At 41.9% G+C, this 57,671-nt stretch carries 47 protein-coding genes and 2 tRNA genes (1 of these 49 only partly in view); 8 read left to right on the top strand and 41 right to left on the bottom strand.

The window, feature by feature from the left end; translation table 11 throughout:
* The 3 genes from OCV60_RS11435 to OCV60_RS11425 all read right to left on the bottom strand — a co-directional run.
* Positions 1 to 90: the beginning of a spore coat associated protein CotJA gene (locus tag OCV60_RS11435; RefSeq protein WP_262530190.1), read on the bottom strand. The gene continues 234 nt to the left of window position 1, outside the view; the window shows 90 of its 324 coding nt (coding positions 1-90); it begins with the start codon at positions 88 to 90; its stop codon lies beyond the left edge, outside the window.
* A gap of 148 nt (positions 91 to 238) precedes the next feature.
* Positions 239 to 556 (bottom strand): type II toxin-antitoxin system RelE/ParE family toxin, encoded by a 318-nt coding sequence (locus OCV60_RS11430; RefSeq protein ID WP_021943634.1) that lies wholly within the window; start codon positions 554 to 556, stop codon positions 239 to 241.
* Positions 546 to 806: a type II toxin-antitoxin system prevent-host-death family antitoxin gene (locus OCV60_RS11425; protein WP_021943633.1), complete on the bottom strand. Its 261-nt coding sequence runs from the start codon at positions 804 to 806 to the stop codon at positions 546 to 548. The genes OCV60_RS11430 and OCV60_RS11425 overlap by 11 nt, the downstream gene beginning before the upstream one ends.
* Before the next feature lie 195 nt (positions 807 to 1,001).
* Here OCV60_RS11425 and OCV60_RS11420 point away from each other — a divergent pair, with 195 nt between their 5' ends.
* Both OCV60_RS11420 and OCV60_RS11415 read left to right on the top strand, forming a co-directional pair.
* Positions 1,002 to 1,580, top strand: a complete 579-nt coding sequence (locus OCV60_RS11420; RefSeq protein ID WP_118484696.1) for a nucleoside recognition domain-containing protein — start codon at positions 1,002 to 1,004, stop codon at positions 1,578 to 1,580.
* A gap of 294 nt (positions 1,581 to 1,874) precedes the next feature.
* Positions 1,875 to 2,399, top strand: a complete 525-nt coding sequence (locus OCV60_RS11415; RefSeq protein WP_117808741.1) for a nucleoside recognition domain-containing protein — start codon at positions 1,875 to 1,877, stop codon at positions 2,397 to 2,399.
* Positions 2,400 to 2,431: 32 nt separating this feature from the next.
* On the opposite strand, the gene OCV60_RS11410 is transcribed toward OCV60_RS11415, so the two are convergent.
* A complete protein-coding gene (locus OCV60_RS11410) occupies positions 2,432 to 4,237 on the bottom strand; it encodes a metallophosphoesterase family protein (RefSeq protein WP_262530189.1) in 1,806 nt (601 codons plus the stop codon).
* A 260-nt stretch (positions 4,238 to 4,497) separates the two neighbouring features.
* Here OCV60_RS11410 and OCV60_RS11405 point away from each other — a divergent pair, with 260 nt between their 5' ends.
* Entirely contained in the window at positions 4,498 to 6,114 is a 1,617-nt protein-coding gene (locus tag OCV60_RS11405) for a CTP synthase (protein ID WP_262530188.1), read from the top strand.
* Between the two features lie 502 nt (positions 6,115 to 6,616).
* On the opposite strand, the gene OCV60_RS11400 is transcribed toward OCV60_RS11405, so the two are convergent.
* The 3 genes from OCV60_RS11400 to OCV60_RS11390 form a co-directional block, all read right to left on the bottom strand.
* Positions 6,617 to 8,488: a heavy metal translocating P-type ATPase gene (locus OCV60_RS11400; RefSeq protein ID WP_118484690.1), complete on the bottom strand. Its 1,872-nt coding sequence runs from the start codon at positions 8,486 to 8,488 to the stop codon at positions 6,617 to 6,619.
* 104 nt (positions 8,489 to 8,592) lie between these two features.
* Positions 8,593 to 8,811, bottom strand: a complete 219-nt coding sequence (locus tag OCV60_RS11395; RefSeq protein ID WP_021943627.1) for a cation transporter — start codon at positions 8,809 to 8,811, stop codon at positions 8,593 to 8,595.
* A 24-nt stretch (positions 8,812 to 8,835) separates the two neighbouring features.
* Positions 8,836 to 9,123, bottom strand: a complete 288-nt coding sequence (locus OCV60_RS11390) for an ArsR/SmtB family transcription factor (protein WP_226801041.1) — start codon at positions 9,121 to 9,123, stop codon at positions 8,836 to 8,838.
* 376 nt (positions 9,124 to 9,499) lie between these two features.
* Here OCV60_RS11390 and OCV60_RS11385 point away from each other — a divergent pair, with 376 nt between their 5' ends.
* Positions 9,500 to 9,700: a DUF378 domain-containing protein gene (locus OCV60_RS11385; protein ID WP_008401155.1), complete on the top strand. Its 201-nt coding sequence runs from the start codon at positions 9,500 to 9,502 to the stop codon at positions 9,698 to 9,700.
* Between the two features lie 641 nt (positions 9,701 to 10,341).
* Here the strand turns inward: OCV60_RS11385 and OCV60_RS11380 are convergent.
* From OCV60_RS11380 to OCV60_RS11360, 5 genes are all read right to left on the bottom strand, one after another.
* Positions 10,342 to 11,283, bottom strand: coding sequence for a CPBP family intramembrane glutamic endopeptidase (locus OCV60_RS11380; RefSeq protein ID WP_021943625.1), 942 nt, complete (start codon positions 11,281 to 11,283; stop codon positions 10,342 to 10,344).
* 69 nt (positions 11,284 to 11,352) lie between these two features.
* Positions 11,353 to 11,733 (bottom strand): RidA family protein, encoded by a 381-nt coding sequence (locus tag OCV60_RS11375; RefSeq protein WP_008401150.1) that lies wholly within the window; start codon positions 11,731 to 11,733, stop codon positions 11,353 to 11,355.
* Positions 11,734 to 11,759: 26 nt separating this feature from the next.
* Entirely contained in the window at positions 11,760 to 12,872 is a 1,113-nt protein-coding gene (gene aroB / locus OCV60_RS11370) for a 3-dehydroquinate synthase (protein ID WP_021943624.1), read from the bottom strand.
* 94 nt (positions 12,873 to 12,966) lie between these two features.
* The gene (locus OCV60_RS11365) at positions 12,967 to 13,800 is read right to left on the bottom strand and encodes a CvfB family protein (RefSeq protein ID WP_021943623.1); all 834 of its coding nucleotides are present in this window, start codon (positions 13,798 to 13,800) and stop codon (positions 12,967 to 12,969) included.
* Positions 13,797 to 14,525 carry an acyl-[acyl-carrier-protein] thioesterase gene (locus tag OCV60_RS11360; protein WP_021943622.1) on the bottom strand — a complete coding sequence of 243 codons (729 nt, stop codon included), beginning with the start codon at positions 14,523 to 14,525 and terminating at the stop codon, positions 13,797 to 13,799. Before OCV60_RS11360 ends, OCV60_RS11365 begins: the two co-directional genes overlap by 4 nt.
* A gap of 214 nt (positions 14,526 to 14,739) precedes the next feature.
* Between OCV60_RS11360 and OCV60_RS11355 the strand changes: the two genes are divergently transcribed.
* Positions 14,740 to 14,812: transfer RNA gene (locus tag OCV60_RS11355), tRNA-Gln, on the top strand.
* A 462-nt stretch (positions 14,813 to 15,274) separates the two neighbouring features.
* Here the strand turns inward: OCV60_RS11355 and OCV60_RS11350 are convergent.
* Positions 15,275 to 16,126 (bottom strand): amidohydrolase family protein, encoded by an 852-nt coding sequence (locus tag OCV60_RS11350; protein ID WP_021943621.1) that lies wholly within the window; start codon positions 16,124 to 16,126, stop codon positions 15,275 to 15,277.
* 284 nt (positions 16,127 to 16,410) lie between these two features.
* Here OCV60_RS11350 and OCV60_RS11345 point away from each other — a divergent pair, with 284 nt between their 5' ends.
* A complete protein-coding gene (locus OCV60_RS11345) occupies positions 16,411 to 17,145 on the top strand; it encodes an N-acetylmuramoyl-L-alanine amidase family protein (protein ID WP_021943620.1) in 735 nt (244 codons plus the stop codon).
* A gap of 105 nt (positions 17,146 to 17,250) precedes the next feature.
* Here the strand turns inward: OCV60_RS11345 and OCV60_RS11340 are convergent, their stop codons facing one another.
* From OCV60_RS11340 to OCV60_RS11235, 22 genes are all read right to left on the bottom strand, one after another.
* Complete coding sequence (locus OCV60_RS11340) at positions 17,251 to 19,521, bottom strand: beta-glucosidase family protein (protein WP_021943619.1); 2,271 nt, start codon at positions 19,519 to 19,521, stop codon at positions 17,251 to 17,253.
* A gap of 138 nt (positions 19,522 to 19,659) precedes the next feature.
* Positions 19,660 to 20,220, bottom strand: coding sequence for an NUDIX hydrolase (locus OCV60_RS11335; protein WP_262530187.1), 561 nt, complete (start codon positions 20,218 to 20,220; stop codon positions 19,660 to 19,662).
* Between the two features lie 94 nt (positions 20,221 to 20,314).
* Positions 20,315 to 21,049 (bottom strand): GntR family transcriptional regulator, encoded by a 735-nt coding sequence (locus tag OCV60_RS11330; protein WP_262530186.1) that lies wholly within the window; start codon positions 21,047 to 21,049, stop codon positions 20,315 to 20,317.
* Positions 21,039 to 21,800 (bottom strand): GntR family transcriptional regulator, encoded by a 762-nt coding sequence (locus OCV60_RS11325; RefSeq protein ID WP_118484678.1) that lies wholly within the window; start codon positions 21,798 to 21,800, stop codon positions 21,039 to 21,041. Before OCV60_RS11325 ends, OCV60_RS11330 begins: the two co-directional genes overlap by 11 nt.
* 123 nt (positions 21,801 to 21,923) lie before the next feature.
* Entirely contained in the window at positions 21,924 to 23,543 is a 1,620-nt protein-coding gene (gene ptsP / locus OCV60_RS11320; RefSeq protein ID WP_262530185.1) for a phosphoenolpyruvate--protein phosphotransferase, read from the bottom strand.
* A 28-nt stretch (positions 23,544 to 23,571) separates the two neighbouring features.
* On the bottom strand, positions 23,572 to 23,829 hold the full coding sequence (locus OCV60_RS11315; RefSeq protein ID WP_117785315.1) for an HPr family phosphocarrier protein: 258 nt from the start codon (positions 23,827 to 23,829) through the stop codon (positions 23,572 to 23,574).
* An 18-nt stretch (positions 23,830 to 23,847) separates the two neighbouring features.
* A complete protein-coding gene (locus tag OCV60_RS11310; RefSeq protein WP_008401137.1) occupies positions 23,848 to 24,861 on the bottom strand; it encodes an SIS domain-containing protein in 1,014 nt (337 codons plus the stop codon).
* 22 nt (positions 24,862 to 24,883) lie between these two features.
* Entirely contained in the window at positions 24,884 to 25,312 is a 429-nt protein-coding gene (locus OCV60_RS11305; protein ID WP_021943613.1) for a secondary thiamine-phosphate synthase enzyme YjbQ, read from the bottom strand.
* The gene (locus tag OCV60_RS11300; RefSeq protein WP_317258983.1) at positions 25,312 to 26,172 is read right to left on the bottom strand and encodes an amidohydrolase family protein; all 861 of its coding nucleotides are present in this window, start codon (positions 26,170 to 26,172) and stop codon (positions 25,312 to 25,314) included. Before OCV60_RS11300 ends, OCV60_RS11305 begins: the two co-directional genes overlap by 1 nt.
* Positions 26,173 to 26,190: 18 nt before the next feature.
* Positions 26,191 to 27,021 carry a PTS system mannose/fructose/sorbose family transporter subunit IID gene (locus tag OCV60_RS11295; RefSeq protein WP_008401134.1) on the bottom strand — a complete coding sequence of 277 codons (831 nt, stop codon included), beginning with the start codon at positions 27,019 to 27,021 and terminating at the stop codon, positions 26,191 to 26,193.
* Positions 27,011 to 27,805 carry a PTS mannose/fructose/sorbose/N-acetylgalactosamine transporter subunit IIC gene (locus OCV60_RS11290; RefSeq protein ID WP_021943611.1) on the bottom strand — a complete coding sequence of 265 codons (795 nt, stop codon included), beginning with the start codon at positions 27,803 to 27,805 and terminating at the stop codon, positions 27,011 to 27,013. The genes OCV60_RS11295 and OCV60_RS11290 overlap by 11 nt, the downstream gene beginning before the upstream one ends.
* Positions 27,806 to 27,827: 22 nt before the next feature.
* Positions 27,828 to 28,295 (bottom strand): PTS sugar transporter subunit IIB, encoded by a 468-nt coding sequence (locus tag OCV60_RS11285; RefSeq protein WP_021943610.1) that lies wholly within the window; start codon positions 28,293 to 28,295, stop codon positions 27,828 to 27,830.
* Positions 28,296 to 28,331: 36 nt separating this feature from the next.
* On the bottom strand, positions 28,332 to 28,742 hold the full coding sequence (locus OCV60_RS11280; protein WP_117785312.1) for a PTS sugar transporter subunit IIA: 411 nt from the start codon (positions 28,740 to 28,742) through the stop codon (positions 28,332 to 28,334).
* Entirely contained in the window at positions 28,739 to 29,866 is a 1,128-nt protein-coding gene (locus tag OCV60_RS11275) for an SIS domain-containing protein (protein WP_021943608.1), read from the bottom strand. The genes OCV60_RS11280 and OCV60_RS11275 overlap by 4 nt, the downstream gene beginning before the upstream one ends.
* Positions 29,867 to 30,075: 209 nt before the next feature.
* Positions 30,076 to 31,167: a GGDEF domain-containing protein gene (locus tag OCV60_RS11270; protein ID WP_021943607.1), complete on the bottom strand. Its 1,092-nt coding sequence runs from the start codon at positions 31,165 to 31,167 to the stop codon at positions 30,076 to 30,078.
* Between the two features lie 265 nt (positions 31,168 to 31,432).
* Positions 31,433 to 32,002, bottom strand: coding sequence for an indolepyruvate oxidoreductase subunit beta (locus OCV60_RS11265; RefSeq protein WP_008401121.1), 570 nt, complete (start codon positions 32,000 to 32,002; stop codon positions 31,433 to 31,435).
* Positions 32,002 to 33,741 (bottom strand): indolepyruvate ferredoxin oxidoreductase subunit alpha, encoded by a 1,740-nt coding sequence (iorA, locus tag OCV60_RS11260; protein WP_021943606.1) that lies wholly within the window; start codon positions 33,739 to 33,741, stop codon positions 32,002 to 32,004. Before iorA ends, OCV60_RS11265 begins: the two co-directional genes overlap by 1 nt.
* Positions 33,742 to 33,839: 98 nt before the next feature.
* Complete coding sequence (locus OCV60_RS11255) at positions 33,840 to 35,321, bottom strand: zinc ribbon domain-containing protein (protein ID WP_262530184.1); 1,482 nt, start codon at positions 35,319 to 35,321, stop codon at positions 33,840 to 33,842.
* Between the two features lie 155 nt (positions 35,322 to 35,476).
* A complete protein-coding gene (locus tag OCV60_RS11250) occupies positions 35,477 to 37,312 on the bottom strand; it encodes a vWA domain-containing protein (RefSeq protein WP_262530183.1) in 1,836 nt (611 codons plus the stop codon).
* 177 nt (positions 37,313 to 37,489) lie between these two features.
* Positions 37,490 to 38,236, bottom strand: a complete 747-nt coding sequence (locus OCV60_RS11245) for a hypothetical protein (protein ID WP_262530182.1) — start codon at positions 38,234 to 38,236, stop codon at positions 37,490 to 37,492.
* Positions 38,233 to 38,751 (bottom strand): RNA polymerase sigma factor, encoded by a 519-nt coding sequence (locus OCV60_RS11240; RefSeq protein ID WP_117785310.1) that lies wholly within the window; start codon positions 38,749 to 38,751, stop codon positions 38,233 to 38,235. Before OCV60_RS11240 ends, OCV60_RS11245 begins: the two co-directional genes overlap by 4 nt.
* A 130-nt stretch (positions 38,752 to 38,881) precedes the next feature.
* Positions 38,882 to 39,730, bottom strand: a complete 849-nt coding sequence (locus OCV60_RS11235) for a P-loop NTPase family protein (RefSeq protein WP_262530181.1) — start codon at positions 39,728 to 39,730, stop codon at positions 38,882 to 38,884.
* 340 nt (positions 39,731 to 40,070) lie between these two features.
* Here OCV60_RS11235 and OCV60_RS11230 point away from each other — a divergent pair, with 340 nt between their 5' ends.
* Complete coding sequence (locus OCV60_RS11230; protein WP_117785307.1) at positions 40,071 to 40,817, top strand: GTP pyrophosphokinase; 747 nt, start codon at positions 40,071 to 40,073, stop codon at positions 40,815 to 40,817.
* Between the two features lie 69 nt (positions 40,818 to 40,886).
* Positions 40,887 to 40,960, top strand: a tRNA-Arg gene (locus tag OCV60_RS11225).
* 196 nt (positions 40,961 to 41,156) lie between these two features.
* On the opposite strand, the gene OCV60_RS11220 is transcribed toward OCV60_RS11225, so the two are convergent.
* The 6 genes from OCV60_RS11220 to OCV60_RS11195 form a co-directional block, all read right to left on the bottom strand.
* Positions 41,157 to 44,969 carry an EAL domain-containing protein gene (locus OCV60_RS11220; RefSeq protein WP_262530180.1) on the bottom strand — a complete coding sequence of 1,271 codons (3,813 nt, stop codon included), beginning with the start codon at positions 44,967 to 44,969 and terminating at the stop codon, positions 41,157 to 41,159.
* 292 nt (positions 44,970 to 45,261) lie between these two features.
* Positions 45,262 to 47,100 (bottom strand): ABC transporter ATP-binding protein, encoded by a 1,839-nt coding sequence (locus tag OCV60_RS11215; protein WP_117785305.1) that lies wholly within the window; start codon positions 47,098 to 47,100, stop codon positions 45,262 to 45,264.
* A 26-nt stretch (positions 47,101 to 47,126) separates the two neighbouring features.
* Positions 47,127 to 49,298, bottom strand: coding sequence for an ABC transporter ATP-binding protein (locus OCV60_RS11210; protein ID WP_117785304.1), 2,172 nt, complete (start codon positions 49,296 to 49,298; stop codon positions 47,127 to 47,129).
* Positions 49,299 to 49,456: 158 nt separating this feature from the next.
* A complete protein-coding gene (locus tag OCV60_RS11205; protein ID WP_262530179.1) occupies positions 49,457 to 54,004 on the bottom strand; it encodes a chitobiase/beta-hexosaminidase C-terminal domain-containing protein in 4,548 nt (1,515 codons plus the stop codon).
* 437 nt (positions 54,005 to 54,441) lie between these two features.
* On the bottom strand, positions 54,442 to 55,473 hold the full coding sequence (locus OCV60_RS11200) for a branched-chain amino acid aminotransferase (protein WP_021943596.1): 1,032 nt from the start codon (positions 55,471 to 55,473) through the stop codon (positions 54,442 to 54,444).
* A gap of 100 nt (positions 55,474 to 55,573) precedes the next feature.
* Complete coding sequence (locus OCV60_RS11195) at positions 55,574 to 57,367, bottom strand: glycerophosphodiester phosphodiesterase (RefSeq protein WP_262530178.1); 1,794 nt, start codon at positions 57,365 to 57,367, stop codon at positions 55,574 to 55,576.
* Between the last annotated feature and the right edge of the window lie 304 nt (positions 57,368 to 57,671).

Below are 57,671 nucleotides of genomic sequence, written 5' to 3'. Positions count from 1 at the left end.
GGCATTGCGGTTATTTGCATATTGCATCATGAGATTTGGCTGAGCAGGATATCTGCCGCCATTTCTGTTGCAGTTTCTATACTGTTCCAAATGAATATACCTCCTGAATTTGCATATTATTCATCTCTCTATACTTTATGGGGGAAATGTAAAAATGTGACATATTACAGAATGATTGAGACGAATACATATAAAAAGAGCAGTAAACCTGATAATTTTACTGCTCTTTTTATATGTATTAATTTAACAAATTTTCTATATTTCTTGCACCATACAATAACCGTCGTACTTCCATAACATCATCAATTACCACATAATAAATTACATAATTTCTCACATAAATCCGGTAATATGGATATTCACGTTTTTTTCTGGAATGATATGGTTCAAACGCTACCGGATTGTTTAATCTGGCTAATATTGCTGTTTCAACATCATTTATCAGTCGCATTGCCGCTTCTTCATTTTTTAAAACCTTCGAAATATAATTCACTGTATCAAGCAAATCCTGTTCAAAAAGTGGCAAATATCTTAACTTGTAGATTTTATCTTGCATCTATCACACTCCTTGCTTTGCTAAATACTTCTTCATGTGAAAGTCTTTTATCTGTCGCTTTTGCCTGTCTGTCAGCTTCATCAAGTTTCATTTCAACATTCTCTGTAAGATTAGCATACTCTTCCATACTTAAAACAACCATCGCCCCATATCCATTTTTCGTTAAATATACAGGCTTTCCACTATTCACAATTGTTTCAATTTCAGGGAACTTATTTCTAAGATCTGAAACCGGTCTAATCTGTATCATTTTTATCACTCCTTTTTGTTCGATGCTCCTTGGAGCTAATAACTTATCGTTATTTTATCTTAATTTTAATATTATTGCAATAATAAAATAGGCAAAATTTGTTTTATATAGATTTTAAACTAATAATACTATAGCATATCTTCCCCATCCCCCCGCATATATTCATTATGTAACAGCAAAATCAAAGGGGATTCTATGATTAATCTGATCTGGGCTGCCATGATCTTAGTCGGTATTATCACCGCACTTCTGACCGGGCATATGGAAGATGTGAATGCAGGTATCATTGATGCCGGGAGTGACGCCGTTTCGCTCTGTATCACCATGCTTGGAATTGTTACGATGTGGTGTGGAATTATGAAGATTGCAGAACGCACCGGTCTGATGAAGAAATGGTCATCGAAAATGTCCCCTGTCATGAGATTCTTATTTCCGAGACTTTCCCCGGAGCATCCGGCATATGAATATATGTGTACGAACATCATTGCAAATATTGTAGGGCTTGGGTGGGCTGCAACACCGCCGGCACTAAAGGCGATGCAGGAACTGGCTAAGGACAACAAGGGAAGCAAATCTGCCAGTCGAGAAATGTGCGTCTTCCTGATCCTGAATATTTCTTCGCTGCAACTGATTCCGGTAAATATCATTGCCTATCGTGCAACCTATGGTTCTGAACATCCTACCGCCATTATCCTGCCCGGCATCATCGCAACCGTCTGCTCCACCGCCGTCGCCGTCCTGCTGGCTGTCATTATTAACAAACGAGGAAAATGAAGCGGCGAGTTCACTTAGAAATCTTTAATAAGCAGCGCAGTTGACTTTCATAATACAGAATATATCTGTGTATATATTTCGGTTTGGCAAGTTATTTATCGCAGACGTATGTCTGATTTTGGAAAAGTCAACGAGCATCGTTTGAGTTTTCGAAGCATGTTTGAGCCTGTTTACAGGCGAGTTCGCGTAGAAAACTCATAATAGACAGCGCAGTTGACTTTCAAAATCGACATGTCTGCTAAATAACCTGCCAAAACGAAATAAACATACACAGAATCTTAATGGAGGCTTGTCATGCTGACAACAATCTCAAACAGTATCATCCCAATGGTCATATTTGCTGTTGTGTTATACGGCTGTATTAAAAAGACGAATGTCTATGAAGATTTTATTGACGGAGCATTTGACGGAATGAAGATCGTAGTCGAATTAGTTCCAACATTGATCGGCCTATTTGTGGCTGTGCGAATCCTGAATGATTCCGGTGCCCTTGGCCTGATCACAACCGCTCTGAAGCCGATTGCTTCTCTCATACATACCCCGGATTGTGTGATCCCCGTCATTATAACGAAGCTGTTCTCCTCCGGGTCTGCCACCAGTCTGATGCTAAATATCTTTAACGACTATGGACCTGATTCCAGAGAAGGACTCACCGCTGCCATTATCCTTAGCTGTACGGAATCTTTATTCTATACGATGTCTGTATATCTGATGGCTGCCAAAGTCCGCAAATCCCGATATATCATCCCCTGCGCCCTGTTGTCTCTCGGTGCAGGGATCGTCGTAAGTATCCTGCTGGCAAATATGTTAGTATCCTAGGGTACCTGTTTTTCAAGTGCCCTTTTTCTTTTTTATTCTAACATCCGCATCGCTTCTTCCATCACCTGAAGCTTATAGATCGTCTGCGCCACAAGATCTTCTCTGGCATTCACATCCGACTGGATCTCCCGCCGCTTTGTATCCTGTAACTGATATCCGGTTCTGACTTCGTGAAGCTGCTCGCCTTTTGCAGCCAGCTCGCGTTCAAGCCGTTCTGCATCTGCGCGTTCTTTTCGTATTCCGTCTGCCTTATTCTGATCGATCAGTCGTGCAAATACGTAACCGATCACAAAGCAGAGCACGATCGCAAGTATTGATGTAACCAGAAAACGAACCACATCTGTACCATTCATACGCTCTGACATTTGAATGTACGCCCGTGGCATCAGGAACAATGCCATGATACAGAATATGACAAATGGAACAATGGCGGCACGGATACCGGTTCGTATCCATTTGCTTCTGTGTCTTGGTACGATCTGCGCCTGATTGTTCCGGACAGTCAGAATCTCCAGTTTGTTCTTCCGTTCCATTGCCCATGCTTCATTTAAGCGTTCCAGTACATCCGGACTTTCTGCCAGCCGTTCCTTTGCCTGTTCATATGCCTGAATATCCTTTGAGGTACGGAGTTTATCCATATCCTGTTTCAGATTCTCAAGCACTACCCGGATCGTTTCCTCATAAAGCCGGTCATTCATTTTCCGGCTGCTTCTGGTGTATATCTTTGATCGTTCTATAACGAGGTCAACTGCCAGCTTCGCCCCATCCTCCCGGATCGGAGAGTCGGCATCCAGTTTATCAAGCAATCGTCCAAATGCATTTCCTCGGTTTGCTTTTCTGTATTCATCATAATCCTCACGCTGATACACTTCTCCGATCAGCGCGGCAATCCGGTAAGTGGCCAGTGCTTCCTGCAAATGAAAGGACTTCTCACATTTTTCCGGTCGTACCAGATAGATCGAATAAATATTTTTTTCTCCCTCTCTTGCAATAATACGATGCAATTCATCTGCCAGTTCTTCATCTGACATATAATTACTGACCGGATAGCGGATCGTCTTATATTCTTTTTGTGATGCAGGCACAAGCCGTACCGATACCACGCCATCTGATAACTTTCCCTGCACATAGCCATGCGGTCCGGTCTCCCTGTTATTGTCCGGTTCCAATACACCCGGATAACAAATCCTGCCATTGTACATATTTTTATAGGAAGCTTCATGTCCTAATCCGATATAATCAAATCCTGCTTTCCGGATTGTCGGATAATCGATCGGTATCGCGCCATGATTTCCGGCATGAGCCAGCAGAATATTTGTCATCTCATCATCCGCCGGTGTCAGTTCATCTAAAACTGCCATCTGCGCTCCGGCACTATAATAGCCGGCACAATAAAGTACCGCATTTTTTTTCGGAAACCGGATAACATCGATCATGGCAGTTGCATTTTCATGTTTTACTCCATATATTGCAGAGCCTGCCGGAACCGGATTCCGATACTCGCTGCAGCCTGCCACATAAATATTTGACCGGAAAGAATAGCCCGTAAGTGCACTATCTGATTTCATGTAATCATGATCTCCCTGACAATAAATGACCGCCGTTTTATCAAGCGGCAGAAATATCTCATCAATCCACGCAAGATCTTCTTCTGTTGCCGGATGGTCAAAGAGATCCCCTGTGATAAATACAAAATCAGCCTGTAATTTTCCTGCATCAGAAACAACCTGTTTCAAGGTCGTTATCCCGTCCTTTTCACAGGTCTGTCCGAACAGTAATTTGTCTGATTTTCGTCCGATATTCACATCACTGATATGGATAAACTGAATTGCTCCCATCGAGATCTCCCGTCTTCTCACTTCATTTTCCTGCCAAATGTATATTTTTCACTTTATTTTCTAAAGTTCGTGAATAATTTTCCATAATTTTATTAAGTTTGACTTCTTATATACTATCATACCATATTTTTATGCCGGATACATCCTGTTTTTCGATACGGCTGATTGACTTTTGAAAAATGCTCTCGTATAATAATGAGTGTTTTTTTAATGAGAGCGTATGTCTATGCGTTTTTAGAATATATCAGGAGGAAATTATTATGCCTATTAAGTACGTGTTTGTCACAGGCGGTGTCGTATCCGGTCTTGGTAAAGGTATCACTGCTGCCTCCCTTGGTCGTCTGCTCAAAATGAGAGGCTACAAGGTTACCAGCCAGAAATTCGATCCATACATCAACATGGATCCGGGTACTATGAACCCGATCCAGCATGGTGAAGTATTCGTAACCGATGATGGTGCGGAGACTGATCTGGATCTTGGTCATTATGAGCGTTTTATCGATGAAAGTCTGAATAAGAATTCGAATGTTACGACCGGTAAGATCTACTGGAGTATCTTACAGAAAGAACGCCACGGCGACTTCGGCGGACACACCGTACAGGTAGTTCCACATATAACAAATGAAATCAAAGAGCGCTTCTATCGGAATCCGGATGCAAAGGATACCGAGGTTGCGATCATCGAAATTGGCGGTACAGTCGGTGATATCGAGAGCCAGCCTTTCTTAGAGGCGATCCGTCAGTTCACACATGATGTCGGACATGAGAATTGCATTATGATCCACGTTACTCTGATTCCTTATCTGAAAGCTTCCGGTGAATTAAAGACAAAGCCAACGCAGGCGAGTGTTAAGAACCTGCAGGGAATGGGTATCCAGCCGGATATTCTGGTCTGCCGTTCTGATTATCCACTGGATCAGGGCTTAAAGGATAAGATTGCATTATTCTGTAATGTACCTAGCCAGAATGTCATCCAGAATCTGGATGTTGATGTATTATATGAAGTTCCTCTCGCTATGGAGAAAGAGCATCTCGCTGATGTTGTATGCAAATGCTTACATATGGATTGTCCTGCTCCGGAACCACATGCATGGAAGGAATGGAATGATATGATCACTGCCTGGAAGAATCCGGAAAAAAAGGTTCGTGTTGCTCTCGTCGGCAAATATGTCTCACTGCATGATGCATACATTTCCGTTGTTGAATCCTTAAAGCATGCCGGTGTTGCAAACGATGCCGAGGTCGAGATCAAATGGGTAGATTCTGAACTTGTAACTCCTGAAAATGTGGAAGAAACACTGAGTGACGTCGATGGAATCCTTGTTCCGGGCGGTTTTGGTGACAGAGGTATCGAAGGCATGATCACAGCGATCCGGTATGCAAGAGAGAAAAAGGTTCCTTACCTTGGTCTGTGTCTCGGTATGCAGCTCACGATCGTTGAATTTGCAAGACATGTCCTTGGTTATGCAGATGCCCACAGTTCAGAATTCAATCCGAACTCTTTCCATCAGGTTATTCATATCATGCCGAATCAGCATGATGTAACAGACCTCGGTGGAACATTAAGACTTGGTTCTTACCCATGTGTACTCAGCAAAGATTCCAAATCCTATGAGCTCTATGGCACAGAATATATCCATGAGCGTCACAGACATAGATATGAAGTCAACAATGACTACCGTAAGGCTTTAACAGATAATGGTATGGAACTGGTTGGTCTCTCTCCTGACGGTCACATCGTTGAGATGATCGAGATTCCGGATCATCCTTGGTTCATCGGAACTCAGGCGCATCCGGAATTCAAGTCCAGACCAAATAAAGCACATCCGCTTTTCAAAGGCTTTGTTGCTGCGGCACTCGCCCACGAAGAAGCCTAAACATATCCAGTATAATAAAAATGCAGGGTATGGTGGTCTGTATATCTTTATTACGCAAGACGTTTTCACTCTATTCCGACGCAACGGTGCTAAGTTCTTCGCCTGCGGCGACTCACTAAGAACCGGCGTTGGCAACTGAGACCTTAGCAGGCTCGCCGAGGTTAGTTCGAAGTTACACAGAGTGAACAGGCTTGCTTCATAAAATATACAAACCGCCATACCCTGCATTTTTATATGTCCTATTCGAAGTAAAAAGGGTGCGTAGAGTCGTATAGCCTCCGCCATACAGGTTACCCTGTGTCATAATGACATTGTGAGAATTTCGTCGCGAGTTACACATTGTCAGCAAATGCGGGCGCATGTTTGAGTCCGTAGGACGAGTTTGCGCAGGAGCATAAGCGAATCAGACATGTGTAACGAACAGAAATCGCAACAAGTCATTATGGCAGGGTAATCTGTATGGCGGAGGCTATATATCTCTACGCACCCCTATCTTTTTACATCATGGCTTCAGCGCGCGGGTTGCGTTGATGATCGCGAGGAAGGCAACACCGACATCGGCGAATACCGCTGCCCACATATTTGCAAAACCAAGGGCACCGAGTACCATAACAATGATCTTGACAGCAAGTGCAAACACAATGTTCTGCTGCACGATACGAACCGTCTTTCTGGCAATTGCATATGCTACGGCAATCTTGCCCGGATCATCATCGATCAAAACGATGTCTGCTGCTTCAATCGCAGCATCCTGACCCATAGCTCCCATTGCGATACCGACATCGGCACGCATTAAAACAGGCGCATCATTGATTCCGTCACCGGTGAAGATCAATGTACTGTCTTCATCCTTCTCGCGGAGAAGCTGTTCTACTTTATCTACCTTATCACCCGGCATCAGCTCTGCACATACAGTATCAATGCCAAGCTCTTTTGCTACACTGTCAGCAACCTCTTTCTTATCACCGGTCAGCATAACAACATTATCAATTCCACATTTCTTGATTGATGCGATCGCATCCTTAACGCCATCCTTGATCTCATCAGCGATCGTGATACATCCCTTATATGCACCATTTTCCGCTACGAAAAGGACTGTTCCAACCTTGGATGGCTGTTTTGCTCCTGCCATAGATATCTTTCTGGAATCCAGAAGCTTCTTATTTCCGACTAACACTTCTTTTCCATCTTTTAAGACCTTGATACCCATTCCGGAGATTTCCTCATATCCATCGAGGCGGTCGATCTGTACCGTTCCCTTATATGCAGCCTTGATCGATGCTGCGATCGGATGGTTGGAGTAATATTCGCCATATGCTGCAAGTTCCAGAAGATCATCCTCACTGATTCCATTTGCACATGTCTCTACAACCTTGAATACACCCTTTGTCAGAGTTCCGGTCTTATCAAATACGGCAATCTTTGCTTTACCCAGAAGTTCCAGATAGTTACTTCCTTTTACAAGGATACCTGCCTTGGATGCTCCGCCGATTCCACTGAAGAAACTAAGTGGAATGGAGATGACCAATGCACATGGACAGGATACTACCAGAAAGATCAGTGCACGGTGGAACCATTTACCAAATTCACCTACAAAGATCGGCGGAATGATCGCTACTGCAAGTGCAAGGAAACATACGATCGGTGTATAGTATTTTGCAAATCTGGTAATGAACTGCTCGTACTGTGCTTTTCTCGTACTTGCATTTTCCACCAGTTCCAAAATCTTCGATACGGTCGAATCGTCAAATTCCTTTGATACCTTGACACGGATCACACCGTTCTGGTTAATCACACCACTTAACACTTCGTCACCAACAGACAGCTTTCTAGGTACGGATTCACCGGTAAGCGCTGCTGTATCTACAAATGTTTCACCTTCGATAACAGTACCATCGAGAGGAACTTTTTCACCCGGCTGCACGATGATGATATCACCGATCGCAACTGTCTCCGGTTCTACCTGAACGATCTGTCCATCTTTTTCAATATTTGCATATTCCGGCATAATGTTCATCAAATCTGTGATACTGGCTCTTGATCTGTTGACTGCATATTTCTGGAACCATTCTCCGACCTGATAGAACAGCATAACGGCTGCCGCCTCGCCAAATTCTCCGGTTCCGTATGCGCCTACAGTTGCAACTGCCATCAGGAAGTTTTCGTCAAATACATGACCCTTGCTGATATTTTTGATTGCCTTTAAAAGGACATCATATCCTGCCATCAGATATGGTACTGCGAACATCGCAGCCTTTACAACTGTATCCCACACTCCATTCAAATGGATGAGCTTCTCTGCAATCTCGCATGCGATAAATACCACCAGTGCAACGATGATTCGAATTAACATCTTTTTCTGCTTCTTACTCATAATCCATCACCTTTTTTCTGCTATCTGCGATAATTTTCTTATTTTATCTTCTCTTTCAGCTTATGTAAATCTGTAACGTCTTAATGTTCAGATCTGCATTATTTCTAATATTCGATCGTAGCTTCCTCATCAATGCTCTTGATGATCTTTTCTGCCTGCTTTAAGATCTCGTCTAATTTGTCTTCATCTGCGTCTAATGTAAGTTTCTGTGCCATAAAGCTGATAGATGCGCTGTTAACTCCCGGTAACTTGCTGATCTGCTCCTCCATCTTTGCTGCACAATTTGCGCAATCTACATCACTTAAATTATATCTCTTCTTCATAATATCCACCTTTAACCTTTCTTATTATTCAAATATATGCTCAAGTCCCATTCGCATGATCACTGCTACATGGTCATCGGCAAGCTCATAAAACATATTCTTTCCGGCTCTGCGGTTCTTGATCAGCTTCGCCTGTTTTAACACTCTTAATTGATGAGAAATGGCAGATGCATTCATTCCAAGCTCTTCTGCGATGTCACCAACACTTTTTTCGTGATCCAGCAGTGTGTATAAGATCTGGATTCTGGTAGAATCGCCAAATACTTTAAACAACTCGGCCAGATCATACAGATTCTCTTCGTCCGGCATCATCTCATTAATCTCAGCGGTGATCTCAGCAATATCGTTCTCTTTGCATTCACATGCTTCCCTGCTGTCCGTATTCATTCTGTTCCTCCTCTCGTTGTTTTATTGAACATTTGAATATCTGTTCATATGTTGTTTTTAATATAACATTATGTTTGTACCCTGTCAACTGATTTTTATATTTGCTTCAAATAAATTTTTGTCGCCAGATTCATTATGTTATATTTTTTCATTTTATACCTTCATCCTGTGTATACATTTTCCCTTATAATGGCAGTATATTTTTTTCATGTTCGCACAAACTAGAGATATGGAACCATTAATTTTGCGACGCCTTGCCAAAAACTAATGTCCAAATAATTAGAAATCAGAGAGGAATGCCATGAAAGTATTTAATGTTATTTGTCTTACTCTTGTGATCGTTGGGGCGATCGTTTGGGGTATCATCGGAATCTTTAATTTTAATCTTGTAGATGCTTTATTCGGAACCGGCTCCGCCTTTTCCAGAATCATCTACACACTCGTTGGTATCGCCGGACTGTACCTGATCTCCTTCTACGGTCTGATCTGCAACGAGGACTAGCCGAACACGCAAAAAATCCCCCTTATGGTTGTGTGCCCTCTTCATATGCTGGTTCTTCCACTAACAATGACCTGCTGCGTTTTCTGTATGTTGCACATGCCTGATCCGTAAATACTCCTGTGCCAACTCGCCTTCGGCTCAGACAGGCACCCGTATTTACTGGCAATGTGCACCATACAACGAAAGCCTCGCATATGTCATATTTTAGTGGAAGAACCAGCATACAAAGAGGGATTTACTATCCACAATGAAGGATTTTTTCTGCTATTGATATTCCCACTATGAAAAACTCGCGAATGTTTTTTCATAGTGAAAACACCAACACTCGAAACTGGATAAATCCCTGTATATCGAATGGTGTATTTTTCTGTTTATCTTTTTATTACTCATTTACATATAGCAACAAAACGCCCACCAAACAAATCTGATCTGGTACCTGCTCTATTATAATATGACATTAGCGAGGATTTCTTGATGAATTGCACATTGTCAGCGAATGCGGGTGCTTGTCTGAGTCCGAAGGACGAGTTAGCACAAGAGCATGAGCGGATAAGACATGTGCAATGAATAGAAACCGCAGCAAGTCATTTATAATAGGGTAGGTATCAGATCAGATTCATTTGGTAGGCGTTTTTCTATAGTTAAAATAAAAATTCTTCGACAACGCAGCGGATCAGGCAGTAGAGGATGACCACGATCATAAGCGGGGTAAGCAGTCGAAGCTTTTTGCCATTTTCATCGTACCGGTTAAAAGGTTCGGTGAATACAGCGGTGAAACTCTCCTTTCTACCATTTATAACTGCAAGCAGATAAATAATTCCTGCCGATATTACAGTGCCAACCAGTGCCATAGGTATATATGCCCGGATGGTGCTGAGCAGCATCGTCTGTGTTACTTCTGTATTTTCTGCCTGATCTTTTAACGCCGGAATGATATTTGCAATATGCTTTATAACAACAGAAAAACCATTGATCAGAAAATGCATGATCATTGTTGGAATAATGCTTCCGGTTGCTTCTACAACAAATCCAAAGATCAGACCGATCACAACCGCATATGCCATCTGATTAAAATTCATATGCATCAGTCCAAATAAAAAGCCTGACATCAATATGGCCTTTAATCTGCCGGCTTCATGAAAGCTTCCGAACATGACACCACGATACGCCAGTTCTTCTATCACACACGGCAAAAATGCCATGAAAAAAAGCGAAGTCCCAAGTGTATTATGATCAACCAGTGCTGAAGCTGCATTGCTGATCTCATTTCGCACAAATAACATTGAGATTGCATTTAACAATGTAATAAGTGGCTCCATAAACAGAACCAGTGGTGGAATCAGCAGGAGTGTCAACGGATGAAATCTCCGAAACCAGATGATATCCTTTACATGCTTTCTCATGATGAACAGATATAACACTGTTGGTACAAATATCAGACTCTGACTGAATAATATGTTTTGTTTTATCGTGATGCCGGAAAACAGATCTGTAAATAACGCCAGCACCGTTACGACCTCGTAAACTGCGATCAAAGCTGTAAACAAACATTCAGCTCCAAAAATTTTCTTTCTTGTCTCCATATACCCTCTTATAATAATGTGGCAGATATCATTCATACATCTGCCACACCATCATTTTAAAATCTTTATTTATACAACTGCTACTGCTTCGATCTCAATCAGTACGTCTTTTGGAAGTCTTGCAACTTCTACACAAGAACGTGCAGGGAAATCTTTGTTGAAATATTCTTTGTAAATATCGTTGATAATTGAGAACTGGTTCATATCCTTAATAAATACTGTAGTCTTTACAACCTTGTCACAGGATGAACCGGATGCCTCGATCAGATTCTTCAGATTTGAGATTGCCTGTTTTGCCTGAACTGTGATATCTCCTTCTACTAACTGATTCGTTGCAGGATCGATCGGAACCATTCCTGACGTAAATAAAAATCCATTAGCAACGATTGCCTGTGAATATGGTCCGATTGCCTGTGGTGCTTTCTCTGTGCTTATTATCTTCTTATCCATTTTTATATCCTCCTGAAATTTAATGCCTATATCTCCATAATGATCTCTCTTGCCAGACTCTCCGGTATGGCTTTTGCATACTGGTCACCATCAAATACCTCGATTGCGCCGATTCCATGCTGTAAAACGAAACGCAAATGTCCGTCTCTGACCTTCTTATCGGTATACAGCTTCTTAACCAGAGCGTCACGGTCAATATAATCCGGAATCTCCGTTGGAAGATCTGCCTGCTTCAACATGGCAACCATAGCTGCTTCATCCTCTGCTGTACAGTAGCCAAAATGTTCTGCCATCTTCACCTCTGCAACCAGACCGATCGCAACGGCCTCTCCATGCAGCAGCTTATAATCACTGACTGTCTCGATGGCTCTTCCAACCGTATGTCCAAGGTTCAAAACCTCACGCAAACCGCTTTCCCGCTCGTCCTTCATAACGACCTGATATTTGATCTCGCAGTTCTTCTCCGCGATATGTCTGCATACCTCGTCCTTTACTGCAAACACATCTTCGATATGCTCTGACAGATAATCGAAGAATTCCCTGTCTGCAAGGCAGGCGTGCTTGATCGTCTCTGCAAGACCTGAAGATAACTGCCGCTGTGGAAGTGTCTTCCATGTTGCGATATCCAGATATACCTTCTGCGGCTGATTAAACAGTCCGATCAGATTGGTTGCAAGCGGTGTATCGACCGCTGTCTTTCCTCCCACGGATGCATCCGCTGCCGCAAGTAATGTCGTTGCATAATTGATAAATGGAATTCCTCTGCCGTAGGTTCCGGCTACAAATCCTGCAAGGTCTGTCACCACGCCACCGCCAACGGCGATAATGCAGCAATCTCTCCGATATCCCTTTGCAAGCATGGTATCTTCTACATACTCCTTTGTCGCTCTGGTCTTGCTCAGTTCTCCTGCCGGAAAACTTATAAGATCTGTCTTGTATCCTGCTTCTTCAAGCATCTTATAAATCTTGTCCGCATACAGCTCTTTTACATTGCTGTCTGTAACTACTACAAATTTGGATATTTTTCCAACCAGACCGGCTTTCAGATCATCGATCAGCTTCTGTTCCAGCTCATATCCAATCTCGATCTCATAGCTGTCGTCTACTACTTTTTTTAATTCAACCTTGAAATTACTCATCTTCATCCTTTCATTTCCTGGTACTTTTCAGCCATATAACACGCATAGCTGTCTTTTTGTTTCTCCTGAACATTCCTGCTCATTTACGAATACATTATTTGATGATAATGTTTTTCTCTGTGATCCGGATCTTACCCTCTTTTAACAGATGTCCAACCGCACGCTTAAATGCATTCTTGCTGAGTCCGAACTCTTTCTCGATCACTTCTTTATCTGCCTTGTCATTAAATGGTAAGGTTCCTCCATAGCTTTCGATGATATTGTATACCATCTCGCTGTCATTGTTGATCTGTTCACGGATCGGCTTCTGTAAACTCAGATTGAGTTTGCCGTCTTCTCTGACATTTGCCACACGGGCTTCTACCGTCTCGCCCACATTGATCCGGGAATGGATCTCCTTCATCGGGATCAGGGCTGAATAACGATTATCAACCGCAACAAATGCTCCCAGATTCTGATTAAATTCAAATACCGTTCCACTTACAGAATCCCCTGCCTTATATGGGGACTGTGTCTCCAGATAGGCATATACCTTCATGCTGACGCACAAACGCTTGGAACGATCCTCATACATCCGGACCAGATACGACTGACCTTCCCTTACCTTGCTTGTCTGCTCTTTAAAAGGAAGCAGGATATCTTTTTCCAGTCCCCAGTCCATAAATGCACCGATGCCCGTCACATTGACACATTTTAATACTGCAAGTTCTCCCATCGTTATGATCGGATGATTTGTTGTTGCGATCAGACGATCTGCGGAATCACGATAGATAAATACATCTAATTGATCTCCCATTCTTGTTCCCGCAGGTACCTGTTTCTTCGGAAGCAGGACTTCCTCGTCGTCGTATTTTTTCTCGGCAAGGTAAATGCCGAAATCTTTCTCTTTTACAACCTCTAAATGGTTCCATTCGCCAATCTTGATCATGCTGTCTGTCTCCCCGTTCTCTTTGTTTTAAATTCTACTATACATCTGGTCTGATCTTCTTCATCTGCAAATACAAACTGTATCAGATCATCTCTTTCTGCTTTCTTTATTACGATACATTCATCTTTTACAAACTGCCGCTTATACTCGCTTCTGATCTGACAGATCATGTCATCCGAATCGATATATTCCAACGCCAGCGCAATATATGCTTCATTATTCATGTGGTTATTCGAATCAATCTGATAAGGCAGAACAACCCTTCTGTCTGTCTCTTCCATGCCTTCGATCAGCCGGATCTTTCTCGGAGCATATTCCATCGGAAGCTTTTCTGCAAGAGGATATGCTGCTCCTACTTCAGGCTCAATTCTTACAGGACGAAGCGTATCAGTATCAATATAACTCCACTGGGAAGCTGCCTGTACAATATTCGCTCCATTCTCATCCCGAATAACTATATTACGATATCCCATGGAACCTTTAAAATCATATGCCCAGGTTCCAACCCTGATCTTCTCCTGTAATACCGGATACCGCTCCACATCGATCTGCCATGAGATCAGAAACCAGGCCCGGTTATGGTCCTTCAGATATTCAATTCCAATTCCTGCCTGTTCTGAATCGAAGATCGCACAATCCTGAAAGTAATTTGCTATCGTTGCCGCATTTGCTTCCTGTCTTCCATGCGTTTCGCTGTATCTTACGATCGCATCAAAACTGTACATATGTATTCTCCATTTCCTATTATAATGTCATCTCCACAAGTGCTCCCATTATACAACAGCCAGACTATTATTTCTACCTGGATTTTCTATTTCCATTGATTTTTATTCTCAAATTTTTCGTGTTCATTGCGTACAAATAACTTTTTGTAATTTTTTTAAAAAAGTGCTTGCTTTTTTCAAACTGTTGTAATATAATATCATCTGTTGACAGCAATGGGCTATCGCCAAATGGTAAGGCACTGGACTCTGACTCCAGCATTTTCAAGGTTCGAATCCTTGTAGCCCAGCTCTTAAGAACCAGATGTGATCTGGTTCTTTTTTTGTGCAATCAACCATCATGCAGAAATTGTGCTTGCAACGCAAGAGCACAAATTTCTATATGATGGTCAATGTTCATCGAGTCGTTAGACGAGAGGAACCTGATTGCACAAAATTGTTTTCAATTTGACGACCGCTAATCATCGAGTCGTCAGACGAGAGGTACCTGATTGCACAAGAAAAGGAAAGGGACCGCCGTCTTACAGGCAGTCCCTTGTATTTATGAATATTTTTTTGTGAAAAAAACAACAACTTAAATTTCGAATGTCTTAGGAGCTATCTTCTCTCCCTTTCTTATTGTAACAAAATTGTAACACATTTTTAATTTTTGTGCAATGTCTATTTTTACTAATTTATCGGAAATTTATTTTACTTTTATGTGTGAATCCTCTAATGCTTTCAAATATATTGTATAGTTCACTTTATATTTTCTATTCTGCATCCGGCAGTCCCAAAAGCTGCAATGCATTTTCTCCAAGGATCTTTTTCTTGTCTTCATCTGATAACGGAAGTGCCTGTATGTCCTTTATGGCTCGCTTCTGATCTGTCCACGGACTGTCTGTTCCAAATACGATCCGGTCTGCTCCATGTGCTCTGATCAGTTTCAGGAACATCTCCTCTGATGCCAGCTTCCAACGATGTTCAGCACCCGAAAGCCATGCAATCTCTCCGTAGGAAAATGCTGTATCCATATATACATTTCTTCCGCACAGCTTCGCAAGTACCTCGTCCCAGAGATTCCAGCCGCCCATATGTGCAAGAACGAGTCGCTCCGGCTGAACCTCATCTAATACTTCGCACACCATGTCCGGTGTACAATGTGTTACAGAGGGAAGTCCGATATCTACTCCGGCATGAACCACAACGACCAAACCAAGCTCTGTTGCGTAACTGATGATCCGTTTATAACGGATATCATTGAACATGGCATCCTGATAATCCGGATGCAGCTTAATTCCCTTTAATCCGGCAGATTTGATACCATTTAAAATCTCTTTATAGTTATCATTTCCGGGATGGATTCCGCCAAATGACCAGACGCCACTTCCCGTAAACTGGGCTGTTACTGCCTTTGCCACGGTATTGATCCGCTCCACCTGATGTGGTGCAGTTACAACAGGAAGGACAACAGAGATATCGACACCGCTTTGCGCCATTGAATGCTGCAAGCCTGCAAGTGTACCATCCGATGCCGGCTTTGTCTTTGATCTACTTACTAACAGTTCAAGTGTCTTTGAAGCTATTTTATCCGGATATGTGTGAGTATGAAAATCTACGATCATCTTTTATTCCTTTTCTTATCTTCTCCCTGCCACCCTATATTTAGGGTAACACCCAGGTTTTCATTTGACAATATTAAATTTTTCAGAAATTTATTAATTTCTTTCGCACTTTTCTATATAAAATGCTAAATTATGTTGCCCGCCGGTTCCATGTTACACCGCATTTCACCGATATATGTAAATATTAAATCTTTTCTATCGTATTGAAAATCCGATCATTTTAGAGTATCTTAGTTGAGAATAAACTAGAAACAGAAAGGGCTGCTCCGGCAGTTTTATACATTATGGCTGGAAAAACAAAAAAGAAACTGACCGTTACACAGATGCGGTCTGTCATAAAATTCCTGATCGGTGTCAACATCGTCCTGCTCATCGCCGTTATCGTTCTGTCCGTCCTGTTGGCGGTCAGTCGGTCAAAAAGCAGCAAGGATGCTGTCTCGATCATAAAACCGGACGGAAAATACACAGTCTGTTTGGATCCGGGACATGGCGGTTCCGACATCGGGGCAACCGGAATTAATAACATTCATGAAAAAGACGGAAATCTGAAGCTTTCCTTAAAGGTTGCAAAACTATTAAAGAAAAACGGAGTAAAGGTTGTTATGACGCGTGATGATGATTCTACCGTTTCTTCCGAAGATCGTGCTGCGATTGCAAATGACTGCAACGCAGATCTCTATCTGGCACTCCACAGGAACTACGCAGCCAACCCTGAGGCCTGTGGTGTCGAAGCATGGATCTACAGCTCCGGTTCCGAAAAGAACCATGCGATCGCAGAAACCATCCTGTCCAATCTGGAAAAGGTCGGGATCTCCGATAACCGTGGTGTCCGTACCGGAACACAGTTTGACAGTGACAACGATTACATCGTTATCAAACAGACAAATATGACAAGTCTGATCATCGAGATGGGCTTTATCAGCAACGAAAAAGACGTAGAGCTTTACGATAATAACATGGATGATTATGCCGCCGCCATCGCTAACGGCATTATCGAATGGCTCAACGAATATCAATAAAACAATATGTATATAAATGCCGGTATAAACGGTCTGTCTGCCGGTACTATGGATGTTTCATAGTACCGGCAGACAGACTGTTCATACCGGCATTTTATTTATTAATTATTTTATTGTTATGGTTGTTACCGACCGAATATCAGAAACAGAACTTCCGATATAGATCGTATAACTTCCTGCCACGACCTTCCACTCATCCGTCTTCTCATCAAAATGACGGAATGCCTCGGCTGTCAATTCAAATTCCGCATACTTTGTTTCTCCCGGTGCAAGTGATAACTTGCAGAAGCCCTTCAACTCCTTCACAGGATTCTCCGGACTTACTTCCGTTTCTCCGACATACAGCTCTACCGTCTCTTTTCCGGCAAGCTTTCCGGTATTTGTTACCGGGATCTGTACCTTGAATGTCTGACCATCCGGCTCTTTTACCTGCATATCACCATAGGAAAATGTCGTATAAGATAATCCATGGCCAAATGGAAACTGTACCGGGATCTGATATTTGTCATAATACCGATATCCGACAAATACACCTTCTCTGTATGTTTCCGTCAATTTTGCATTCATTCTTTCATGTTCTTCTTCCATTAAGGTTCTTCCGGGGAAATCTCCAAAAACCATCGCCGGTACCTGATCAAGAGATTTCGGCATGGTCATCACAAGTTTACCGGATGGATTTACTTCACCAAACAGGATTTCACCGAGTGCTCTGCCACCTTCCATTCCTGCATAACTCATCCATACAATCGACTTTGCATCATCAATCCATGCGCTCATATCAACCGGATTACCTGCCATCATGACAATGACCATATTCGGATTCACTTTTAAGAGCTCCGTGATCAGTTCATCCTGATGATATGGAAGCTTCAGATCCGGTCTGTCGTATCCTTCTTCATCTGTATCATGATTTAAACCGCCAACAAAGATCACATCATCATATTCTGAAGCAAGGGCAACCGCCTCTTCACGAAGTGCCTTCTGGATCTTCCGTCCTTCCGGATTATTTCCTTCATAAGCCCCCTGCTCCGATGCCAGTTCATCCAGACTTACCTCCTGCCAATTCAGTACCTGCTGTCTGTTCTTATCCGGCACATAATAACCTTCTGCATATGTCACTTCGCAGTTACCACCAAGCTCCATCTTAATACCAAGCAGTGGATTGATCTCATAAAGTGCCGCAATCTCCGCACTTCCGCCACCATTTGAATGAAGCTTTGCTGCATTATGTCCGATCACCAGAAGCCGATGTGTCTTCTCAGGTGCAAGCGGCAGTCTCTGTTCTTCATTCTTTAACAGTACAATTGATTCTCTGGCTGTCTCTAACACTGCATCCTGATGTGCTGAAGTATCATAACTTCCTTTCTTCCGGCTCCGGTCACGAACCGCATAGACAGCCGGCTTCTGTTCCGTGCAGCCAGCGGATATAGCCGTCTGTTCATTGTCCCCACTTTTGGCTTCTACAATATCGATCATCTTGACACGGAGCATGAATCGGAGAATACTCTTTACCTTTTCATCAACTCTTTCCTCTTCGATCTCACCATTTCTTACCGCATTTAACAATGGATCTGCCATGCAGTATTCATCGAAGTTTGCATAGATTGACATCTCTACATCGATCGGGCTTTCTGCCGCAGCCTTTGTATCGTGGATGCCGCCCCAATCCGAAACGATCAGCCCGTCATAATTCCATTCTTTCCGCAGTATCTCACCGAGCAGTTCATTATTTTCACAGCAATGAACCCCACGGAACAGATTATAAGCACCCATAATAGATCTTACCTTTGCTTTCTTTACTGCTGCTTCAAATGCAGGCAAGTATATCTCACGGAGCGTTCGTTCATCGATCTCGACATTCACCCAGTTCCGCTCTGTTTCCTGATTATTAACAGCAAAATGTTTCACACAGGCACCCACGTCAGAACTCTCGATCCCTTCGATCACCGGAACCGCCATCTCTGATATCAGATAAGGATCTTCGCTGAAATATTCAAAATTTCTTCCGCAAAGTGGCGTCCGCATAACATTGACACCCGGCGCAAGTATGATATCCTTGCCACGTCCTCTGGCTTCTTCACCAAGTACCGTTCCTGATTTTCCTGCCAGTTCCCGGTTCCAGGTTGCGGCGATCGCACTGTTACTCGGACAATATGTAACTCCATCATCATTATGTCCGGCTCTGCCCCAGTTATCATTAAAGAATTCGAACCGCACCCCTGTCGGGCCGTCCGACATCACGATTGGGGGGATTCCAAGTCTTTCTACTGCCCCGGTGCGGAACAGACCCGCACCATGGATCATCTTTATTTTCTCTTCTAATGTCAGTTCATTTACTAACTGATCGATCTTTCTTTCATAATCTTTGTGAAACATCGTATTTTTCCTTTCTGTCCAGATATTTACAACCCTTATCTGCAAACGATACGGTTGCTGCAGGCTGTAAGAACCGTTGTGCCGGCTTTCACTTCAAGTACTGTCCCCTGTGCCCCTCTAGATTCTACTTTTTGTCCTCTATTCTCTGCTCCACACATAGCAGTATGCCTGTGTTCTCGCTGCAAATTTCGCTTTCTTAAGAAGTTCTCTGACTTCTGCCTTTGTATACCAGCCGGCTTCGATCTCTTCTAATGTAGAGGTACTCTTATGGAACTCTCCCCGTGCCTTTCCAACAACGCAGACATTTGTTTCATTTGAAAAACCAACCGCACTGTAGCTGGTTCCGATGAAATCATTGATCTCATATAATTCCAGCCCTGTCTCCTCACGAAGCTCACGCTTCGCACTCTCCTGCGGCGTCTCACCCGGATCGATCAGACCTGCCGGAAAGTTATATACCCATTCTCCCGGAGCAAGACGGAATTCCTTATCGATCAGTATCTTCTCGCCGGTCTCATCCGTAGCAATGATCACAACTGCATCTGCCATTCTGCCATGCAGTCCTTCAAAATCCGTAATGTCACCATTCCGGCTGATCATCTCATATACCTTCTTCTGATGATCCACTGTCTCATATGTTATATCATAGCGGGTAATAAATTTACCTTCGCATTTCTTTTCTACTTTTTTGAATTGCATTTTCAAATAACACCTTTCAAGTACTAATATTATAAACCGAAGCCGGCATAACAAGATCCATATGATCCGTAACAGAAACGCTTATGTCTTTCCTTTAAGAGACCTCAACATCAAATCGGAATTTTGTATAAGCAGGATTCAGATAACTCATGGTAAACTCTACAATATTATAATCTGCATCCGCACCCTGATAATTGATCTTATAAATCGCAGTTCCACGATCCACCTGCAGCAGCTCTGCGAGCCGTTCATTTGCCTCACATATGACCAGCTTCTGTCCAAAATGGCATGGCATATGTCCTTTTGCTTCCATATAATCATATAAAGACACTTTGGCGAAATCAAATTCATCCAGATCATCAAAATATTTTTTCGGTACATATGTGTACTCAACCGCAAATGGTATATCACCCTCTGATCGTACCCGGTAAATTCCATATATCATCTCATCATCCGAAATTCCAAGCTTATATCCCAGATATTTACTTCCTGTGATCTCACCGATCCCGAGAAGGCGGTTTTTTACCTCCATTCCACCCTTACGGAGCGTCGCTGTGATGCCGGTATTTCCTGCTTCATTTGAATTATCCAGATCGATCTTTTTCTTATCTCTTTGTGCAACATACGTTCCAGAACCCGGTTTACAAACCAGATATCCTTCTTCTACAAGCTTACTAACCGCACGTTTTACGGTCATACGGTTCACACCATAGGCTTCCGCCATTTTTCTCTCACTTGGTATTGCTTCACCCGGCAGATATTTTTTTTCATCTATTTTCTTGATAATAGAATCCTGTAATTGAATATATAATGGCATTCTATAATCCATGGAGCACCTCCTCCATCTTTTGCTTAATGACAGGATCTTCTTTTTCAAATGCGACCCATTCTTTATTGATCACCGATTGCAGATATTCCATAACCTCACCTTTCTCGTCATATGTGATTCCCTCTTTTTTTACAAGAGCAGTCAGCTTGTCAACATTCAAGGCTTTGGCTTCATTTTCATCAGCATATACAATTCCGACTGTTAATTCCTGTTTTTTGGGAATATGATGATATTCCTGAATCAAAATATCAAATAACGAATTATCTTCCAGATCAAACCGCATCAGCTTAGGAGCCTTGCTTTCCGGTATATATGAATATTCTATGGTGATCGGAACAGCCCTGTCTTCTTCTACGACCATACGGATACGGGTAATTTTGAATAACGGAGTTCCTAACGGAAGCTTAATACTTTTATTCAGTTCCTTATCTACTTCCACACGCTCAAACGCCAACAGTCTGCTTCTTGTTTGTGCCCCCATCTTTTCCAGCTTTTCACTGAATGATCGAATTCGGTCAAGATTGGATATCATTCTTCTGTGGGCTATGTAGTTGCCGCTCCGTTCCCTGCATTCTATGATCCCTTCATCCTCTAATAATTTATATGCAGATCTGACGGTAGCTCTCTGTACCCCAAACTGTTCAGCCAGATCCCGTTCAGATGGGAGTTTTTCTCCTTCTTTCAGTTTATTTTTCATAAAGTAAAATTTTAATTCATACGCAATAAACTCATCTTTATTCATCAATTTCATGGCAAACTCCCTCCTGTACTCTATTAAGTATAGCAACTTTTCCAAACGCAAACAAGCAGGAAATGTCAGTTTATAAGACCAAAAACAGACCCGTACATGTGCGGATCTGTCTCTGTATACTTTTTATAACTCTCTTATTTTTTTCCTTAACGGAAGTATCATACCCGGTGCAACTGATAACTCATCAATGTTCATCTGTAAAAACCTTTCTGTCAGACTTAGATCGGCTGCAAGTTCACCGCATATTCCAATCCACTTTCCTTCTGCATGAGCATTCTCTGCTGCCATTTGGATCATAGATAACACCGCCGGATGGTGTGAATCATAGAAGGAATCCAGATTCCGGTTCTGGCGATCAATTGCCAGAGTGTACTGCGTCAGATCATTTGTTCCGACACTAAAGAAATCCACTTCCTTTGCCAACTCTCTGCTGATCATAACCGCAGCCGGAGTCTCAATCATTATACCGGTTTCAATCTGATCGGAAAATGCTATTCCATCTGCACGAAGTCCGATCTTCACCTCGTCCATTATCTCTTTAATACGACGAACCTCTGATACCGAAATGATCATCGGAAACATGATCGCAATCTGGCCATACGCGGATGCTCTGAAAATAGCTCTAAGCTGGGTCTTAAATAATTCGGGTCTGGTCAGACATATCCTGATCGCACGGAACCCCATTGCCGGATTATCCTCTTTTTCCAGATTAAAATATCCAACCTGTTTATCTGCTCCGATATCCAACGTACGGATGATCACCCTTTTTCCGGCCATCATTTCCGCTACCTGTCTATAAGCTGCAAACTGTTGTTCCTCTGTTGGATAAGTTTCATTTTCCAGATATAAGAATTCGCTTCTGAATAACCCGATACCACCGGCGTCATTTCGGAGTGCCGCTCCTACATCTGATACATTGGCAATATTGGCATAAAGGTTAATCTTCTGCCCGGATCTGGTTACATTTTCTTTGCCCTTCAATGTCTCCAGAAGCTCACGCTGTTCCTGTTCGACAGCTTGCTTTTTTCTCATGGCAACAAGGATTTCTTCATCCGGATCAATATAGATCTTTCCTTCCTGACCGTCTACGATTGCAAGTCTTCCGTCATATTTCGGTGTTAATGTATCACCGATTCCTATAACAGCCGGAATATTCATGGTTCTGGCAAGAATCGCTGTATGGGAATTTGCCGAGCCTTCCACTGTAATAAATGACAGCACCTTATCTTTATCAAGCTGAACAGTCTCGCTTGGTGCCAGATCATCTGCCGCGATGATTACCTGCTCCGTCATTTCAAATGAAGCATTCTGTTTTTTTGCAAACTGGGAAAGGAGCCTGTTCGATACATCCTTTACATCTGCTGCCCTTCCCTGCATATAGGCATCATCCATCGCTTCAAAGATTGCTGCATAATTATCAGATGTGACACCTATTGCATATTCAGCATTTACCTTTTGTGTATTTATAATATTCTCTACAGAATCATTATAATCCGGATCCTCAAGCATTAACTGATGTGCTTCAAAGATCATGGCATTTGCTTCTCCCACATCAGTAAGTGCCTTGTCATATAACTGCTGCAATTCAGAAAGTGCTTTTTCCTTTGCAGTCCGGAAGCGGCGTATTTCCGCCTCCGGATCATCGACATGACGTCGTTTTATCTGGATTTCGTCCCTTTTAAAGAATTGTATCTTCCCGATAGCAACTCCGCCAAATACACTTTTACCCTGTAATATTACCATATTGTCACCTCTTTAAAATCCGATCCTTTTACAGATGTTCCTGAACGAACGCTTTCAGGTTTGCTGCATCTTCTGCCTCGTTTTCACCTTCTACTTTTATCAGGATCTCCTGACCTTTTTTTGCTCCCAGACTCATAACTGCCATAACTCCTTTTGCGTTTACGGTTCTGGATCCAAATGTTACGGATACTGTGCTCTTACATTTTGCAGCAGCCATAACAAACTGTGAAGCCGGTCTGGCATGAAGTCCCTGCTCATCTGTAATTACATATGTGAATTCAACCATAATAACCGCCTGACCTTTTTAATATTCAAACTGACGATAGTAACGTCTGAATTCCAGACTATGTCCTGTATTCTGCTCATAATGAATAGCAAGTCGTTCTGTTAATATCGCGGTAATGATCATCGGAGAGCAGATTACTCGGAACTCATCATCGATACCATCCAGAATGTAATCCTTGGTATCAATAATAACAGCTTTCTTTGTATGTTCTTTTACAAATCGTTCTACTCTTTCATCTAATGGTCGATATTCGTCCTCACCTTTTATTACAAATACCGGAACTCTGTCATCAACTAACTCCAATGGTCCATGGAAGAAATCAGCAGATGAAACAGTCTTTGTACGAACCCACTGCATCTCCTCTAAGATACACATTGTAAAGAGATAGGTCTCACCCCAAAGGACACCGGAGCCTGTAAACATTGTATATGGTTCATGTGCATATGTCTTTGCGATCTCGATCGCTCTTGGCTCAAATTTTTCTCTTACCGCAAGGAGATCCTTAAACAGATTTTCCATCTGATCTGCCCATCTGTCATAATGTGGAAATTCTCCTCTGTTCTTTAAGATACGGAGCATTACAAAATAGTATAATAAGTAAGAATGCTCACAGTCACCACATGCATTATAAATCGGGTCTGTCAGCAGATTTGCTAAAGGAGTTGTCTCATCCTTTGTAAATCCATATACATTGATTCCCTGATCCTTACAATATTTTACTGCCTTCAAGATCTCCATAGTATTGCCTGATGCAGAAGAGGTAAATACAAGAGTCTTATCTGTAATATGTTTTTTATTTTTTACCAGAAATTCACCTGCATTTTCAAGATAGATCGGAAGATCTGTATATTTCTTGGCTACTTCTACAACCGGATACCATTCTGCCCATGTTCCACCGATACCAATCATACATACGCTGTCATATTCCTTTGCCGTGATCCGGTCAATCAATGCCTCAACCTCTCCTCTTAATGAGTATGTCTTTGCTCCGTCCTTTAAATATTTCTCTGCGTCAAATTTTTTTAATGCCATAGTTCTTTCCTCCTGTTATTTTTTATTCCCCTATAATAGTTATATAAATTGTTCTATATTGCGGTCCATCATATTCACACAGATATATGTCCTGTGCACTTCCACTTTTCAGCTTTCCATCTATAACCGGGAATACACAATGATTTCCGGTCAGATGGGCTTTTAAATGTCCGGTCGGATTGCCTGCCATCGCACCGTAGGTATCTAACAGCCTTCCATGGGCATATTCTCCATCCTCAGGAACGAGTCTTTCCATCAGATGCCCAATATCATATTCCAGACACTCCAGTCCTTCATTAACTGCAATTCCTGTTGTCGTATGTGCTGTTATAACATATACAACACCATTTCTGATTTTGCTTTTTTCTACAACCTGCCTGATATCATCTGTAATTTTCACCAGACAGTTATATTCTTTTGTCAGCACCTCTATACTGCCATGTGTTACCATCATACCTCCAATCCCAGAAACTCAATCGCGTTCTGTCCAAATATCAGATCCTTGGTAGATTCTCTTATATCCATAGCTTCTATAGCCTTTTTCATTCTCCGCATCTCTAACCGCGGATCATCAGAGCCAAACATGATCTGATGTCTGAAGCTTCGATCGATCCAGTGCGGTCCCATATCCACTTCGAATACCTTGTGATAAAACTCCGGGGCTGTATCAAAATACAGGAATGCTGTATCCGCATAAACATTTCTGTATTTGAGCATCAGCATACAAGTTTCCTGCGCCCATGGCCATCCGCAATGTGCAAGACAGATTCGAAGCTTTGGATGTCTGTATGCTGTTTCTTCAAACTCAACCGGCCTCGCATATTTAGATAAGGTATCCGGCTCTACCGACATTCCGCAATGAAACACGATCGGTTTATTATACTTCTCGCATATCTGATATATCGGCTCCATGTATTCATCTCCCGGATAGAACTTCTGCTTTGACGGATGAAGCTTCAGGCCTGCCAGATGATACTCTGCAAATGCTGTTTCAAGTATTTCTGTCGCATCCGGCCTGTGAGGATCTACACTGGCAAATCCGATAAAACGATCCGGATATGTTGCTGTCAATTCCTTTATCTGGTCATTTGTTCCTAGTATACCTCCATATTCCGTAGTCAGATCCAGTGGAAGCAAAACCGCTTTATCAACTCCGGAACAATCCATCAAGGTTAACAGTGCATCAACCGGGATCTGATCCGTCTTGTATAAGCCATACATCTTTTTTGCAAATTCATTCTGATATTCCGTTTTGCATACCGGCTCTAAAAATGCAGGATGTACATGCATATCAATTACTATTTTTTTCACCTTACTACTACCTCCTTTTTAACCAAGGAAGCCAAAGAATGCTCCTGCTATTCCAAGTACAAGCATGATCAACATAATAAGCAACGGATTAACCTTCTTCTTCAATAACCAGTAAGTAACTCCAAATAGCAACAGCACCGGAAGGCCCGGAACAATGCCATTTAACAGATCCTGAATTGTACTTGCTTCTTCGCCGCTTCCAATCTGCGTTACAAAATTAATCGACGTCATATCCATCGTCATGCCGCCAACTACCATAATACCCATGATAGAGGCTACTTCCATAACTACCTTCATCAAACCGGATTCAACAATCTTTGCCATGGATTCACGACCCATTTTATATCCAAGGAATACTCCAAACCATCTGCAGAGATATGCCGGAATGTTAAAGATCAAAAGGAAGAGAATAGGTCCGAGAATGTTCCCCTGCAAGGCAAGTGAACATCCGATTCCTGTTGCGATTACCTTGATCGTGCCCCAGAACAGAGAATCGCCGATTCCTGCTATAGGTCCCATTAATGCTGTTTTTACTGCGCCAATCGAATCTGTATCAAAATCTGCATCCTGTGCATTTTCCTCTTCCATTGCGGCTGTGATACCCATCTGAAATGTTGCAAGATAATGGCTGGTCTGATATAACGTCAGATGACGCTTCATAGCAGCTGCCAGATCCTTCTTATCCGGATACAGTTTCTTTAAAACCGGATACATGGAAAAACAAAATCCTACATTTCCCATTCGTTCATAATTCCATGTATGTTCATATGTGATCTCTCTTAAAAACACCTTTGTGAGATCTTTTTTCGTAACTACCTTATCGTAGTCTGCATGTATCTTAGAACTCATCAAAATCACCTCCGTTATCTGCGGTTTCAACTACCGGTGCTGCCCCCTGTTGCTTGTCTCCGAATATGCCGAATGTTACTCCGATTATCACAATAAGTACGGCAAAAATCGCAACTCCTGTTGTGGATATTCCAAGGTATGATACCAGGAAAAAGCCAAGGAAGAAAAATGGTGCAACCTTGCGATTCATCATCTGCTGTGCAAGCATTGCAAAACCAAGTGCAGGAAGCAGTGCTGCTGTTATATCCATACCGGACTGAACAAATTCAGGTATTTTACCAAGAAGTGCTGTTACTGCATCACTGCCAAAATAAAATGCAAGTGGGATGCAGACAATACCAAAAAGGTTCTGAAGATATCCTGCGATCAGATAATCTCTGTTAAATGCCCGTATATTACCTTTTTCAGCATCACGGTCACATTTGTGGATCATAACAAGCATCAACGGCTGGCAGATACCGGTATTTGCCGCAAGCATTACGGTTGCGATCGGAATACCAAGTACTAAAGCTGTTTCCGCTCCGGCTCCTGACTGAATCGCAAGTGAAACACCGAGCACAGTGCCTGCGATCAGATCCGGCGGATTATATGCACCGATCGACACGGCTCCTACAAGTGCAAGTTCCATAGTTGCACCCATAATAATACCGGCCGGAAGATTTCCCATTACCAGACCTACTAACGGTCCAAGAACGATCGGTCGCTGCAGGCAGCTTGTACCAAGCAGCCATTCTGAATAACCAAGCAGGCCGATCAGAAAAATAAGTATTGTTTTTAATATCATAATCTGTCCCTCCATTCATCCGTTAAAACAGCGATTTGCATTTAATTACTTTATCAGCCGGGATCATCTGAATAAATACATCAACGCTATCATCAACCATCTCTTTTACCAGAGCCAGCTCGGCTGCATCCATATATGCGCTTCTACCATATAATTTTGCATTTTCATGGTATGCAATGTTGCCGATATTTAATGTCTTTTCTCCTGTAGCTTCAATGATTGCTTTGGCTATTTCTACCGTTTCACAGATGATAAATAATTTATATTTATCAGTTACCCCGCTTTTCAATGCCTCTACAGCTTCCGCTGTATTTTTTACTACAACCTTTGTTCCGGATGGTTTCGCCATCTTTAGTGCGTTTAATCTCAGCGGATCATTTTTAACCGTGTCACTTACCAGTAGCAGGCAATCTGCCCCTAATGATGCTGTCCATGATACTGCTACCTGTCCATGTAAGAGACGATAATCAACACGAATTGATTTGATCATATAAACCTTCTCCTTTCTTTTCTGTCAATACACAGATTAAAAATCTTCATCATCATACGTTGCATTTACTGTATTACAATAAACCATCATATCTTTAGCCTCTGCAACCGCACTTTCAATTACAGATGCCGTATCCTGATCCTCTGCACTCAGCAGGATACCGATCACTGCAGCCAGATTCACACCGGCAACAACATGTATCCTTGGATCAGACAATAATGCGGATGCATTATTATTCACACTTCCGCCTAAAAGATCTGTCATTATCACAATCTCTGCCTCTGAATTCGCTTCAACAATTCTCTTTAATTCCGGAAGCGGATCCGGGCATTCATCTGTATAAGCATTGATACAGGTCAGATTTTCCTGTGTACCTGCCAGCATTTCAATCGTTGTCAACATTCCTTCGGCCATCTTTCCGTGTGTTGCTAAGACATATTTTCTCATCCGTTCTCCTCCCTTCTGCTCCTTTCAAGCTTTTCTTTCATAATCCTGTCATAGTCTTCTGTTTTTGGCGAAACAGCCTGTTCCATCCGGGAAAACAGCGGATGACAAGTAAAATTATTTTTTTCTTTTGTTACATGAGCCGCTATATATTGAAACAATGCAGCTGTATATAACGGCGTGATCTCTGCCGGAAGCCGGCATGGCATCCGAATCTGTCCATCTCGTTTATCGTGAACCTGATCCGTAATCATATAGCAACGTTCTGTGATCAACGATGTTGCTTTATAAATATCATACAGTCGATCAGAGGTTTTACCACAGTCTATAAAGAAAACCGAATAATCCGGAGTTAGCTGCATATCCGGTCCATGTATAAATTCTTCGCTCTCATAATATACCGTCGGGACTTTCAGAGTTTCCTGAAATTTCAACGCTCCCTCTCTGACCGTTGCCAGATTGGCTCCATCGCCGACCAGTATTGCTTTTTCCATACACAACAGATCCTGATATCGTTTTTGTACCAATTCTTTCGCCTGTATCAGGCAAAGCTCCTGCATTTCACAAGCTTTCCGGATCTGGCTTACTGCAGTTTCATATTCCTGATCACTGATTTCTTTTTTTTGAAAACCTATCTCCAGTATCATAAGCATCAGAAACTCGATCAAAGTAGAATATCCAAGAGTTACATAATCAATCGTTTCATTCCCAACTCCATACTCCACAAGACGATCCGTGTATCTGCTTGCACTGCCATTCTCATTCCCTGTTAACAAAACAAATGGTTGATGCTCTTTATCCAGCTCCTTCATAATTTCAATTATGTTTGTACTGCATCCACTCTGGGATATTAAAATCGTAAACCGGTTCTTTTTTCTCTCCCGATAAACATCCAGATATTCCACTGTACTTAATACACTGATATCAAATTTACTGTATTTTAAAAGAAATGGTCGAGCTGCATATGCTGCATTCAGGGACGATCCGGATGCGATCAGACATATATCTTCTTTGTCCTGATCCAGATACCAGTCGCATATCTTTTGGGTAAGAGACTTTCTTTTATCAAGATTATCTTTCATGATACGACCGGAAACCTGAATATAATATTCCATATCCTTCTCCATTTTCATCTCCTTTTTTGGTTCTTTTTGTGAACCACTTTGTAAACATAATATACCACCTATCAACTGGTTTTGCAATACCAGTTTTATATTTTTTTATACCAATTTGAAAACATGTAAAAAAGCAGAGAAATTGGCATACTTATAGTACCAATTTCTCTGCTTTTTAGATATCACTGTTTTTAAATTACTGATTTCTTTTTTTAATTATCTTATTCACTCACAACGGTTCGGTTACGTCCGGCTTCCTTCGCCTGATACAGCGAATTATCTGCCCGATTGAACCATGCCTTTGCACTCTCTCCTTTGGAATATTCCGCAACACCACAGCTACAGGTGATTCCACTGTTATTCATGAACTGGAAGTAGTAGCATCGGAATTCTGTTCTTACATCCTCTACTACATTGATAACCTTCGGCAGTTCAATATTATTGAACAGTATAACAAATTCCTCTCCACCGTAACGGAATGCAAGACCATAGTCTTTGGATTTCTCCTTTAGCATCTTACAAAGTGCCTTGATAACCACATCACCATTGCTATGTCCGTATGTATCATTTACATTCTTGAAATGATCGATATCAAAAATCGCAATATATGCTTTCTCTCCGTTTTCTTCTGTACGCCGGATTTCTTTCTCCAGGCTCTCCTCAAAGGAACGTCTGTTATATAATCCCGTCAGCGGATCTTTACGAAGCTCTGTCATAAGATTCATCTGACGAACTGTGAAGTTACCGATGGATTCCATCAGCTCTTTCGTATGCATATTCAACAGGAAGGTTACCACGCTCAAAACTAAAACCAGCCCAAATGAAGCTGTTACATACGCCCAAAAGCTAATCTCCTTCCACTCAAACAGGCTATACAGACGGATATCATTAATGATCAGACTGCAGAATGTCAGAAGCGTCATCACCAGTGTAATATTCTGATTCGCAAATACGGCTGTGATCACGATTGAAACCATAGGCAACAGCGCCAGTACGATCGCATCATAATGTTCAAATGCCGGAACAATAAAGATCACAAACATCATCATGGATACCAGCCAGTCAGCTCCGTTCTCGGTCAGTTTGTTTTTTTTCAAAACATATAAGGTTCCGGACAACACCCCTGCATATATGACAAGTGGAATTGCTACATATAACCCCATATACGCTCCCCGCGCCATTCCCAAATCTTTTTTTACCAGACATATGATTACTTCCACAACCATGAACATGATCGCAACCGACAGAAATACCTTCCACAACAACAACTGCCATTTTTTACTGATATCAACATTTATTGTATCATTATTCATTACGAATTCTCCTTATACGTTTCCACCAATTTTCTTTTCGCATGAACGCACCCACTTTTTTGATTTTACACTATATAAGCCATATCGTCCACTGTTTTTTGTCAAAAGTACCTAAAAATCGACATTTTTTGTTCCAATTATTATACATAATGTAAAAATACCTCCTGTACATATCTGCATGAACTGTTTCTTATGTACAAAAGGTATTTTCCCTGACGGTTTTCACAGATGCTTCTGTAATAAACCATTTATTTAATTTTAATCTTTATAATGCATATCCGACTTCAAATGCCTTCAGGTTCATCTCAACTGTCTTTGGAGGAACCGTTGCTTTGATAACCTCTACCCATTTGTCATGGTCAAAATCCATATGTTTTGCAGCAACACCGATAATGATCGTATTAAATACTTTTGGATTGCCAAGCTTCTTTGCCTCTGCCATCGCATCGATGGAGATCACCTTATGCTTCTCTGACAATGTCTCTAAGATGTGTTCCGGATATTCTGCCTGACCGGTTACAACTGTGATCGGATCGATTCTCTGATCATTTGCAATAATTACGCCGTCCTTCTTCAGAAAATGAGCATAACGCATAGCTTCCAGCTTCTCAAATGCGATCAGAACATCTGCATGACCTTCTTCTACGATTGGTTCCGCAACCTTCTCACCATATCTTACATATGTAACAACACTACCGCCTCTCTGGCTCATACCATGAACCTCGGAGAGCTTTACATCATAACCTGCTGCTGTCGTGATACCACCGAGGATACGGCTTGTAAGAAGAGTTCCCTGTCCACCGACACCAACTATCATAATATTCTTTACAGCCATTAGAATTCCTCCTTTTCGATCGCATCAAACTTACAACGCTTCATACACAGTCCGCAACCATTACACATGGTCTCATCGATCTGGATCGTTCCATCCGGCTGCTTGATAACTGCCGGGCATCCCGGCTTTAAGCACATACCACACTTCTTACATTTCTCCGGGATAGCTCTGCATACACCTGTTACCTTGGTTGTCTTTAAAAGAACACAAGGAGACTTGGTGATAATAACAGAGATCTCATCCTTTGCAACTTCCTCTTTGATCAGCTTCTTTAAACCGTCAATGTCAAATGCATTGATCTCATGTACACTGTCAATACCGATCGCCTTGCACAATTTATAAATGTTGATCGCATATGTAGGTTCACCCTGCAAGGTCTTACCGGTCGCTGCATGATCCTGATGACCTGTCATACCGGTTGTTGAATTATCAAGGATGATAACGGTTCCTGTGCCCTTGTTGTAAACCATATTCATCAGAGAGTTTACACCTGTATGCATGAATGTGGAATCACCGATAACCGCAACCCAATTCTTAATATAATCTTTTCCTTTTGCCTTTTCCATACCATGTAAGGTGGAAATGGAAGATCCCATACATACGGTTGTATCAATTACGCTAAGCGGCGCAACTGCTCCCAATGTATAGCATCCGATATCTCCTGCTGCGTGGATCTTCAGTTCGTTTAATACTGAAAATACACTTCTATGTGGGCATCCCGGACAAAGGATAGGTGGTCTAGGCGCAACCTTTGCAGGTTCTTCCTGCTCAACCTTCTCGCCGAGTATCTTCTCTCTTAACATATTTGCACTGTATTCACCCTGAACGGTCAAAAGCTCCTTACCTACTGCATCGATGCCCCAGGCTCTTACCTGTGTCTCGATATGAGGCTCTAGCTCCTCAATAACATACAGCTTATCAACCTTTGCCGCAAAGTCTTCGATCAACTTTCTAGGAAGCGGATTTACCATACCAAGCTTTAATACGGAGGCATTTGGCATTGCTTCCTTTACGTACTGATATGGAATACCACTGGTGATAACACCAACGCTGGTATCATTCATCTCTACACGATTGATCGGCATATCCGCACCGTCTGCTGCCATGTCCTTTAATCTCTGTTCTACAAATACATGACGAGGGATCGCATTACCCGGCATCATAACCATCTTCTTAATGTCTCTCTCGTATGGCTTGTCTTCTACTTCTACTCTGTCATTTAATTCAACAACGCCCTGTGAATGTGCCAGTCTGGTTGTTGTACGGAGCATGATCGGAGTATCGTACTTCTCGCTGCATTCAAATGCATACTTTGTGAACTCCTTTGCTTCCATACTGTCAGATGGTTCAAACACCGGAATCATCGCTGTCCTTGCTACCAGTCTGGAATCCTGTTCATTCTGTGATGAATACATACCCGGATCATCGGCTGCTACTAAAACCATACCACCCTTTACACCGGTATATGCTGCTGTAAATAATGGATCTGAAGCTACATTCACACCTACATGCTTCATTGATACGATTGAACGGACACCGGCAAATGATGCTCCGATCGCAACCTCTGTTGCTACTTTTTCATTTGGAGACCATTCTGCATATATCTCAGGATATTTTACAATATTCTCACTGATCTCTGTACTTGGAGTACCCGGATATGCTGCTGATACCTTTACACCGGCTTCATATGCGCCTCTGGCGATCGCTGCATTACCGAGCATTATCTTTTTTTCACCCATTAATTTATCCTTCCTGTCATTTCTCATATTTGCCTTTTGGCAACTCTAATGCTTTATTATACAAGAATTATCAATAAAAGGGAAGTGCTTCTATACGCTTAAAAATAAAAATCGTAATCTATATCCGGAGAAATCTCCACAAAATCAGAACCATTTGTAACATAAACCGTGCATGTGTTACTTTCAACATCCAGTTTAAATGCAAATTTATCATAACCGTCTTTTATATATTTCACTTCCGGATACTCGCCGAGCACAGCGTCAAACTCTTTACGGAAAGCTGCAGGAACCTTTGTCATACCGTTTTCGGATAATATGACATATTCATTATCAACATCACTCTTATAAAAGCTTTCATAAGCATCTATATCAGATAATGCTGTCTGTAATGCGATACGAATGCTATCCGCATTTGAAATATCTCTGGATCTATTCACCTTTTCCATATATTTCTTAAATGATGGTATCAATGCATCCTCAACACCGGGAATCAGATAATACTCTCCTTCATATTCATATGCATAAAGATGATCACACAGATCATTTACATTAATTCCTTCACCCTTTAATGCGTCTTTTACATCCTTCCAGTCAAAATAATCTCCTCTTACAGACAGATCATAAGAAATATCTACTCTGTAAATCTTTTTCAGATCCAGATTGTAATCTTCTGCTTTTTCTTTTACGAGAGCGTAAACCTTGTCAACATCATATCCTTCTATCTCTTTTTCGCCCAGTTCATCATATACATACTGAATCACATCTTTAACGTCAACCTTCTTAACCTTTTCAACCTTGAAATCATCCAGACTGATCTTAACTCCTGCATCGTCTGCCTCATCATAGGCATCATCGATCATATCATCATACTCATCGTCAAAATCATCTCTGAACTCCTTAAGGTCATCGAAATCTGCTCCATCCGCTCTCATAGCATCGACAACGATATCTTCGATCAGCCCCTTTGGCGCTGTAGCTTTCACAAGTTCTTTGACTTTCAGTTTTTCAATATACCCTGCATAATCCTCAGCCGCACTTTTAATTTTGCTCTTGGCGATCATTTCTCTTCCAAAAAACAGGAAAAATAAAACTGCTGCCAATACGACCGCCGCTGCTATACCGACAATCAACATTATAGATTTTTTCGATTTCTTCTCTCTGGATTTCCCGGTTTTCGGCATTTTGGAAACAGGCTGCTCTACTCCCGGATTCATACTATTTTGGTCATAGTAACCCTGGAGCATACCATTTGGATCATAATAGCCCTGTGCTGTGCCATTTGGATCATAGTAGCCCTGTGCCATGTCATTTGGAGCATAATACCCCTGTGCTGTGCCATTTGGATCATAGCAGCCCTGTGCCATGTCATTTGGAGCATAGTAGCCCTGTGCCATGTCATTTGGAGCATAATACCCCTGTGCTGTGCCATTTGGGTCATAGTAATCCTGAGACATTCCGTTTGGCGCATAATAGCCCTGTGCTATTGCTTCTGCGCTGTCAACCTTCTGTGAACTTCCACAATATCTGCAAAAATTTGCACCATCATCCAGTTCAGCTCCGCATTTCAGACATTTTTTCATTTTCTTTTCCTCCTGTATGCTCTCCTCATAATAGTAAACAGTAAATCGATCATATACTGCAATGATCTTATATATGTTAGCATATATCAGAGAAAAAAACACCTTTTACGGCTTATATTTATTATGTATTTCGAGTATAAACAACCGGCCGTCCGTTAATCGCACTGCCACATCTGTGCTGCCGGTTCACGTTGAGGTATTTTCTCCGTCTTCCGCACCAGTTCAAGAAACTGACTCCGGTATAACTGGTCGTTGCTTGCCTGAGCCATGTTTCTTTCATCCGTCTGAACCGTGATTCCTGCTTCCGCAAGTTCTTCCACCATCTTATACGTCGCTATTCCTTTATATGCGCTGTCCGTAAGCAGCATTCCATATACCGCAACCGCCGATGCAAAGCTCAGGTCATGAGACATTCCCTTTTGACCGCTTTCTGCCTTTATAACGGCTGTTTCCAGTGTGCTCTTATCTCTATCCGGTTCTTTGTAACGGATATTCACGGTTGCCAGTTCGCCGGAATAATTTGTACTCTGCTTTTTCGATGTATATTTTGTCTCTGCCTCCGGCACGTCAAATTCCGAATCGACCGGAACCACCTCATAGAGTGCAGTCACCACATGACCGGCTCCGATCTCGCCGCCATCCACCGTATCATCTGCAAAATCTTCTGCAGAAAGCGTACGGTTCTCATATCCGATCTGCCGATAACCTTTCACCTGCTCCGGATTGAATTCAATCTGCATTTTGACATCCTTTGCAACCGTATATAAGGTTCCACCCATTTCGTCAACCAGAACCTTCTTTGCTTCATAGACAGAATCCAGATACGAGTAATTACCGTTTCCGTGATCTGCCAGTGCTTCTAATTTGTTATCCTTCAGATTATCAGAGCCAAATCCCAGAACGCTCAAGAATATACCGCTGTCCTTCTCCTCAGTGATCAATCCTACCAGATCACTCTCGCTTGTCAGCCCGACATTCAGATCACCATCCGTCGCAAGGATCACCCGATTATTTCCGTCTTTTATAAACTGCTGCTCTGCGATCTCATATGCCGTGATCAGTCCCGCACTTCCATTTGTGCTGCCGGATGCTTCCAGCGAATCCAGTGCCTCGCATATCGTATAGGCCTCCGAACCTGCCACGCCATTTAGAACAACCGTATCCGAACCCGCATATGTAACAATACTGATCCTGTCGTTCTCATCCAGATTCTCTGCCAGCATTTTAAATGCTTTCTGTGCCAACGGCAGTTTATTTTCCTCATACATAGAACCGGATGTATCGATCAGGAATACCAGATTGGATGCTTTCTTCTCACTCATATCGATCGCGGCCGTATTCAGTCCTACCATCATCAGCTTTGTATCTTTATTCCATGGACAATCCGCATATTCCGTATATACTGCAAACTTCTTCCCAGCCTCCGGGCCTGATACATAGTCATAATCAAAATAATTGATCATTTCTTCGACCCGGACTGCTCCTGCAGGCGGCAGCATTCCTTCTTCGATATAACTTCTGATATTGCTGTAGGAAGCTGTATCACAATCTGCCGCAAATGTTGAAAGCGGGAAATCTTTCGTAGACACAAAACGGTGTTCTTCCTGATAGTCATACTCTCTGGTATCATAACCGGATTCTCCATATCCGATTTTTACATATTCAGAATTTGATGCACTGTCCGTTACGGAATTATATGTATCGGCAGCCGAAACCACACTATCACAAGCCTCTTCTTCTATGCATTCCGGCACAGCCATATTTTGCTGTGACTGTCCGGATTTCGCTATATTTTCTTCAAATTCCTCTTTTGCGGCTTTCTGTCTATATCTTTCTGCGATGCTCTCCCGCTCCGTACCTGACCGGCTTTCCGTTCCCTGTCGTTCTCCATGCGTGCCTCCTGTTTCTTTCCCGCTTCCGCAGCCTGCAAGACAGCCCGCCATCATGCAGGAGATCATAACCACACTTACCATCCGTCTGATTTTTCTCATAAAAAATACCCTCCTTATCTTAGTCACTATCCGATATCTGCATAATTTCTGCTCTGATCACCTCTGACGTTAGCAATTGTCGAATGTAAAAACGAAATTTTACAGCTATCTGTTCTCTTTATGACTAAGATACGGATGGGTATCCTCTTTTTATGGAATTTTTTTCTTACAGATCAACTACTGTCTGCTTAAGATCCATGCCTGTCGTTCAGAATCATATCGGAGAAGTATACCTGTTACTTCTTCCCCTACCGAAAATGTCTCTGCTTCTTCCGGCTGCAATACGATGTCCTGACCGGTTATTAATTCCCCGGATGCATCAGATACCTGCAAGAGTTTTGCGACATATTTTTGTACCGCATCCGGCTCTGCTGTTACAATCTCTGTGATCTGAAGTGTAACTGCTATATTACTCATTTCCTGCCATGCATCCATATCAGCTGATTCCGCCTGAACATCGGACGAATCTCCACCGGCTCCATTCATCAGTATATCTTCTGTTGTATTCTGTGTCGGTCTGTTGGCAGTTTCATTCTGTACTGTCTCCGGTATGGAATCCGCTGTTTCATCCACATAATCTTCCGCCTGATCGGATATATTTGAATTCTCAGCTGCATCCAGCCCATCATTTGAAACATCTGTTGTCCTACCCGCATTTATTTCTTTCGAATGTCGCTTAGAATCAGACAGCAACGGTGTCACGATCACTGCTGCCAGAAGAACCGCTGCGATTGCAAGAACCGGAATTACATATTTTACCTTTGAGGTTTTCTTTTGTTTTTCTTCTACATCCTTTGCTTCACGGTCAAGTCCTGCTTCGATCCGATCCCACAGATCCGGTGCTTCTGCATCGATTCGGTTCAGATAAGCTTCTATGAATCTGTCTTCTTCCGTCTGTCTGTTCTTATTCTGTTCATCTCTCACAGCCTGCACCTCCTTAATTTTTGTATTGCCTGATTATAGATCCATGTGATCGTTCCGATCGGTCGCCCTTTCATTTCCGCGATCTCTTTAAATGTAAATCCTCCGACTACCTTCAGATCCAGAATCTCCTGCTCCTCCGGTTTTAGCGTGGCAACTGCCTGCTTCAATGTCAGGTTCTCTACTACCTGACTCTCCATCGTCTTTCCTTCGTTTCGCTCCGGCATTTCATCCACCAGCATTTCACGATCGATCTTTCGAATCCGGTCGATCGCCATATTCTTTGCGATCGTCACAAGCCATCTCTTATGACCGGTTCCCTTCTTATAACTGTCTGCGATCCGATAAAGCTTGATGAAGAACTCCGATGTCACATCCTCCGCTTCCTCTCTCTGCCGGATCGTATCATAGACCACCGCAAAGATCAGCTTCAGATATTCGTCATACACTGCCCGAAGGCTCTCCCGGTCTCCCTGTGCGATCGCAGACATATATTTTCCAAATTCTCTGTCTGTCATTTGTCTCTCCCTATAACCGCTATACGTTTTTACCCCTGTTTTTTATGGAATTTTTCCGATTTTCTATTACTGTTCATCCCACTTCAATTTGCTAATATTCTGTCCGGCTTCGTATATACCCAATTCTCTATTATTCAAGCGGCTGTACTGCCAGCAGTTCCATCACATACCCCTTCTTTCGCTCCTTCCATGCAAAAGGCCAGAACAACCGCCGCTCCGCTTCGATCCGGATATCAAAATCCTTATGTATTCCAATGTCATGACGAAGCTGCAACGCACCTTCAATATCCTCCGGAACAAACTTCTCCCACTGATCCATAGCGGATTCATTTACAACTGCCCATTCTAACCCGAACACCATTAATTTCTCCGTCAGCATATAGATTACATCATTTGTCCGGGTAACCGCGGCTTCGTTTAATGCCCGGATCGCATTCTCGATCATTTGCAATTCTTCCTCGTCATAATTCTCCCGATACATATATAACAGGCCTGCAAATCTCGCATTCAACTGGCTGTGAAGTCCTACGCAGACGCTGTAGTCAAACCTTCGTCCGATATCCGGCAATACCCTGTGGCTGTTGTCAAATGCAACCTGTTTCAAATGCTCGATCACGATCTCTGCCTCTTCACCCTCTGCAAGCAATGCTTCAAACATTTCATAAGTCTCAAGCTCTACATTCCAGAAAGGAAGATCCACACAAATAACATCTGTTTTCTCCAATCCATAGGTCTTACACGCCTGTACAAGTCCCTCTGCATCCCGATCGATCAAAACCAGCTTAAATCTCTCTGCAAGTCTTGCCAGATCGATGTCATTTGACCGTCCTGCTCCCCATATAGCAAGAACAGGCTTACACCCTCCTTCGGCCACACAATTTTCTTCTATAAAGTCTGTCAGCTTCTGTCGGTATCCCCGCCACTCTTTATAAGCATTCGGAAGAACCTCTGATGCAATCAGCCGATCCAAATATCTCATATAATTCACTTCTTTCTCGCATTATGCCGGCTTGTGCAAGCACATTCCGTCGCAATGCTCATTTTATCATGTCACCTGTCGGTTCCATGTTTTTTTCGCATTATGCCGGTATGTGCAAGCACATCCGTCGCAATGCTCATTTTATCATATCGCCTGTCGGCTCTATGTTTTTTTCGCATTATGCCGGCTTGTGCAAGCACATTCCGTCGCAATGCTCATTTTATCACGTTTTTATAGTATACTCTACCTTTAAAATGTAGTAGAATGGTAGGGACAATGATTTTTTGTCTATTCATGCAAATTGATAAAATAAAGATTGCCTAAAACAGAAACGGAGATTATGAATATGTCTGCTAAAGATAATAATACAAATACAAATATATACAGAAGCTATATCGATGCACTTCTATATCCGGAGCAGAATCCTTTTATAGAAGACATGAAACGATTCGAGGAGCTTATGATGATGTACTCCTGTGCGATCAAGGAAGTTCAGACCAAGCTGGATGTATTAAATACAGATTTCAGCGTTCGCTACAACCGAAATCCGATTGAATTTATCCAATCGCGCATCAAGAAACCGGTCAGTATCGCAACAAAACTGTCTTCAAAAGGATGTCAGGTATCTGTAGAAAATATCGTATATAATTTGAATGATGTTGCGGGACTCCGTGTTATCTGTTCCTTTATCGATGACATCTACGCCGTTGCAGAGAAGCTCATCAGTCAGAATGACATTACTCTGATTGAGGCAAAAGACTATATCAGCCATCCAAAGCCAAATGGTTACCGTAGTCTTCATCTGATCATAGAAGTTCCTGTCTTCTTTGCCGACCATACGAGAAATATGCGGGTAGAAGTTCAGATCCGTACCATCGCGATGGACTTCTGGGCAAGTCTTGACCACCAGCTCCGTTATAAAAAGGATGTCGCCGATCCCGAACTTATCTCCGGTCGCTTAAAACATTGTGCTGATGTTATCTCTCAAACAGACCTCGAAATGCAGGAGATTAAAAATATGATCTATGGAGATGGTGCTCAGCCACAGATCAAATTGTGTCTTGAAAAAAATACAGAAAATTTTTAAGAAAATCTTAGATTTTGTTTGACAAATTTATAGAACTGGTATAGAATACTATCTGTTGTTGAACAACGTGTGTATGTAGCTCAGCTGGATAGAGCACTTGGCTACGGACCAAGGTGTCGGGGGTTCGAATCCTCTCATGCACGTAAACTGAAACAGGTTTGCTTCAAAAAAGCAAACCTGTTTTTTTATTCCAACACCGTCACCTACGAACAGCCTTTTTATAATTCAAAAAGCCCCGGCAATCTTTCCCTGACAGATGAAACTGCTCACAACGAAATCTTAATTCGTCATTTGTCGTGGGGCAATTCCATCTGTCAGAAATAGTCTGCCGGGAATTATTTATAATCTTGCTGCGAGAATCTGACGTTTGACCTCCTGTCCATTCAGGATAAACTCTGCACGACCGTTCTCCAGTTGTATATTCTTTTCAAGTGCTCCGATATCTGAATTGAACTCTGTAACGGCATTCGTTCCAACATCAGCATTGGAACAGTACAGCTTGGCAGACATGACCGAATTACCAAAGGCAACCGCTGACTTGCCCTGTACCACGCTTTTAACTGCTGCATATCCAATATAGATATCCGTTCTTCCTGCACGGCATCCAATGCCATAACATTCCTTTGCACGGATATTCGACGAGATATTTACATTTTCCAGACGAACCATACAGCTGTTACCGGCAATCGTTCCGATACCGGTTATAACATTACCTGCCCCCTGAAGCTTTGCCGATATATTCTCAAGCTTAATATCTGCATCACCATTTACAGATCCAATGATCGTACCGTTTGATATACCGGAATAAATATCCATGTCGCAGTATTCTATAAACAATTCGGAATCACCGTTTACAGATCCGATACAGGCTCCTTCCTGACCTTTCATATCAAACTCATAATGTCCGCGTTTGATATTGATAACACCGCCAAGTCCGGAACCAATACCAATGCCCTTCATACCATTTGCATTGATGATGATTCCACCATCCTGATAGAAGTTGAGTTCGCCATGATATTCATCCAATGAATTACCAATGCCAAAGTATTTTCCCGAATTCAGATTGATCGTCAGATTACCGTCTCCTACAACCGTAAGCACTGAACTGTCCGGAACTCTGATACCTCCTGTACGTAGTTCGTTTTCCCCAGTAATCTGAAGATTTACATTACACTTCTTACCGATATCAATACACGGAATTCCGCGTTCTCCCGCAAGACTGACATTCTCAAGTATGATGGTGCCACGGAATCCATCTTCTACAGACATCAGTATATTCGGCTGGAAACCAACAGAACCTTTGATTATGATCTTTTTATTAATTCCCCGCGCTTTCTTAACCTTAATACTTGTATATTTATTAGCGGCAAGCTGTACCATGGAAACCGTATCATTATAATCCGTCTCATATCCTTTCTTATACAGTCTGGCATTCAGGCTCTGATTATATTGAACAATTTCATTCATCACACGCTCATCGATTGAACGCACAACATACGGCTGCGGCCTTGATGTATAATAACCCTGAATCAGATCAACGCCCAACTTAATAACCTCCCGCAGCTCCTGTGTCAATTCAATTCCCTCTGCCAGCGTCAGAATATCATTATCATGCGCAAATTCTATAATATCCTTTACAAAATGCTGTTTCTGGATATCTTTGTGTATATCTGTCATAAGCATACGATCGATTTTTACAAACCGAGGCATATACCGAAGCAGATTATTTACATTGGAATAACCGGAACCATAATCATCAATAGCTGTCTCAATGTTCATCTTTGCAAAGGAGTTCTTCAGTTCCTTTAACTGATCATCCCCCATCTCAGTTTCTTCTGTAAATTCAACAACAAGCTCTCCTGCATGCTGTTCCATAATCTCAGTTAATTTCTTCTTATCCTTACCTGTCAGCTGATACCCCGGAATACTGTTAATAAATACTTTCTTACCCTCAAAATCCTGAGAGTGTTCCTCTATGTAATCAACCACATTAAAAAATGTCGCTTTTTCTATATCATATAAACGATTCAGACGATCTGCACTTTCCAGCATATCAAGCGGCGAAATCTTACGCTCTGTGTCCGCACGCATTAGAGCCTCATATGCATAAACATCTCCTGTTCTGGCATTGATAATTGGCTGAAAATGATAAACAAACCGGTTATTATCCAGAATAAATTCCATCAAATGGTCATCCGCTTTCTGTTTATCCGTCAGAACACCTGCCCTTTCCTCTTTTCCTTGCTCTATGGCCTTCTTATTGTTCTTCACATTGATAGTTTCATTGATCAGATGATCCAGGGCTTCCGAACCGGAAATCATATCACAACGGATACCCGTGCAGATTTCAAGCTCGTAGGCCTCTTTACGCAATTCATTATACTGCTTTATCTTATCCGACAGACGTTTGATAAATCCCTCTCCGCATGTTTCATCAGATGCTTCAACCGGGAATGCAACAACAAATTCATCATTACTGATACGGGCACATATAGCATCATCATCCTGACTTTCCGATATCAACTGTGCCAATTTCAAAATAGCAGCATCCCCTGCTTTTCTTCCATAGCTTGCATTGATATCCTTTAATTTATTAATATCAATCGCGATCACTGCTATTGATTTACCATCAAATGTCGCATTTTCGCAAAGTTCATTTCCCTTCTGTAAGAAGCCCTTATAATTATACAAGCCGGTCATTGCATCACGAATCTGTGTTGCTTCCATCTGACGCAACAACTCCCGCAGACCATTCTGACGATAAAACGCTTCCATACTCTGCATAATACTCTTTAACCAGTTTATGTAAACCTCTGTAAACTGTGCTTCTGTATCTGTAAAACCAATAACTGCATAACCAAAGCTTCGGTTATCAAAATACAATGGTGTAAAGAAAAATGTCTCCGGACACTCTCTTTGCTCAGATAGTTCCGGTATCATCTCTTTCATTTCAAATATGTCATCAAAGCTGATACGATTGTCTGTGTGTTCACTCGGTCCACATTTTATGATACGATATATCTTGTCCGTATATCCGTTAGAACGCATTGCATCCTCACTGATCATAACCTCCGATGAATTCCAGTAATCATTCATGCATATACTAAGCGAATGGAATGGTCGCACCTGATATACATGCTGAAATATCGTATTGAAAAAACTTCTGTGATCCCGTTCAGATAACAAATCCTCCATAAACTTGTTATAATAAGATGAGTATCCCATCTTCGCATGATCCGTATTCCAGAAATTCTCTTTTTCATCAAAATATTTTTCCGGCTGCATTTTCCCTTCGCATCCGCAGCTTGTCCCCTGAAAGATCACGGATTCTGATTCAAATTCCGGTATCGGTTCTTTCTCAAAGGATGCATGGATATATTTCGCACAATATCTGCCGCATTCTCTGGCCGGAATATCAGCGGATGTTAACTTGCATTTCAGGTTTTTCCCTTCTTCGGTAGAATCGTAACCAATCACTGCTACCTGCTCCGGTACATGAATATGATTACTGAATAATTCCGCCGCTACCCCGATTGCCATACAGTCATTTGCACATGCGATCGCCTCCGGAAGTTTCTCTCTGGAATCCAGAATCAGCTTCACAACCTCTTTGCCGGAATCATACCAGTAATTGCCATAATAAATATTATTCGGATCAACCGGAATTCCATGCTCCGTCAGACTGTCTCTATATGCCTGTTCTCTCTGTATGGAATGAATATGATTCTTCCACCCGTCTAAAAACATAATATCGGAATAGTGATGAACCTCGATCAAATGATCGATCAATTTCTTATATGGTTTATAATGATTTATCTTTACAGTCGGGAAATAACGACTGTCCTTATCTACGAAAAGAACAACTCCTGAGAATGCCTCGTGAATTTTGTCTTCTAACCGGGTTGCTATATCGGTTGCCTGAATGGTATCCGGAAGAACAATGATCGCATCAAATGCATCCCATTGAATCAGATTATAAATATTCGAATCCCCAATCTGTCTATACAGCGTATCCTGAAATCTTAAGTACATGGAAAATACACATATATCGTATCCATAGACATATGCCTCCTCCATTAATCCTTTCATAAACAGGCTCTGTGAATTCTCTTCTGCCTGCGCGATAATAACTCCAATTTTTCTGCGCTCCATATATGCTCCCCTCTAAAATACAAAATCCTTTTTCAGTTTAGCATAATTAAGCAGAAAAGTATATAAAAATGACTAAAAAAAGTTTATATCGCGTTATTTTCTGTACATTTTATACAATTTCGACATAGTATCACATAAAAAAATATTATTTGTCATATTATAAATAACAGTCCTGTAAAGAAAAAACAGTCCTGTTCTTATTCGAATAAGAGAAGTTCTTGTAATCAAATAAGAAAAGCAGGACTGTTCTGTACTTGTTCATATTTTGTTTTTTTATATCTTATATACTGCGCTAAGATACCTGTTCAAACTGTGAATTATATAGCTCTGCATAAAATCCGTTCTGTGCCATCAGTTCCTCATGGTTACCCTGTTCAATGATATCGCCATCTTTCATGACCAGAATGATATCTGCATTTTTGATCGTCGATAACCGGTGAGCAATAACAAAGCTTGTTCTGCCCTTCATCAGATTATCCATTGCACGCTGAATGCTGTGTTCTGTTCTGGTATCAACGGAAGATGTCGCTTCATCCAGGATCAGAACCGGATTATTTGCAAGAATTGCTCTTGCAATCGTAAGAAGCTGTTTCTGTCCCTGTGAAATATTCGTCACTTCCTCATTCAGTTCCATCTGATAACCACCCGGAAGTGCCGAGATAAATCGATGTGCATGAGCTGCCTTTGCTGCCGCAATTACTTCCTCATCCGTCGCATCCAGTCTTCCATAACGGATATTCTCCATGATCGTCCCCTTAAACAGCCATGTTTCCTGAAGAACCATACCAAGAGCATCACGAAGCTCTCTTCGATTATATTCTTTAACATTATGACCATCTAACAAGATGGCTCCTTCATTTACATCATAGAACCGCATCAGCAGCTTAACCATAGTGGTCTTACCTGCTCCGGTCGGACCAACGATCGCTACCTGTTTGCCCGGATCAACATGAACACTGAAATCATGAATAATGATCTTCTCAGGATCGTATCCGAACTTCACATGACGGAAATCCACTTCACCCTTTATATCCTCGACAGAAGCAGGATGCTCAACAACCTGAACCTCCTCTTCTTCCTCTAACAGTTCAAATACACGTTCCGCCGCTGCTGCCATCTGCTGCATCATATTTGTAACCTGTGCTACCTGCTGGATCGGCTGTGTAAAATTCTTCACATACTGGATAAATGCCTGAATATCACCGATCGTGATCGTACCACGAATGGCAAGAGCCGCACCAGAAATAGCTACGCCTACATATCCGAGATTACCGACAAACATCATAACCGGCTGCATCAGACCGGAAAAGAACTGGGCTTTCCATGCGGATTTGTATAAGACTTCATTTGTCTCATGGAATTCCTTTAAGGTTGTTTCCTCTTTGTTAAATGCTTTGATTACCGTATGTCCGCCATAAACTTCTTCAACCTGTCCGTTGATATGTCCGACATACTCCTGCTGCTGTTTGAAGAAACGCTGTGACTTCTTAATGATGATACCCATTAATGCCACACTGATCGGCAGGATGATAATTGCGATCATCGTCATAAGCGGGCTGATCGTAAGCATCATGATAAATACACCGATAACAGTCGATACCGAAGTAATAAGCTGTGTGATACTCTGATTTAATCCGTTTCCCATCGTATCAATATCATTTGTAATACGGGATAATACCTCACCATAGGTTCTGGATTCAAAATACTTAAGTGGCATACGGTTGATCTTCTCAGATACATCCTTACGCATCTTGTAACATAGCTTCTGGGTTACACCTGTCATGATGATACCCTGTGTAAAGTTAAATAATACACTTAACAGATACAATCCCATACAGAACAGGAGAATCTTACCGATATAGGTGAAATCGATTCCGCCGATTCCATTTATCTTCCGCATAATGCCTTCTGATAATGCTGTCGTTGCCTTACCGAGTACCTTCGGGCAGACAACATTGAATACTGTACTGAACACCGCAATGACCATGACCACGATCACTGCCGGCAGATATTTTCTTGAATAACGAACCAGCTTCGATATGGTTCCTTTAAAATCCTTTGCTTTCTCGCCGCCTCCCATTCCAGGAGGTCCCATATGTCGTCCACCACGTCTTGGTCTGTTTTCTTCCATGTCTGTTACCTTCCTTTCCTGAGTTCTTACGCTATGCTCGCCGCAATCTCTTTTTCAGATAACTGCGAACGGGCAATCTGCTCATATACCGGACAATTCTCCATCAGCTCTTTGTGTGTACCCTTGCCTACGATCTTTCCTTCATCCAGTACCAGAATCTGGTCTGCATGTAAGATCGTGCTGACACGCTGGGCAACGATGAATACCGTACTGTCTGTCATGTCTTCACGTAGTGCTTTTCTGACTGCTACATCCGTCTTGAAATCAAGAGCGGAGAAGCTGTCGTCAAATATATAGATCTTTGCATTCCGGGCTACTGCTCTGGCAATCGCAAGTCTCTGCTTCTGACCGCCGGAAACATTTGTACCACCCTGTGAAATGCTGCTGTCATACTGTTTATCCTTTTCCTCGATGAAATCTGTTGCCTGTGCGATCGCTGCCGCTTTCTTCATCTGTTCATCGCTTGCATCCTCTGCACCAAACCGGATATTAGATGCGATCGTGCCGGAGAACAGCACACCCTTCTGCGGCACATAACCGATATTCTCCCGAAGGCTCTCAATTGATACATCCCGGATATCCGTTCCGTCGATCGTGATCTTACCACCTGTGACATCATAGAATCTTGGCATAAGCTGCACCAGGGAAGATTTACCGCAGCCGGTACTTCCTATAATCGCTGTCGTCTCGCCTGGTCTTGCTTCAAAATCAAGATCTGTCAGAACATCTTCATCCGCTCCCGGATATGCGAAGCTTACATGTTCGTAACGGACAACACCCTTTACAGCTTCTAACTTCTTACAATCCGGCTTGTCACAGATCGTACTCTCTGTATCAATAACTTCCTTGATTCGGTCTGCTGCCACGCCTGCCCTTGGAAGCATAACGGATAACATACCGATCATTAAGAAGGACATAATGATCATCATCGTATAAGTAATAAACGCTGTCATGGATCCAACCTGAAGCTCACCCGAATCGATTCTGTGAGCCGCAACCCACTCGATCAGGATCGTAACCGCATACATAATAAACATCAGAACCGGCATCATAAATGTCATTACACGGTTTACAAATAATGATGTCTTTGTCAGATCCTTATTCGCCTTATCAAAACGTTCTTCTTCGAACTTCTCTCTGCCAAATGCCCGGATAACCGGAATACCGGTCAGGATCTCTCTGGACACAAGATTAACACGGTCAACCAGATCCTGCATGATCTTGAACTTTGGAAGTGCAATCGCCATTAACACTCCGAGAACAACCAGGATGCCTGCTACCGCAACTACGATCACCCATCCCATGCTGGCGCCGCTCTCTACAACCTTTATGATACCGCCAACTGCCAGAACCGGTGCATATAAAACCATGCGGAGCAACATAACCGTAACCATCTGGATCTGTTGAACGTCATTTGTCGAACGCGTGATCAGGGATGCAGTCGAGAACCGATTGATCTCTGCATCTGAGAATGAAATAACCCGTTTGAAAATGCTTTCTCGCAGATCACAGCCCACACCTGCAGCTACTCTTGCGGCTACCAGACCGGTAAGTACCGCCGATGCAACCATTAACAATGTCATAAGGATCATCTCTACACCGACACGTTTCAGATAGGACATCTGGATATCCTTATAATTATAATCCATACTGTCATAACAGGTTCTTGTACAGGTAATGGCAGATGACATCATCATATCATCCCCCATACTGTCACGCATGGAATCGATCATCTGCTTCATCTGCGTTCCCATCTGACTCCACATCTCAGGCGGCAGCTCGTCCAATGTCATACCGCTTGCTGCAAGCATCTGCTTTAACTGATTATCTTCATCCGAATCCACCATCGTATATGGATAATAATACATCATCATCGGCTCCATACACGCCTGATCGATCTCATCTATATGATCCTTGCCGTCATCTGTCATACGGTATATGCCATCATCCGACTGCTCATAATACTTTTCCCACACCGTCACATCATCTTCATCCATAAACCCTTTAATAATGGTATACGCTTTTTCCGGGATCTGCAACGGACTACAATGATCAATGCCGTAATTCTGGATACCGGTATCGATCAGCTTCGACGTATAATCCGGCAATGCCAGATCACAATATGCCTGAACGATCAATAACAGAACAATGATCAGAACCGATTTCCAATATGGCTTCAAATTCTTAATTATCTGCATAGTTTCACCTCTCTATAATTTTCGCATGTAGAGGTATTCTATCACTACCTATATAAAAGTCAATTAAATTCCCATAAAAAATGAATAAAAAAAGACCCGCCTGCCAACTAGGACAGACGAGTCTCCTTGTATATTTAATACATAATATATTGGGGGCTTTATTTTACTGTAATCTTCAGTTTCTTACGGGCACCATTCTGAGCAAGTGCATATACATAACATGTACCTTTCTTCTTACCCTTGATTCTGCCTCCCTGTGAAACAGTTGCGATCTTGCTATTTGTTGAGATCCAACGAACCTTCTCACAGTGAACTTTCAGTTTCTTATTCTTAGCCATCTTGACTGTTGCATCAAGATAAACGGATTTGCGCTTTTTAACTGTAACCTTTGAAACCGTCTTACCCTTTGTGTTCTTTACAGTAACACCAATCGGGTTGTTGTACTTGTATTTCTTTGTTGCAGTTATTGTATGTAACTGGAAGGACTTGCCGATCATTCTCTTTTCTATCTTTCCAGTCTTGGAATTTCTTACATTCTTATAAGCAATAACCTTAAATTTATAGAATGTATTCTTCTTGAACTTCTTACCGCCTGCAAGCTTTGTAAGTGTATAGCTAATGTTCTTCTTACCCTTTAACTTACTTGCAGAAACAGTCTTGATCTTCTTATATTTGTAAATCTTATTCTTCTTATTGCAATAGTTACCGTAGATGATGTATCCATCAGCCTCTTTCAGACGTTCCCAACGTAAGGTCACCTTACTTGTTGTAGCAGAAGCTCTGCCTGTAAGCTGTCCCTTGGTATACTTGTCTACCTTATCGCTTGAAATCCACTTATCGGCTTCTTTTGTACCTGGCTTTGGTCCCGGCTGTGTTACTTCTTCTTTCCTAACGGTTACTTTTCCATCTGAAAGACGGATTACAACAAACTGTACTGCATCACTGTTTTCCATACCGGCCTTAACTGCGATCGCTGTGATCGTAGTTGCAGAATCCTTTTTAATTGTGAGTGGCTTTGTGTACTTTGTACCATACTTGGTTGTTGGATAGCTTCCATTTGTTGTATAGTAGATTGTTGCACCCGCTGTCTTTGTAGCAAGGGTAAATGTATTGTTATCCTTGGAATTTGTTCCGGTTGGTGCTACAACCTGTCCCTTAACAGGCTTTACAGGTGTAGACGGAATCAGTTTGCTTACTTCTGCCGATACCACATCACTGTTTAACTTACCCGGAAGAGTTGCAATTGCCTTAATTGTCTTACCGGCAACAGAAGCCGCATCAATCGGTCCTGTATACTTCTTGCCATTCTTCTTAGTCGGTGTGCTTCCATCTGTTGTGTAGTAGATCGTTGCACCCTTTACTGCTGAAACAGTAATTGTCTTCTTGTCACCGCTTGCTGCGATCGTTGGCTTCTGGGTCTTCAGATCTGCTACCTTGACAGTTGCAATATCACTGTCCTTCATGTTATCTTTTACGCCAATAACCTTGATCGTATCAATCGTCTTTCCATTCTTATCTGTTGTAGGAATTGGTCCTGTATATTTGGTTCCGTTCTTCTTGCTTGGTGTTGATCCGTCTGTTGTGTAGTAAATATCTGCATCCTTCGGATCTGCTGTGATGATCAGTGATGTACCATCATCGGAAGCCTTAACGGATGGCTTTCCAACCTGAGCCTTATCACCTTCATCTTCTGTTCCAGGCTTTAATGCACTTACATCAAACTCCATAACGTCACTGTCTTTCATATTTGACTTAACAGCAACCGCCTTGATCGTCTTACCGTCTGTACCGGTGATCTGGATTGGTCCGGTATATCTCTTTCCATTTGTCTTACTTGGCGTAGTTCCATCTGTTGTATAGTAGATATCTGCGCCCTCTGTCTTTGTTGAAAGGAGAACAGACTTTTTATCCTCAGTCAGACTTGCAGTTGGCTTATCAACCTGTGCGATCTTACCCTTGTTATCATCAGAAGTTATATTCTTAACATCAAAGTCGATCACATTACTGTCTTTCATTCCATCTTTCACTGCGATAACTTTGATCTTATCAACTGGCTTACCATCTTTTGTTGTTGGGATAGGGCCTGTATACTTTGTTCCATTGCTTCTACTTGGTGTTGTTCCATCTGTTGTATAATAAATATCCGCACCCTTGGTCTCTGTAGAAACAATAACCGTATTTCCGTCGCTTGACTTCTTAGCTGTTGGGTCCTTGACACGCTCCAGTTTGGAGTCATCTGTATTAGTAATATCTGATTTCTCAATTTTCACCGGAGCACTTGCATAATCTGTAAACAATGCTTCATTAACATCTACTGTATCCAGATCATCTTTATTCTGAATTTCTGCTACAACATATATGTTGTATTTTTCTAATATGTTATCTGTTGTAATTCCACTCTTGTCGATCTTGTTAACTACTGCTGCAAGATCCAGATCTGCAGTGCCTGTTAATTTCGTTGAGTCAACAGCATCTAACTTACCATATGCAAGGATTTTTGATCCATTTGCATCGTAAGCCTTATCTGTAACCACATATGTGATCGCATTAACATTATTCTTTTTCTCACCTGTTACACTATAAGGAATTCTTACTACATTTCCCGTCCGTGTCATAGCACCAAGTGTTGTCTTAATGTCTCTGTCTAATAATGTCAGTTTATACTCCGCATTATATCCATCAGCATCAGCCTTCTTTACCTGTGATGTAAAAAGGATTGCAGATTTCTTTACATTAAATGCCGGTGACATTTCATATGGTGAATCAAAGGCCGTATTGATCTTTCCTGTTATATCCGAAGCTGCTCCAATTATTCTTCCCACCTCGTACATATCTCTGAGCATCCATCCTGAACCTTTTTCTCTCTGTCCTGCTGCTTCAACAGAATCCGGATAACCATATGTCGTATTTGTTGCTTCTCCACTGGTTAACACAAATACTTTCTGATTCGTTATCACCTTGCTGTTCTTATAAGCTAATCCTTTTCCATCTTCTTTAGAAGCTGCACTCTTTGAACTTTTGGCAATAGAAGCTATCTCGTCTTCTGAAAATTCCTTCAGGAATCCGGTCTGGCCATTTAACCATGTTTCATATTCCGTATAGCTTTCCGGTACATAAAGCTGCTTTAATGTGCCATCACAATCTAACAGAACACTTCCATCCGTTCCAAAATCTGCTGCAGAATCATTATCTAACATACGGAACTTGATCGGCTGTCCGTCATATTTACCATAATATACATAACTTCCTTTCCAATCATCCGCTGTATTTAATGTTTCTCCATCATGTGAACCATATGGATTTTTGATTCCATTCTCTCCGTTACCGGTACCAGTCGGCTTCTTGCCATTGTTGTTGCCTGAATTACTGCTGTCATTATCAAATTTATATTCTGCAACATTGACCGGTGTACTTGCATAGTCAGAAAACAGTCCTTCGTTTACATTTGCAGTCTTTGCGTTATCTGTCTGAATATCTTCTGCAAATACATACACCTGATAATCCTTTAAGATATTATCAACGGTACATCTGCCTCCTACTTTTCTTGCCAAAGATGCAAGATTAATCGTTACACTGCCTTTTTGCTTTGCATTGGCAAGTTTTCCATATGCAAGGACTTTTGCATCATCAGCCGTATAACCTTTATTGGTAACCATATAAGAAACCTGAGTTGCTTTGGCTCTGTCAGTTCCGCTCAATACATATGGTACAGCAATCGAATCTCCACTCTTCGTTAATTCATTGGTTGTAATATCCAATCTCATGTTCTTGTCTAACAGAGTCAGTTTATATTCCGCATTATTCTTTCCCCGTGTACCGGATACCAGTGAAGTAAACAGTATTTTGGAGACATCCACGTTAAATGCCGGTGAGATTTCTCCACCATACTGCATGGTCTCAACAGCTCCTTTGCTGTTGATCATTGCCTCACCCCATCCCTGATTGCCGGTTGAATAATGTCCGGATCTTGTCCAATAGTAATTACTGGCAACTGTTTTTCCGATTTTTAATCTCTGAGTTACTGCAGTTGCTTTATCCGGATATCCATATGATTTATTTCTCAGCTCACAAGAATCCAGAACAAATACCTTAGTATCTGTAAGAGGTGTAAATATCAGACTATAACCTGCCGCCGTCTTTAAACCACCATCTCTGACATTTTTTGACTTTTTTGTACTGGAAGCAATTGCTTCCCTGTCTGCATTCGTAAACTGGGTCAGAAAACCGGTCGTTTCTCTTCCCATACCATTATTAATCTTTTCGCCTTCTGCTCCACTGTTCAGCCATTGATAAATATTAGATTGATTCCAGTCTGTTCGGTCGGTTGTTTGAAAATATATACTTTTTGATGGATCTGATTCATCTGCTGTTAAAATAGTCGCACAGTCTAACAACATACTGCCATTGTCAATACCAAATGTCTTACCGGAATTGTTGTCCAATACCCGGAATCTAATTGGTTTATCGTTATATTCACCGTAGTAAACATAGCTTCCTGTCCATTTTTCCGTGTCACTTAATGTTTCGCCATTGGAACCTCTTGGATTCGTGATCCCTGCTATTCTGAGACCGGTGATCGTCTTTGTACTTTCTGAGGTAGTCGCAGCATCAACCTTTTCAATTGGGTTGAGTGTTGGCAACATACTGACAGCCATCGCTGCACTTATCGCAAGTGCTGTTCCCTTCTTGAAAAATCCCTTTTTCATCGTTTTCCTACATTTCTTTGCAGATTGCCCATTCTCTGACGGCAATCTCATGTTGGTTCCCGGTTTTATCGGCCGGTTTTTGTTATGTACAATATTACTTTTAGCAATTTTCAAGTATATATTGTCACTTTATAAATATCAAGTGTTATACTGCAATATATTTTATTTTCGTACAAATGCACATAAAGCAAACGCATTTCACACAAAAAACATACATTTTTGCATTTTTACCTGTTATCCAATTTGAGTTTTAGAAATGCATTCTCAAAACAGATTTTTTACTTTCAATTAGATATGATGTCATATTTTTAATATCATATGTTATTTTATATCTAATTTATATTTTATGGGAATATACATAAAATATATGGCGCAAATCCCACCAAGGGAATTTACGCCATATATTTTTTCTTTCTTTATAGAAACTATTTTAATAATTAGTCTACTTTGATCTCTTTGATCCATCCTTCCGGAGCTTCGATCCTACCCATCTGGATACCTGTTAATGTATCATAGAGCTTCTGGATAACCGGTCCCATCTTCTCCATTCCACTTGGGAAGCAGATCTCTTTGCCATGATCAACAATCTTACCTACCGGTGAGATAACGGCTGCTGTACCACACAGACCACACTCTGCAAAATCTTTTACCTCATCGAAGTATACTTCTCTGTGCTCTACTTTCAGTCCGAGGTACTTCTCAGCAACTACCATAAGTGAACGTCTTGTGATTGATGGAAGGATACTGTTTGACTTAGGGGTTACAACTGTTCCATCCTTTGTTACGAAGATGAAGTTTGCTCCACCTGTCTCTTCTACCTTTGTTCTGGTTGCTGCATCTAAGTACATGTTCTCATCATAACCTTCCTGATGAGCTGTAACAATTGCATGAAGGCTCATTGCATAGTTCAAACCAGCCTTGATATGACCCGTTCCATGAGGTGCTGCACGGTCAAAATCTGAAACCTTGATCGTAATTGGCTTTGCACCGCCCTTAAAGTAAGGACCTACTGGTGTACAGAACATTCTGAACTGATACTCATCTGCCGGCTTAACACCGATTACAGGATTTGAACCAAACATATATGGTCTGATGTAAAGAGTTGCACCTGAACCATAAGGTGGAACATAAGCAGCATTTGCTCTTACTGTCTCTTCTACTGCCTTTACAAATCTATCTTCCGGGAATGCAGGCATCTCAAGTCTCTTTGCTGAATCTGCCATTCTGCTTGCGTTCAGATCAGGACGGAAACATACGATTCTGCCATCTTCTGTTGTATATGCCTTTAATCCTTCAAATACTGTCTGGGCATACTGAAGAACACCTGCGCACTCACTTAATACAACGTTCGCATCATCTGTTAATGTTCCTTCATCCCATGCACCATTCTTATAATTTGATACATATCTTTTATCCGTTTTGATATAACCAAAACCGATACTTGACCAGTCAATATTTTTCTTCTCCATAACTATTCATCCTTTCAGTTTCTATTTCGCAAAAAAATAATATTCATAGTTTCTGTTATAGCACATTCTTTTCTCAATTTCCATAGTATTGATAATTTTTTTACTGTTCAAATATATATTTTACCATATCTGATACGGCATTACTGTCCTTATGCTTTAAGGTTCTCTTCGCAAGCGGCACGCGGTCCGTGATGATATTATCCACGCCAATTGCCATCATGCGACGCATCTCGCTGCTGGTATTTACCGTCCATGCGCAGACCATAATACCTTTTTTATGTGCTCCGGTTACCACCTGCCTGGTCAGGTATCTGGCATCAATGCTTAACACATCCATTGCTTCATAATTTGTCCGGTTGCTGTATCCGAAGCTGTATATATAGCCCGTCACGATATCCGGATCATCTTTCTTGATCCGTACAAGAGACCGTTGCTTAAAGGATGTGACAATACATTGCTCTTCCATGTTATTCTCTTTGAGCTCCTGCGCAACCTTTGCTTCCAGTTCTCCGTCATTCCGGACCGTTTTCAGTTCTATGTTCATCATGACCTTGCCTTTACAGGTATCGATTGCTTCCTGTAAGGTCGGAATCTTTGTTCCGGCATATTCATCTGAAAATTCTGCTCCGGCATCCAATTGCTGTAGCTCCTCATAAGTAGTATCACATACCAGCTTATCAACGCCTGTCGTCCGCTCGGTTGATGGGTCATGCATCAGCACAAGTTCCCCATCTGAAGTCAGCCGGACATCCATTTCCACATAATCTGCCCCTTCTTCGATTGCCTTTTCAAATGCAGGGATCGTATTCTCCGGAGCTTCGCTGCTGGAACCTCTGTGTGCGGTGATCAACGTTGCCCCAAGGGAAGCGTATGTCGGTGTCGTACCTGCAGACAAAAATCTGACATTCAGATATATTGCCAATACACAGGCAACAGCAACCATACTGACCAGTACATAATGGGTCTGCTTGTTAAGATCAGCATTATCTACATAATACATAAGCATCTTTGGTCGTGCGAGCTGTAATGCTGCAGAAATGTTGAACATACCACAGATAAAAAGCAGCAACCCTCCGACAACGATGTTTATACGATTATACACTTCATAAAACAGTATCAGAACATTGTCGCCATCAGATTTCGCCTTGATAACAAGAACACTTACCAGAATAAATACTGCATATAGTACCGCACAGAATAAAGCAATAAACAATTCCCATAACATCTGGAACATAAAATGATGAAATCTTTCCCGTCGTGTCAGCCGGGTCTGCTCTTTTGCTTTCGATGCATCGACATTTCCAAGGATCAGCAACCGGATATATGGAATCTTTACGGACATAAGCCAGATACAGATCAGATAGATCACTGCAAATCCGATCCAAAATGCTTTCTTTCCGGTTCCCCGAATACACAATTTCAACAGGTATTTTGTGACCGTATTATTATTTAACGCCATCAGAAACGGTGGCATGTATACTGCAAACGCAAATGGAAGCATGTAGAAAATACGCACAATCTTCCTTTTTCCAAAGAAACGGAAGAAATGCTTCTCGACCTGTACCAGATATTCAATCAAGCCATGTCTGCTGTGCCGGAGTGATGCATCAAACAATACAATATACATCGTAAGGTTCAACAACATGAACACCATGAGCAGCACAATAAGAAGCAATATATAAATAATAGATCCCGGCTTGATCAGGACATCCAGAAAGTTCTCTTTCGTGATCGAACTGTATCCGGACAATTTGATTGCCAGATAGAATCCACGAAATACAACCGGAACCAGAATAAACGACGAAACCAGTAGAAAAGCAAGCTGACATAGTACCACCTTTATTTTATTATGTGCCAGAAAATATCTGATCCGGAGCATATATTCCGCTTTCATATCTGTCTGCCTCCTGGTTGTTTGTTCAAAACAGGCATTGCAGAATATTCTATGCTCTGTTTAAACATTTCTGACATTACCAACCAGAGGACGCTTCCGCTCGTTTCGTCCTGCAACGGTACTAAGATGCCGTTTACACGCCATCTAAGGACCGGCGGACTCAAATGCCTCTGAGTTGGTAAGTCAAAATGTTTAAACAAAATCTACAATATGCTTTCTGCAATTGCCTGTTTAATCTCATAGTCTATATTATAGGCACAACCGAAGCTATCTGCAAGCACTCTCTGTCACAATAATCTGACAA

This window comes from Coprococcus ammoniilyticus, from assembly GCF_025567345.1.
Taxonomy (GTDB): Bacteria; Bacillota; Clostridia; order Lachnospirales; family Lachnospiraceae; genus Coprococcus; species Coprococcus ammoniilyticus.
This window is presented reverse-complemented; position numbering and strand designations above follow the sequence as displayed.

What these genes read in the sequence shown, in the direction of transcription:
- OCV60_RS11280 (WP_117785312.1), bottom strand. Translation starts at nt 28,742, where the DNA reads ATGAGAAAATATGTCTTAGCAACACACGGAAAGATGGCCGAAGGAATG.
- OCV60_RS11335 (WP_262530187.1), bottom strand. Translation starts at nt 20,220, where the DNA reads ATGCAATTCAAAAAAGTAGAAAAGAAATGCGAAGGTAAATTTATTACC.
- OCV60_RS11395 (WP_021943627.1), bottom strand. Translation starts at nt 8,811, where the DNA reads ATGAAGAAGAGATATAATTTAAGTGATGTAGATTGCGCAAATTGTGCA.
- OCV60_RS11330 (WP_262530186.1), bottom strand. Translation starts at nt 21,049, where the DNA reads ATGGATTATAGAATGCCATTATATATTCAATTACAGGATTCTATTATC.
- OCV60_RS11240 (WP_117785310.1), bottom strand. Translation starts at nt 38,751, where the DNA reads ATGACAGACAGAGAATTTGGAAAATATATGTCTGCGATCGCACAGGGA.
- OCV60_RS11310 (WP_008401137.1), bottom strand. Translation starts at nt 24,861, where the DNA reads ATGGCATTAAAAAAATTTGACGCAGAGAAATATTTAAAGGACGGAGCA.
- ptsP (WP_262530185.1), bottom strand. Translation starts at nt 23,543, where the DNA reads ATGGTAATATTACAGGGTAAAAGTGTATTTGGCGGAGTTGCTATCGGG.
- OCV60_RS11385 (WP_008401155.1), top strand. Translation starts at nt 9,500, where the DNA reads ATGAAAGTATTTAATGTTATTTGTCTTACTCTTGTGATCGTTGGGGCG.
- OCV60_RS11340 (WP_021943619.1), bottom strand. Translation starts at nt 19,521, where the DNA reads ATGTTTCACAAAGATTATGAAAGAAAGATCGATCAGTTAGTAAATGAA.
- aroB (WP_021943624.1), bottom strand. Translation starts at nt 12,872, where the DNA reads ATGAGTAATTTCAAGGTTGAATTAAAAAAAGTAGTAGACGACAGCTAT.
- OCV60_RS11405 (WP_262530188.1), top strand. Translation starts at nt 4,498, where the DNA reads ATGCCTATTAAGTACGTGTTTGTCACAGGCGGTGTCGTATCCGGTCTT.
- OCV60_RS11230 (WP_117785307.1), top strand. Translation starts at nt 40,071, where the DNA reads ATGAATATGTCTGCTAAAGATAATAATACAAATACAAATATATACAGA.
- OCV60_RS11415 (WP_117808741.1), top strand. Translation starts at nt 1,875, where the DNA reads ATGCTGACAACAATCTCAAACAGTATCATCCCAATGGTCATATTTGCT.
- OCV60_RS11275 (WP_021943608.1), bottom strand. Translation starts at nt 29,866, where the DNA reads ATGGAGAAGGATATGGAATATTATATTCAGGTTTCCGGTCGTATCATG.
- OCV60_RS11315 (WP_117785315.1), bottom strand. Translation starts at nt 23,829, where the DNA reads ATGGTTGAATTCACATATGTAATTACAGATGAGCAGGGACTTCATGCC.
- OCV60_RS11235 (WP_262530181.1), bottom strand. Translation starts at nt 39,730, where the DNA reads ATGAGATATTTGGATCGGCTGATTGCATCAGAGGTTCTTCCGAATGCT.
- OCV60_RS11200 (WP_021943596.1), bottom strand. Translation starts at nt 55,473, where the DNA reads ATGGAGAAGAAAAATATTGACTGGTCAAGTATCGGTTTTGGTTATATC.
- OCV60_RS11400 (WP_118484690.1), bottom strand. Translation starts at nt 8,488, where the DNA reads ATGAGTAAGAAGCAGAAAAAGATGTTAATTCGAATCATCGTTGCACTG.
- OCV60_RS11420 (WP_118484696.1), top strand. Translation starts at nt 1,002, where the DNA reads ATGATTAATCTGATCTGGGCTGCCATGATCTTAGTCGGTATTATCACC.
- OCV60_RS11390 (WP_226801041.1), bottom strand. Translation starts at nt 9,123, where the DNA reads ATGATGCCGGACGAAGAGAATCTGTATGATCTGGCCGAGTTGTTTAAA.
- OCV60_RS11360 (WP_021943622.1), bottom strand. Translation starts at nt 14,525, where the DNA reads ATGTACAGTTTTGATGCGATCGTAAGATACAGCGAAACGCATGGAAGA.
- OCV60_RS11210 (WP_117785304.1), bottom strand. Translation starts at nt 49,298, where the DNA reads ATGCAGATAATTAAGAATTTGAAGCCATATTGGAAATCGGTTCTGATC.
- OCV60_RS11375 (WP_008401150.1), bottom strand. Translation starts at nt 11,733, where the DNA reads ATGGATAAGAAGATAATAAGCACAGAGAAAGCACCACAGGCAATCGGA.
- OCV60_RS11220 (WP_262530180.1), bottom strand. Translation starts at nt 44,969, where the DNA reads ATGGAGCGCAGAAAAATTGGAGTTATTATCGCGCAGGCAGAAGAGAAT.
- OCV60_RS11325 (WP_118484678.1), bottom strand. Translation starts at nt 21,800, where the DNA reads ATGAAATTGATGAATAAAGATGAGTTTATTGCGTATGAATTAAAATTT.
- OCV60_RS11255 (WP_262530184.1), bottom strand. Translation starts at nt 35,321, where the DNA reads ATGAAAAAATGTCTGAAATGCGGAGCTGAACTGGATGATGGTGCAAAT.
- OCV60_RS11195 (WP_262530178.1), bottom strand. Translation starts at nt 57,367, where the DNA reads ATGAAAGCGGAATATATGCTCCGGATCAGATATTTTCTGGCACATAAT.
- iorA (WP_021943606.1), bottom strand. Translation starts at nt 33,741, where the DNA reads ATGGGTGAAAAAAAGATAATGCTCGGTAATGCAGCGATCGCCAGAGGC.
- OCV60_RS11410 (WP_262530189.1), bottom strand. Translation starts at nt 4,237, where the DNA reads ATGGGAGCAATTCAGTTTATCCATATCAGTGATGTGAATATCGGACGA.
- OCV60_RS11430 (WP_021943634.1), bottom strand. Translation starts at nt 556, where the DNA reads ATGCAAGATAAAATCTACAAGTTAAGATATTTGCCACTTTTTGAACAG.
- OCV60_RS11265 (WP_008401121.1), bottom strand. Translation starts at nt 32,002, where the DNA reads ATGGCTGTAAAGAATATTATGATAGTTGGTGTCGGTGGACAGGGAACT.
- OCV60_RS11270 (WP_021943607.1), bottom strand. Translation starts at nt 31,167, where the DNA reads ATGAATAATGATACAATAAATGTTGATATCAGTAAAAAATGGCAGTTG.
- OCV60_RS11365 (WP_021943623.1), bottom strand. Translation starts at nt 13,800, where the DNA reads ATGATCAAGATTGGCGAATGGAACCATTTAGAGGTTGTAAAAGAGAAA.
- OCV60_RS11215 (WP_117785305.1), bottom strand. Translation starts at nt 47,100, where the DNA reads ATGGAAGAAAACAGACCAAGACGTGGTGGACGACATATGGGACCTCCT.
- OCV60_RS11345 (WP_021943620.1), top strand. Translation starts at nt 16,411, where the DNA reads ATGGCTGGAAAAACAAAAAAGAAACTGACCGTTACACAGATGCGGTCT.
- OCV60_RS11205 (WP_262530179.1), bottom strand. Translation starts at nt 54,004, where the DNA reads ATGAAAAAGGGATTTTTCAAGAAGGGAACAGCACTTGCGATAAGTGCA.
- OCV60_RS11305 (WP_021943613.1), bottom strand. Translation starts at nt 25,312, where the DNA reads ATGGTAACACATGGCAGTATAGAGGTGCTGACAAAAGAATATAACTGT.
- OCV60_RS11250 (WP_262530183.1), bottom strand. Translation starts at nt 37,312, where the DNA reads ATGAGAAAAATCAGACGGATGGTAAGTGTGGTTATGATCTCCTGCATG.
- OCV60_RS11425 (WP_021943633.1), bottom strand. Translation starts at nt 806, where the DNA reads ATGATACAGATTAGACCGGTTTCAGATCTTAGAAATAAGTTCCCTGAA.
- OCV60_RS11285 (WP_021943610.1), bottom strand. Translation starts at nt 28,295, where the DNA reads ATGATCAAATCAATTCGTGTTGATTATCGTCTCTTACATGGACAGGTA.
- OCV60_RS11295 (WP_008401134.1), bottom strand. Translation starts at nt 27,021, where the DNA reads ATGAGTTCTAAGATACATGCAGACTACGATAAGGTAGTTACGAAAAAA.
- OCV60_RS11380 (WP_021943625.1), bottom strand. Translation starts at nt 11,283, where the DNA reads ATGGAGACAAGAAAGAAAATTTTTGGAGCTGAATGTTTGTTTACAGCT.
- OCV60_RS11350 (WP_021943621.1), bottom strand. Translation starts at nt 16,126, where the DNA reads ATGATCGTAGATTTTCATACTCACACATATCCGGATAAAATAGCTTCA.
- OCV60_RS11290 (WP_021943611.1), bottom strand. Translation starts at nt 27,805, where the DNA reads ATGATATTAAAAACAATACTTATTTTTCTGATCGGCCTGCTTGGTTAT.